The organism is Parvimonas micra, from assembly GCF_021300775.1.
Classification (GTDB): domain Bacteria; phylum Bacillota; class Clostridia; order Tissierellales; family Peptoniphilaceae; genus Parvimonas.
This window is the reverse complement of the sequence record NZ_JAJTJP010000002.1, coordinates 115344-173014: the sequence shown is the minus strand read 5'-3', so window position 1 is coordinate 173014 and position 57671 is coordinate 115344. Positions and strand designations below refer to the sequence as shown.

The window sequence follows — 57671 nt, the reverse complement described above, 5'->3', positions numbered from 1 at the left end:
CCACAACCCATTCTACTCTCTAAAGAAACATAAACAGGTATATCAAATCCTAAATTTTTAACAGAATTCATCATAGGATTAGGTCCACAACAATAAATTACATCATAATCATCTTTTAAGATTTCAGTTATGAATCCCTTATGTCCAACTCTTCCACTATTTGTTGCAATATATGTATTCTTTGTGAATTCTTTAAAATCTTCTATAAAATATGCTTCATCTCTAAAACCAGCATATAGATCAACATCTGCTTCTAATTTTTTTGCAAGATATAGCATTGGCGCAATTCCAATTCCTCCCGCAACAAGAGCAACTTTTTTTCCCTTATATTCTTCAATCGGAAATCCGTTACCAAGTGGTCCTAAAATTTCAACGCTATCTCCTACTTTCTTTTCAGACATAATCTTTGTTCCTTTTCCAACAACTGCATAAAGAAAAGTTAATTTATTATCTTCTATATCACAAATACTAATTGGACGGGGAAGCATGTTCCCGTCCTCAAAGCATTTAACCATATAAAATTGTCCAACTCTAGCTTTAAATTCTCCTTTAACATCCATTTTGTAGATGCCATCAGCTATTTTTTCATTTAAAATTATTTCAACTTTTTCGTATGATTTATTCTCCATAAATATCCTTCCTCATATTTAAAACGGCTTCTCTTGTATAATGTGCAAATCTTTCTTCGCCATCTTCAAATTTTTGATAGTATTTTATAATTCCTCTTGAAGAGTTTACAACTCCACCATTAAAGTCATTTAAGTAAGTTCTAATATCTTCTGCTTTTGCACCTTGTGCACCATATCCTGGTAATAAGAAGAAAATATTTTTATATCTTTCTCTTATTTTCTTAGCTTCTTCACTATGAGTTGCTCCAACAACAAATCCCAAAGGTGAATATCCACATTCAGAAGTTAATTCATCAGCAAATTTTTTAAGTTCATCTCCAACTTTGAAGTAAAGAGCTTCTCCATTATAGTCAAGACATTCAATATCCTTAGCTCCTTCGTTTGAAGTTCTAAGTAAAACGAAAACTCCCTTTTCTCCAGTTTTTAAATAATCTAAATAAGGAGTGATACTATCCATTCCCATATATGGGTTAAGAGTTATAAAGTCTGCTTCAAATTCTCCTTTAAAATGAGCCTTTGCATATTCCTTTGCAGTACTTGCAATATCTCCTCTCTTAACATCTCCGATGCTTAGAAGTCCCTTTTCTTTAATATATCTTAGAGTTCTTTGATAAGCGATAAGACCTTCAAGACCATTTGCTTCATAATATGCAATTTGTGGTTTGTAAATTGCTACTATATCACTTGTCGCATCAATAATTGTCTTATTGTATTCAAAAATTACATCTGAAAGTTTTTCGTGTTTTTCTTTAATATAATTTGGAATATAATCTAAATGGCTATCAAGTCCAACACAAACAAATCCTTTTTCTTTTACTGCTTCATACAATCTATCTACTATCATTAAAATTCTCCTTTATATTTTATTTCTCCGTCTTTAATTGTCATAAGTACTTCTCCATAAAGCTCTACTTTATCAAAAGGCGTATTTCTACCTTTTGAAGCAAATTTACTTGCATCTACAACAATTTTTTTATCTGTATCAACTATAACTAAATCAGCTAAATATCCTTCTTTTAAAAGACCTTTTTTAATTCCCATTAAATTAGCTCCGCCGTAGGACATCACTTTTGATAATGTTCTAATGTCAATATTTCTTTCTTTAACTAATTTTGTATTACAGATTGCAAATGCAGTTTCAAGACCAACAAGTCCAGGACTTCCATTTGCCTTATCCTCTGCAGTATGTGGCGCATGATCTGTTGCAATTGCATCTACAGTTCCATCTAAAATTCCTTCTATTAGAGCTTCAACATCAGCCTTTTCTCTTATTGGAGGATTTACTCTGTATGAATTATCCCAAAGTGCAATATGATGTGGAGTTATTTCGCAAGTAACCTTTACTCCCTCTTTCTTTCCACGTCTTACCGCATCCAAAGAATCAATTGTACTAACATGGCACATATGAATTCTACCGTCTAATCTCTTTGCAAGATAAACATCTCTTAAAGTCATTAAATCTTCAGCTATTCTGTAATCAATTGGAGAAAGTTCGCTTTCTGCATGTATCATTATGATTTTATCGTATTTTTTAGCTTCTAAAATCGCTCTATACATTGTTGTTTCAGAAAGAACTCCCTTACCGTCATCAGATAAAAATTTTGCATTTTCAAATTTTGAATAGTCAACTAAATTTTGTCCATCAAAATTTTCTGTTACTGCAACAATTTGATTTACATCAACTAAATTTAATTCTCTTGCTCTATTCATTATGTCATTATAAGTTTCTAGATTACTGCAAATTGGTTTTGTATTTGCCATTGTGTTTACAGTTGTATATCCACCTCTTAAAGCAGAAAGTGAACCTGTTTTTAAATCTTCCTTGTAAGTAAATCCAGGATCTCTAAAATGCACATGTAAATCTACAAAAGCGGGCATAACAGTCTTTCCCTTTGCATCTATAACTTCATAGCTATCATCAAAACTTAAATTTTCGCCAATCTCTACAATCTTTCCGTCTTCAATTTTTATATCTCCAACTTTATTTATATCTTTATCCACTAAGACTGCATTTTTAACTATTTTTTTCACTACGACCTCCACAAGAATATAAATTATCGCAATAATTACATCTGTATATTCCCTTTTCTCTGTTTAATAATATAAATTTATTTTGAACATTTTCATGGCAAGTTATACAACGTGGGTTTTTACATTTAATAAAACCTTCTACCTTTTCTGGTAAAACCATTGAAACTTTTTCTTTAATTTTTTCATTTTCTATAATATTTACAGTTAAATCTTTATCTATTAAACCTAAAATTGCCATGTCCATATTTATAACATTTTCAATCTTTATCATATCTTTTTTCCCATTTTTCTTAGAGTCAACATTCATTATAAGAGCAACTCTGTAATCTGCCTTATCTAATTCTAGAAGTTTAAAAATTTCATATCCAAGACCAGGTTTAATATGATCTATTACTATACCATTTGAAATACTATTAATATTTAACATTATTTTACCTCCAATAGTTTTAAGATTAATGCCATTCTTATTATCATACCGAATTTAACTTGATTAAAATATTTTGCTCTAGGGTCTGTATCAACTTCTGTAGCAATTTCATTTACTCTTGGCAATGGGTGAAGAATTATCATATCATCCTTTGCTGTTTTCATCTTCTTATTATCTAAGATGTAAGTATCTTTAAGTCTTACATAATCAGCCTCATTGAAAAATCTTTCTCTTTGAACTCTTGTCATATATAAAATATCAAGTTTATCCATAACTTCTTCAATTGTTCTAACTTCAACAAATTCAATATTATGGTCATTTAGATACATTTTTATGTATTCTGGAATTACAAGTTCAACAGGTGAAATAAAGATGAATTTATTACCCTTAAACTTTGAAAGAGTCTTAACAAGTGAGTGAACAGTTCTTCCGAACTTTAAGTCTCCACAAAGACCAATAGTCATATTTTCCAAAGTTTTCTTTGTTTGTGAGATTGTAAGTAAATCTGTAAGAGTTTGAGTTGGATGTTGATGTCCACCATCTCCTGCATTAATAAAAGGAACAAGTGTTACTTCTTTTGCAAGCTCTGCAGAACCTTCATGAGGATGACGCATAGCTATAATATCTGAATAGCAACCAACTGTTTTGATTGTATCTTGTAAGCTTTCTCCCTTAGTTGCAGAAGAAACTTTTGGATCTGGAACAGTTATGCAACTTCCACCAAGTCTAAGCATAGCTGCTTCAAAACTTAATCTTGTTCTTGTTGAAGGTTCAAAGAACAATGATGCTAAAATTTTTCCTCTACATTTTTCTGAATATTTCTCTGGATTATTATAAATATCAGAGCCTATCTCCATAAGTTCAAGTAATTCTTCACATGAAAAATCTTCACTGCTAACTAAATTTCTAAATTCTTTCATACAATTCCTCCTATTAAGTCATTTTGTCATACACAAAAAAAGGAAATAACAAACAGTTATTTCCTAAAATTCAAATTATTAAAAACAAATACTGAATAAAAACGAGAGTAAAAGCCCTTTAAAAAGCCTTTAACAGCTTCAACAAAAGGATATTTTACCAAATTCAAAAAAAAGTCGGAAAGACCATTTAAAACAAATGATTTGCCGACTAAAATATCAAAATTATTAAAATGGAAAAAATTAGAAACAAAAACAGAAGAGTCAATTAAACACTTTTTATTGCTATTAAAAACTGACATTTTAACTGAATTTGCCATAAAAATTACCTCCGTCAAATTTCCTTTGATTATTATACAATAATAGAATTATAATGTCAATAGATTTACATAGTTTTTATCAAATTATCTTTACTATAAAATCATTACTATTATGGATAGATTCACATAAATATGATATAATAAAGAAAAATATTGATAAGGAGATTATTATGTCAGTTTCTTACAAAAAACTTTTACATATGATGATTGAAAAAGATATTTCTAATCAAGAATTAATGCGTCAAGCAAAGATTTCTGCAAATATAATTACTAAATTACGAACAGGACAATATATAGCATTAGATAAATTGGAAAGTACACATGAAATCTTAGTCTTGCTGACTTGCTAGAATTGTCTTTCATAGGATTTCTACTAAACAATACAAAAAATCATACTCCAGCAAGTACCAAAGCTACATCAAAAGGTGTCACCCATTCTTTTTCATTATCTGAGTGGTCATTATCGCAATCCATTGGTATAGTATTATAAGATATTAACTTATCATTGCTTCTATAACTACCTGGAAATTCTGCTGTAACATGCCAAAAGAGATAGCTTTTATAAAGCTATCCCTATCAACAAATGTGACCATATTAGTATAAATGCAGTTGTTCTTATTTCTGATGCAAGTAACATCATAATAATTAAAATTTAGCATTTGTCTTACCCCCCCAAACTCTCACTTGTAAAATACTTAATCGCTGTTTTCTTTTTTCAGCGATTTCAATTTCTCTTTTCATACCTCCAATAATTTCACTTCCAAATACCCCTACCTCCTTGCATTTACCAAGAAGTATGATGTTCACAAAAAGTTCATCTTTTCTTTGTTCTAAATCACTATCACTCATAAAAGGAAACAAGAGATGTGGTATAACAGGAATTGCACCATTCTTGTATACCAACTCTGCATAGTGAATTGCTATATTAGTGTTTAAATCTTTATCACCACTATATGGAGAGCAGATATATGCAAGTGGTCTGAAGTTTGGATTTTCAAGGTGCTTCTTGTATGTCTTACTCATAATCTGCCTCCTGTTCTATAAGTGGATAGATACCGTTTTGTTTCATTAGGTCATAGATAAAGAGTCTTCCCTTTTGAGTCCAGTAAGTATGAACCTTAGAGTGATTTGCTCCATCTGTTCCAAGATAGTTATGTGTCTTTGTACTGGTATAACCTTCCTCTGCATACTTTTGATACAATAGCCAGATATCTGATTGCTTGAATTGAACTCCCAAATCGTGTAAGAAATTATTCATCCATTGAGCAGATTTCCCATAGTCTTTTGCTATTGCTCTCATTGAAAGAAGATCCTTACAGTTAAGAACAATATCGTAATAACTAACCTTTGGTTTCATCTCTGCAATTTGCTGCGACTGAAGTGCTACTGTATTTAGAAGTTTCAAGTTTTCCTTTTCAACAGTTGCCAGTTTCTTATTATCAAATTGTAAGGCTCTAGCCATTACTGCTTCTGGAGAATTCCATTGCTCTTCAATTTGAATGAAATACTTTCTAAACATTTGACCCAATTCAGTTCTTTGAATCATGCATAACTGTTTAGCCATATCGATTGTCAGCTGATGATTAGTATCAGGTCTTCCTCCGGTACTTTCCGACAAAAATGTCGAAAAGTCTATTCCTTCAAAAAATCCATACTCACACATCCTAGGAAACCATTTATCATAAGGTGTTCCTATTTTTAATGCCTCGTGTAATTCTCGCCCATTCACAGTAGGACGTTCACTGTTGTAGTCAACTTTGATTAGCTCTTTCATTTTAGCTACCTCCTTAATTTTCTTTGAAGGAACTACTGCCTTCTACTTGGTAGCCTTGGGAGAGTCCAAAATCTGACGCTTTTGAAAAACTTTTTTCTAAATTTTTATTCGCTCTCTTTAATTTTTGTGTGATAGAGTTGGCAAGTCTTGAAACTGCCTTGTTATATTCCTCTTTAGATTCAAATGCATCTCGGCTTAGCATTGTTTCTGCTTTTTCGTTGATTGACACCCCCTCAATTCGTACCGACATGAATAAATCGGCAACATCTGGTTTCAAAACTGAATAAACGAACTCCTTAACAGCCTCATATGTTTCCTGTATGTCTCTATTTATTTCGTCTTTAAGGAATATAGACGAATCCGCCACTTCACTTATGTTCGGTTCAAAATCCCCGGTTTCTTCACCATCTTCATCCTTTGTTGAAATGGAAAATCCTTTGTGTCGCTCTTGTTTATGCATAATGTTGTATTCTGGACGGTTATACTCTTTTTCCACCTCTTCCTGAACTCTCTTTTCAAACTCCTCCTCAGTTTCATCTGGTTGCAAGTTAATATTCAACCAACCTTTGATATCAGATAGGTTTAGTTCAAATGTTGTAAATTCTTTCTCATAACGTATTTTGATTTTCATAAAAATCCCTGTCCTTTCTGCTGATTGCAGTAGGACGAAGGGATACAAAAAGAGCCGATGCTATATGAAGCATCGACTCTCCTGCCAAAAAATAGCCATAGAAAAATAGAGGTACCTCACATAGAACCTCACGAATAAATCCGTGAGTGTCGTATGATGTATCCCATCGCCCTATAGCTAATCAGGCTCTGTGATAATTTTGTTATGTACGATTTGTACTTTTAAATAGTATCAAAACCTTTATTTCTGCCCGTTGAAGCTTCTTCAACGGTAAAAAAGCCTAATTCTCGCTAATTTTGAGAACTAGGCTTTTAAAATTAATGAATTTCAAATCTTATTCGTTGAACAATTTTCAACAAAATATTTTTATTTTTTCTTATTGACTAATTTACGGTATTAAAAAAAGAGCTGAAAAAATTTTTTCAACTCTTTAATCACCTATATTTTTGGTTTTTTTATTAAATGTCCGAGATTCTGATTATCCAACTCATCATAGATATCCGAATAGTCTGTTGCCCATTTTAAATGAATCACCATATCATAAGTATTGTTTTCAATACCTTTATTACCTGGTAAATCTAAATCTAGGGTAATCTCTGCTAACTGTAACATTCTTTTGATAACTCTAGATGGTATATGAATTCCAAGGCAAGCTGAAATAACATTTATCTTAGATAAATTGCAATTTTTTCTCATATTACTAATAGTTGCTTTATCAAGACCTGCTGTATCTTCTAGAAGCCTAAATGAGTAATTACAAATATTTTTACCCATTAATTTTTTTAATGCTTCTCCAAACTCAAGATTATTGATTGCCTTCAACATTTCTGTAGACATTTGATTTACTAAACCGTATTGAGCTAATAAATCTTCTGATATATGGTCGTAATAATTAAATGTTTTACTAGCCAAAGCAGAAGGCAATGTTACATATTTTAGTTCTCCATTTTCGTCTATTATAAACTGTAAAAAACACTCTTCTTCATGTTCTTTGGCATAATCAGTTAAGCAAAGTCCTCCTAAAGATTTTCTCTCAACATAGTCGCTAGTATTAAGACATAACCCATCTTCAATATAAGCAAAAGCATCAGTCTCAATAATTGAAGCAACTGCTCCGCTTTCCTGATACCAAGAACTTAATTTTTCAGTTGGTACTTTAGTAACAACATTTTTATCTTTGAGTTCTTCCTTTGTCAAAACAACATCAATTTGCTTGTAGTCATTCTTTTTATACGGCTCACTTAGAGCTTCCTCATAATCTATTTCTACAAACTGATCTTCTCCATTGTTTAAAAGAAAATGCCTTAAATATCCATCCACATACATAGATAGACGCTTGTTTGAATAAGAATCTCCATATGAGTCTTCAAAGAATTTCTTTGACTTTTCTTTATCACAACTTTCTTTTAATTCATCAAAAATTCCATATTCAGAAATACTATCCTCAGTTACTTCTTTATTAAATAGATATCTTAGAAGTTCTTCAGAACAACCTAAATTTTTAACAACTCTTTTTATTTTGTTACTTTCAAGTTTACTAAGCATCTCATTGATATAATCATTAAAAGTCTTATTTTGATTTAACTTAATGTTTCCAGACTGAATGTCATAAAGCAATATTCTAGCAAGCTTTTGTTTTTCCTGCGAAAGCATAGAAAATGAACTATGAAGTTCCTTTCTTAATTTTTCCACATCCTCTTTAGATACATCCTCAGCTAGTAACTTGATATATTTTTCAAATCTAGAGTCCATATAATCTTTATCAATTTTCTCACCATCATGCTCTATTATACGAGCATCTATATCGAAAGGAACTTCACCTATTCCAGAACCTCCACCATTTTTAGGCAGTTCATTATACCTAGCTAAAAGTTTTAGATAGTCTTCTTCGCTAAATATTGCAGAAATTGTAGAAGCATCTTTTTCATATTCTCTAATACTCCAGTCAAATCCCTGAATTAATGCAGCATCTAGATATCTTATAAATTTATTGAACTCTTTTGCAAATTTTGCTTTTACAATATTATCTTCTGGTAGTTTTTCAAAATTTTCAATTCCTGCATTTTCAAATAATCCTCTAATATCTTCAAAAGTATTATTCATATTTCTGATATTACCGGGTAATTTATCAACAAATAAGCCTAGTGGAATATCACCAGAATATGCCTTTACAGCTTCATTTAAATTTTTCTCCATTGTATTAGGTCTTCTGTACCATTTAATAATTCCAAATGGTTTTTCTTTTTTGTTGTAAACTCGATTGGTTCTTGAAATAGCTTGGATTAAATTTTCATATTGAAGCATTTTATCCAAATAAAGAGTATTAACTCTTTTAGAGTCAAATCCCGTAAGCATTTGATTCACAACTATCAGAATATCTATTTGTTCATCTCTACTTATATTTTCATATGGCTCCTTATGAGAAAGTCTTCTACTAACATCCTTCCTGAACTTGTCATAAGTTGGAATTGTAAAAGCCATTTCATATTTCGAATTATAATCTTCAAGCATTTCTACAATGCCATCTTCCTTATCAAGAGAAGTTTTACCATCATTATCTATACTTGGATCAAACATAGCTGTAACATTTAAATCAGGTACTTCTCTTTTCATAAGTCTATAGTAGGCAACTGCCTCAGGAATACTTGATGCAGCAAAAATAGCATGAAACTTATTGTTGTTACTATATAACAGCCATTTGTTCTTAATGTCATTAATTACTGCTAGTCTATATTCTTCAGTTTCATACTGTTCGTTTGGAACATAATCTTCTATACCTTTAATCAATTTATTGTCTTTTAATTCTTCACACATTCCTACTTCAGAGGAGTTCATGAATTTCATAAAAACTTTCTTTTTCTTTTCGTCACCCATAGCTTCAGCAATAGACTTTGACTTCGACTGATGCAAAGCTACTTTTTCTCTAATTTCTGAATCAGGATAGACTTTTACCATATATGGATCAAAACCTATAACATTTCCGTCTCTAATTCCATCAGATAGAGTATATCTATGGATTTCATCTCCAAATATTGTTGGAGTTGTACTGTCTTTCTTTATGTTGACTTCTTGAATTGGAGTACCTGTAAAACCAAATAGTAAGGCATTTCTAAAAGTTTTCTTTATTGTTGTAAGCATTTCTCCAAAGGTAGACCTGTGACATTCATCAACAATAATCACCAATCTCTTTTTGGAAATATATCTAATATCATCAATTTTTAAAGCTTCTGAGTCTTCACTAATATTAGATAATTTTTGGATTGATGTAACTATAAGAGTATTATCATAGTCATTGCTTTTTAGCTTACTAATTAAAATATTTGTGTTTTCCGTGGCTTGTACTGATTCATCATCACTTTTAAACGCTCTGTATTCATTTAATGATTGTGTAGCAAGTTCTTTTCTATCTACAAGAAATATCACTTTATCAGCATCGTTTGAAGATGCAATAAGCTGAGCAGATTTAAAACTAGTCATAGTTTTACCAGACCCAGTGGTATGCCATACATGTCCGCCTAATTGTTTCCCATCAAACCATGTATTTTTAGCTACTTTCTCTGCAATTCCATTTGCAGCATAGTATTGATATGATCTCATTACTTTTAAAATACCATCACTAGAGTCAGCAACGGTATAAAAACCTATTAGCTGATGAGCCATAGGAATATTTAATAAATTAGCTATTACATCGGACCAATAATTAATTGGTTCATTATTAAAGTCGGCCCAGTGAAAATAAAAATCTTGATTGAATTTTCCTTCGCCAGGATTTGCAAAATAAACTGTTTCATCAGGTTGCATAGCTACAAATATTTGAACTAATGAAAATAATCCCTTAAAAATGCCCTCATGTGAATATTTTTCAATTTGATTATATGCCTGACTAACTTCGATTCCACTTTTCTTTAACTCTAAATGTATAACGGGCATACCATTAATAAGTAGCATCAAATCTCCTCTTCTATCATTTAAAATAGAAGACTTTGCTTTAAATTTAGGTTGGCTTACAATTTGATATCTGCTTTCTCCAAAGGCAATTTCCTGCTTATCATATATTTTTAGACTTACTTCCTTACCAAAATGTGATTTATCGTCTGGATTATCCCTCTTGATAGCTACGCTCTTACCGTTAATAAAGCCATTGAGTTTCGTAGGACTTTGAAGAGCAATAATCTGCTCCAAAATTTGATCCATTTCAGTTTTAGTTAAAGGAACGTCATTTAGCTTATCTATTTGCCTATTATTGTTAAAAAGTATATCTGCCCAGTTTTGTATAAGATCTTCTTCAGTCGGGTAGTAAATTACTTCTTCTTCCCATCCATACTTTATTAAAGTCTCAATAACCGCTTTCTCAAATTTAGCTTCCGTTTTGAATTGCACTCTTAACACCTCCTAGACAAACATCTTATCAAGTAATAAAGATTTAATATTTTTTAATTTTTCTAACTTAGCTTTGTTTAAGTCTATAAGTTTATCCAGTTTAGAAAAATATTCTCCTATGGCCTTTTGCTCTTCATAATCCTGAGAAACATATACTTCCAATTCTTTGAAATCGGGGTATTTTAAATTCCAATTATCTGAAGTGATTCCCTTTGAATGCATTTGGAACATGTGTATAATATCTGTCTTTTTAAATAAGTACGAAAAACATTTAGCATCAATTGCTTCATTAGCTCTAAGAACAGTATAGGCTGGACTCACTATGCCTTCAAAAGGTGAGTAACCACTCGCACCTTGCCACATTCTCATAGAGTTGTAGACAATATCTCCTACATAAACCTTTTTATATTTAGTCTTATTTTCATTAGAATTATTTATTCTGTCTAATTCAGAAAATTTCTTAATTCCACTATTAATCGTCACTGATAAAAGTTCACCATCAGGAAAACTCTCTATTCTTTCTGAAAAACAATCTCCTAACCTTCTCTTTTCCCATGCTCCACTAAAACCTTCAAATCTCATTTCGGGAATAGTCTCTCCTTCTTTTGGAAAAAGTTTATAAAGCATCGATTTTTTTAAATCGAGTAACTTTTCATACTTACTCTGATGAAGGGTGATAAGGTGGTCAAGGGCGGAGAAAAAGGATCCTACAAGTTCTTGTTCCCTCTCTTGTGGAACTAGAAGTTCTAGCTTTTCTAATACAGACTGACTTATATTTTTATTAGCACTATTTGTTGCCTGTGCCATTATCTGATTTCTTATTGTAGGAATTGAAAAGACATATCTCTTAAAATCATTATTTATTCCGCGTTCATCTCTAAATCTAATGATAAACCCGGAATATGTTGTATTCTTAAGATTTTTTGGAACAACAGCCGCTTCTCCAACTCCTTCAAGTTTTACTGATGAACGAACAAATAGAACATCTCCTTTCTTTAGATTATAGTCATGAATTTGGCTATCAGATGCTTCGGCAAGTTCTAGATTATTAACATCAATCATATTTTTCCCAAAAATATTTTGTAAATTTACAAAAGGAAACCCATGCCCCATTGCATCTTTAGAAAAGTTCATACCATTTTTTAACGAACCAACCTCTCCCAACTTACATTGTTCCCAAGAATCATTAAATCCTTCAAATCTTATTTTCGGTACATTATTATTTTTATTCATTTTATACCTCCAATAATTTTTGAAGTTCTTTTATTCCTGCTAAATCTTTTTCATTGCCCATTAGTTTATCAGACATGGAAATAAATTCTTCTTGAGTTTTATTTAAATTTTCTTCTATTTCAATAAATGTTTTTGCATACTTTTTATGCATAACTCTTATTTTTTCTTCAAGCGTAGCCAGAACATTTTGTCCCAATTCATCTAAACTAATTACAAGAGGAGCTATCCATTTTTTATAAAGCAATTCTAGAGATTTATCTTCGTCTAAGCTTTCTATTAAATCTTTTGTTTTTATATGGAGTTCTTCATTTTTGTTTTTTAGATTTGATTTTAATAAAGACTCTTCTTCGATTAATAAGACCACTCTTTGTAATTTACTTTCTAATGAGTCTTCTTCAAATTTAAAGGTCTGTTGAATTTTAGTTACTCTTTTATTTATTTCAGTCTTTGTGTAATTTCCACTTGCTCCTTTTTCCATCGTATTCCAATCAATACTAGCATTGTCTTCAATATATTTCTGTTTTTCCGCCTTTTTTGACAATTCAAGATATCCATTTAAAATCTTGATTTCTTCGGTTTCTATATCATCACAGGCTTCCTTCATATATTTTTTGGCTTCAGCATTCACAAAAGCACTATTATCCTCTTTTACATATTCTGCATTTTTTTCATCTTCTTCAAGAGAATCGATTATTTCTCCATATTCAGAAATTATTTCAGCAAGCCTGCTTTCTATTGATTTAATTTCATCTACTTCATCTTTTAATAGATTCTCTTGAACCAATTCAAAAGGTAATATTCTACCTCTCCATCCTTCTTGAATTTCAGGAACTTCTTCATCATCTTCCTTCTTCTTTTTTACGACCATATTAGGATCCACTAAATTGATGATTTCAAAGCCCTCATCTAGAATCATTTCGAGGTCAGCTTCTATAGTATTCCAGTTATTTGCAAATATTTGATATGCCTTATACTTTTCTACTAATTTTATTGTTTCTAATCTTTCAAAGATGTTTTTTACAATTTTTTCTCGTTCTTCTGCTATTTCAACATCTAAAATCCCATCTATCAAATCTTCTTTAAGATTTTCTTCAAAACCATTAAACGCTTCTTTGTATTTTTTGATATATTCATGAGATGATTTATGACCTTGTATTATATGATTTAACTCTTCAATATTTAAATCAAAGTATTCCCCATCTTTTGTTCTAAAAATTTCATCATCTAATCCTTTTAGTTCCTCCCAATAATCACTTAATTCCATTATTTCAGACTTTGGAATACCTCCAAACATGGTTGCATATAAGTCATATTTTTCTACAGGTTCTGAAGAATCAACATAACGAGGAATATTAAGATTGTATTCATTTTTTCTTATTTCATCTTTCGTAACTACCCTAGAATATTTTTCAATACTAATCCTATCTCTTATAGTGTCAGTTATTTTCCTTATATCACAATCTCTTAGCTTGTTACTCTTTCCTGATTTTTCAAATCCTTTTGATGCATCAATTATTAAAACATCATTATTCTCTTTGTTATGTTTTAAAACCATAATTATTGTAGGAATTCCTGTTCCAAAAAATACATTAGCAGGAAGCCCTATAATTGTATCTATTTTGTTTTTTTCTATCAGATTTTTTCTTATTTCACCTTCAGCATTTCCTCTAAATAATACTCCATGAGGTAATACAATTGTCATAATACCATCTGGTTTTAAATGATATAAATCATGGAGTAAGAATGCATAATCAGCCTTTCCTCTTGGCGCTACACCATAAAATTTATACCTTGGGTCATGCTCTTTGTTTTTAGGTGACCATTTTTGAGAATATGGTGGATTTGAAACAACTGCATCTACTTTTAAAAGATTGTAAGTACTGTCTTTTCTATCATCTTCAAAAAATGGCCAATCATCTTCTAATGTATCTCCATTTCTTACATTGATATTAGCTGGTTTAATATCTCTCATAACTAAATTCATACGAGTTAAGTTATAAGTATTTTCTTTTAACTCTTGAGCATAATAATCTATTTTATTATCACTATCTAAATATCTGCACATTGCTTTCCCAATATTAATTAGCAAAGAACCACTTCCAGATGTTGGATCATAAATTTGAATTTTATCCCTATCTTTTAACTCCTCAGCAATTATCTCTGACATTAAAACAGAAACCTCATGCGGAGTATAAAATTCGCCCGCTTTCTTTCCTGCATTAGCTGCAAACATAGAAATAAGGTATTCATATACAAAGCCCAATATATCATAGTCTTGACTTCCGTCCATAGGAATTCTTTTTATTAAATTTAGTAGTGACCTAGCTGCTTTAGTTTGTTTCGCAGCATTCTCACCCAACTTAGAAAGACCGCTGCTTAAAGTCTTAAATATATTTTCAAATACCTTTTTGTATACACTATCGATGTTTCGATCAAAGGCAGATAAAGCATCTCTCACATCGGCAATTTCAAAATCTCCACCTTTAGATAACCACGTTGAATATAAATCTTTATAGGCGATAAAATACCCTAAATTTTTCCTTACAAATTCTACATATTTTTCATCAGCTTCAGTTATTTTCTCTATATCACCTTGAGATAATCCCTGATTCTTAAAGAACCTCAATTCTTTATCCGATAGATACTTATAAAAAATAAATCCTAAAATAAAATCTTTATATTCACTTGCCTCTATTTTTGAACGCATCTGATTCGCGGACTCCCAAATCGTAGATGCTAACTGTTGTTTATCCATATTTAAATATCTCCTTAACTATATATCTTTTAAATCTGTACCTAACTCTAAAAGCTTATTGTATTTATCAATAGAAATAATTACTGCGATTGACTTCCCGTGTTTCAGTACCAACGCCGTTTCATCTTCCTCAGAAATGTGTCTGATTATCTTTGACGCTTGTCCTCTATTAAATTCCGCTATGTTATATAAAGTTTTTTCCTTTATAGGCTCTTTATTCTTTCTCAAAAGGGACACCTCTCTTTCTCCTATTTTCACACTTATATTATATCATAATATAATTATTATTACAATATTTTTTTATATTGTAATAGTAATTATTTTTATAATTATATTATATATGATAATTACCTTATTATCAGCATTAGTGCGAATTTATAAATCTTTATAAATCATAAAAAAGAAGACTTATTTATAGCCACAAATAACATTTACCTATGGCACTAAAATAAGCCTATAATATCGACATTTAATTTACTTTGTGAGTGCAATGAGTTTACTTTAATACATCACTATATATTTTGCTTTCTCTGCTCCAAAAACCTAAAATAAACTCTGACCGCATACTTCACATTTGACTTTACATCATCATCCAACCTCTTATACTTTGACTTAGTTTCAAGTTTCTCAATATACCTTTCACAATCACTTATCTTACAAATGCTATGAGCAAGTCTAGTTCTTTTTCTAATGCTTTTCTGAGTCGATTCAGATAGACCACTTTCTTCTTTTAGCCATTTAACAAACTCATCAAAATGCTCCGGTTCTGGTCTTATGCTTTTATTTCCATAGTTATGTGAATTATCTTGTCTTACACCTTTTACTCTTGTTTTTCCAGTTCCAAATATATGGCCTTTTGCTTTGCTACTATCAATAAATAAAAAGGTAGCATCATGGCTTTTTTTAACCTTGATGCTATCAATTATATTCTCTAGTATTTGATAATTCCCTATAAAATCAACACTCATTTCCTTTATTATCTTATTTATCTTTCTGCTTGTAATACCAGTAATCTTGCTGACATAAGTAATTATATCTTTTCTAGCTGAAAGAACTTCAAGTGCAGCAACATTTATAGCTTGATGAACATTATCATCATAGGGGTGTCTCATTACACATTTATTGTTTTTGCTGTATTTGTTTCTACATCTCCAAGCCCATCTACCACCATCCAAATCCGGATGAATTTTAAAGCGACCAAAGTACTCACCACACTTAGCACAGATAATTTTATCCCCTAAATGAAAAACTCTTATTGTTACATTGTTACTCATTGTTCTTTGAACATAGTCGTGGATTCTCTTAGGAATAATTGCTTGATGGTCATTTTCTACATAGTACATTGGAAGTTCACCTTCATTCTTTTTCTTCTTTTTAGTCATGAAATCCACAGTAAAAGATTTCTGTAATAGAGCATCCCCTTTGTATTTTTCATTGGTTAATATTGATTTTATATTTTGATGATTCCAACTATCAGTTCCTCCCGGAGACTTAATGTTATAAAATTCACGCGTATTTTTTATCTCACTAAATGTAAATCCTAAAATAAACAGAGAATAAATATATTCAACTATTCTAGCTTCTTTCTCATTGACAACAAGTTCTCCATTTTCTCCCCTGTCATATCCTAAAAATCTTTCAAATGGAATTGTCACTTTACCATCAGCAAATTTTTTTCGCTGTCCCCATGTACAGTTTTCTGAAATAGACCTAGATTCCTCTTGAGCAAAACTGGACATGAGAGTTAAAATAAACTCGCTCTTGCTATCTAAAGTATGAATGTTTTCCTTCTGAAAAAATACGCCTATTCCTTCCCTCTTCAGTTTTCTAATTGTGCTGATGGTATCTACAGTATTTCTTACGAATCGGCTTATTGATTTTGTGACGATTAAATCTACATTCCCATCAAGTGCCTCTTTCACGAGATTATTAAAACCATCTCTATTCTTTTTACTAAATCCAGAAATTCCATCGTCATAATATAGCTCAATATACTCCAATTCCAGATTGTTTTGAATATATTTCAAAAAGTAATCTTTCTGTGCTTCTAAGCTGTTATGTTGTTCATCTTTTTCTATCGTCACTCCGGCATTAGTGTTGGCGGATCATATTTCTCTTTTACCTCGGTACTTGCGTCTATCCACTTTTCTTCATCTATTAATTCTCTGAAATACAAATAGTCCAGTAACAATTTACAAAGGCTGTAATCCATCCCATCTTTTATTATTTGTTTTACTTCTCTCACTTCAATGACCTCCCTGGCTAATATACATCACTCTTTAAGCCAGATAAGTCAAGCTATATCAAGACACACCCCCTTTTATTTTATTGACACCCTCGCAACACAAATTGACACACCTAAAATAAAAAAATCTAGCCTTCTAATGAGCTAGAACAACGATTATTTTTATTCGATTTTTGCTTTTTCTTAAAGGCTTTATTTTAAGCACTTTGAATAATATAAAGTGTAGGTTTTTGTATCATTTTGGAGAAAATCATATCAATATATATATAATATCTATCGCTTCTTTATGAGTATAGTTCAATACCGATAATGAATGAAAGTTTTCTCCTTCAATCAAAATATTATCTTACCCACCATTATCAATTTTTTTGCTTTCTTCTTCTTTTAAAACTGGTATTAGTTTATTACAATCAACAATCACTTGTTCAGGCACTTTTTCAGCATCCCATACTAATCCATACTTACCACTATGTTCTTCATTTAAATTATTTATATATTCAATAAGTTCTTTTTTAGACATATTTTCAAAATTCATAACTACTCCTCCAAGTCATTAATTTATATTAGTATTTTTTCTCTTAATATTTAAAATATTTGTAATTGTTTATATCAATTTTGGTAATTAAGTTTTGTCAATTACAGTATCATATATCAGTTTAATAAATCCATCACATTGGATATATTTTATCATTTTATAGCGATATATTCAACAAATCCTATAAAGTCTCACTAATATTTTTGTCAATTTTAAATTATATGTAAATTTCATATAAATTACTAATTAAAAAATCTATTCTTGTAATTAAAAACATAAAATTAGTTAACAAAAAAACTCCACCATTTTGGTGGAGTTTTTTTGTGTCTATTTATTCAACAAGTCCGGTTTAAATGTCGGAACCATATCTTTTAAGATGTCTGTAATCTCTTTTTTATCTAGAGTGTTTTTAACTTTTTCAAGTCTTTCAAGTCCATCTTTTAGGGCTTCTACATTATGAACTATCGGTTTTTCTATAAATATTTTTTCGTAGTCAGTTGCAACTGAATTTTCCATATTTAATAGTAATTCTTCATAAAGTTTTTCGCCAGGTCTAAGTCCTGTAATCTTTATGTCAATATCTTTATAAGGTTCATAACCTGAAAGTCTGATAAGGTTCTTTGCCAAGTCAAGAATTTTAACTGGCTCACCCATATCAAGTATAAAGATTTCTCCCCCTTTAGCTATTGCTCCTGCTTGTAATACAAGTTGGCAAGCTTCAGGAATAGTCATAAAGTATCTTATTATGTCTTCGTGAGTAACTGTAACAGGTCCACCTTCTTTAATTTGATTTATGAAAAGTGGAATTACAGAGCCATTTGAGCCCAAAACATTTCCAAATCTAACTGCAACAAATTCTGTTTTAGATTTTTCATTATATGTTTGAACTAACATTTCGCAAATTCTCTTTGTAGTTCCCATTACAGATGTCGGATTTACAGCCTTATCTGTTGAAATTAAAACGAATCTTGAAACATTATTTTTATCACAAGCTCTTATAACATTTAATGTTCCAAAAACATTGTTTTTAATTGCAGAAGTTGAGCTATTTTCCATAAGTGGAACATGTTTGTGAGCAGCTGCGTGGAAAACTACATCTGGTTTATATTTTCCAAATATAATATCCATTCTTTCAGCATCTCTAATTGATTCTATTTCTACAACTAGGTCTAAGTCCTTGTAATGTCTTACAAGCTCCATTTGAATTTCATAAGCATTATTTTCATAGATGTCTAAAATTATCAATTTCTTTGGATTAAATTTCGCTATTTGTCTACAAAGCTCGGAGCCGATTGAACCTCCTCCACCTGTTACTAATACAGTTTTATCTTTTAAGAAACCATTTAGCACTTCTTGGTCTAACTTAACTTCATCACGTCCAAGTAAATCTCCAATTTCAACATCTCTTAAATCTCTAATATTTAATTTTTGATCATCTATTAATTCATACATTCCAGGTATAATTTTTATCTTCATAGAAAGTTTTGAGCATATATCTGAAATGTCTTTTTGAATTTCTCTATTTGCTGATGGCATTGCTAAAATAACTTCATCTATTCTGTAATTACTTATGGCAGAAATTATCTTTTCTTTTCCACCAACTACAGGAATACCAAGTATTTCAGTTCCCATTTTGTTTTTATCATCGTCAATAAAGGCTACAACTTTATATCCTAATTCCTTATGTTTTTTAAGTTCATTAAGAACTAAAACTCCAGCATCTCCAGCTCCTATGATTAAAACTCTTTTAAGTCTATCCACAGGAATTGAAAAAACTAAATTTTTTCTAGCTTTTGAAAGATATCTTGTGCCTGTAACAAAAAATACATCTATTACAAATACAAGTGCCATAACACTTCTAGGAAATCCTACGCTCATTGAGATTAAAAATCCAGCTGTTAGAACATTTGCAACAACTATTGCCATAAATATTCTAAACAACTCTTTAAAATCAGCATATCTCCACATTATTCTATATAGACCAAACAGAGCAAATACTACAATTTTAGTTAAAACTATAGGAATTATCCATTTCATATACATTTCCCAGTAACGTGTAGGAATTTGCCAATCAAATTTTAATAAAAATCCCAAATAGTAACAAAGATTTATAACAATAATATCTAATATTACTAAAAATATTTTTCTGGTCATTATTATTCTCCCATTTTAAAATCTGAAGAAACTAAATCTTTCAAGTACTCTTTTATAGAATCTCTATTTGCTTCATCTTTCAAGCCATATTCAATACTTGCAATCAGAACTCCAACTTTATTTCCAACGTCATAAGTTTTTCCGTCAAATTTATAGCCTAATAAATCTCCCTTTAAAGTCAATTCATTTAATGAGTCTGTAAATTGTATTTCTCCATTTTTACCCGCTTTTTGATTTTCAAGAATATCAAATATTTCATTTTTCACAATGTATCTCCCAACCATTGCTAAATTTGAATTTGTTTCATCAATATTAGGTTTTTCAATAAGTCTTGTAGAGTCAAAAACATTTTTTTCTATCTCTTTACCTTCTAAAATTCCATAATTTCGTCTTTTTTCATCAGGTACATATTCAACTCCTACAACTGTCTTTTCGTATTTATTATAGATATCTACAAGTTCTTTTGAACAAGAACTATCTTTGCAATCAATAATCACATCGCCTAAAACAACACAGAAGTCTTCTCCATTTACAGCTTCCTTTGCACAAAGAATAGCATGACCTAATCCTTTTTGTTCTTTTTGAATTATAAAACTAATCTTACATTTTAATATTTTTTCCAAAGCTTTAATATCTTTTTCCAAAACATTACCTGAATTTTTAACTCTTGAATCAATTTCAGAATTAAAATGCTTGTCAATTGTAAAATAATCTTCATTTACAATAAGAATTACTTCATCAATCCCAGCTTCCACAACTTCTTCAATTACATATTGTAAAGTAGGTTTATCAAAAATCGGCAACATTGCCTTTGGAACACCCTTAGTTGCAGGAAACATTCTTGTTGCAAGTCCAGCAGTTGGAATAACGACTTTTTTTATCTTCATAATTACACCAATGCCTTTAAATTTTCAATTATATAATCAACTTGTTCATCTGTTAATAAAGTATGAAGTGGCAAAGTGATTTGTGACTTATAATTATTATAAGCATTTGGATAATCTTTAATATCAAAACCTAAATTTTTATAAGCTGTATGCATTGGTAATGGCTTATAGTGAACATTTGTCGCAATTCCTTTTTCAGCCATTTTTACAATGATTTCATTTCTTTCTTCTTCACTTGCACCTTCAATATTTACAATATAAAGATGACAGCAAGATTTTTTATCCTCTTCAAAATGAACAAAAGGCTTTACTCTTGTTCCTTCAAATCCCTTATTATATCTTTCTACAATTTCAAAACGTCTTTTCAAAAGATCAGGATATCTCTTTAATTGAGCTAGACCGATTCCAGAAGCAATATCAGTTAAATTGCATTTGAAATTTGGAGCAACAATATCATATTCCCAAGAACCAAGTTGCGTTTTTGAAAGAGCATCCTTTGATTGTCCGTGTAAAGATAAAAGTTGAAATTCTTTGTAAATTTCATCATCATCTAAACCTAAAGCTCTATTCCAAGTAACTGAGCCTCCCTCAGCTACAGTAAAGTTTTTAACTGCATGGAAAGAGAAACAAGTAAAGTCTGCAACGCTTCCACTTGGTTTACCCTTATATTCAGCTCCAAGTGAATGAGCAGCATCAGCCATAACTACAACTCTACCTATTTTTTCTTGTAATTTATTATTTGGTTTAAATAATGATTTTTTTCTTTCTACAATTTCAAAAATTTCATCATATTTGCAAGGCTTTCCTGCTAAATCAACAGGAATAATTACCTTTGTCTTTTCTGTGATGGCATTTTCTAAAGCTTCTAAGTCCATAAACTTATCTTCTTTATTAGTATCAACTAAGATAATTTTTGCACCAACATGGTCAATAACACTCGCAGATGCAGAATAAGTATATGCACAAGTAATAACTTCATCTCCAGCTCCAACTCCAAGCACTCTCAAAGTAAGCTCCATAGCTGCAGTTGCAGAATTTAAACAAACAGTCTTATCTGTATTTGTAAAAACAGAAAGCTCTTGTTCTAATCTTTTTGTCTTTGGGCCAGTTGTTATCCAACCTGATTTTAAAGTATCAACCACTTCATCAATCTCTAATTGAGTAATATCTGGCGGAGAAAATTCTATTCTCATATAATCACTATCCTATCTATTATTATTATTGTTGTTACTATTATTTTCGTTTTTCTTATCTGCATCAGTTGTTACATCAGCGCTTTCATCAGTTTTTTCTAAATCTGCATTCTTTCTTTTATCAATAACAGCGCCTTTTCCTGATTTAATATTATTAATTAAAGATTCCTTATCTGCTTCATCAACAATAATATACTCAACACTTTCAACTTTTTCTTGGTTCTTATTATTGTCAATAACTACTTTTCCAGTATGGAAACTTTGACAACCAACAAAAGAAAGGCAAACTAAACAAATTGGTAATAAATTTTTCTTTTTCATAATGAACTCCTATTCGCTATCCTTTTCAACAACAGGTTTCATAGTTGGGAAAAGTAAAACATCTCTTATTGTATCTTGATTAGTTAAGTACATAATAAGTCTATCAACACCAATTCCCATACCACCAGTTGGAGGAAGACCAATTTCAAGCGCATTGATGAAATCATAATCCATCATTTGAGCTTCTTCATCTCCATTTTCTCTAGCTTCAACTTGTTTTAAAAATCTTTGTTTTTGATCAATAGCATCATTTAATTCACTAAACGCATTTGCGATTTCTCCACAATTAACAAAAGCTTCAAATCTTTGAGTATATCTCTTGTCCTTAGGATCTCTCTTAGCAAGTGGACTGATTTCAACAGGATGCTTAGTAACAAAAGTAGGTTGAACCATATATTCTTCACAGAACTCTTCAAAGAATAGAGAAATAATTTCTCCTCTTGTAGTATTTTCTTTAACTTCAATTTTCTTTTCAATAGCAATCTTTCTTGCTTCTTCATCAGTTAAAATAGTTTCAAAGTCAACTCCTGCATATTCCTTAACAGCATCAACCATTGAAATTCTTCTCCAAGGTGGTTTAAAGTCTATAACTTTACCTTGTAATTCTATTTCTGCTTTTCCAATAACTTCCATGCAAACAGTATAAACCATTTCTTCACAAAGAGTCATCATTTCTTCATAATCAACATAAGCTTGATATAATTCAATTGCAGTATATTCAGGGTTATGAAGTTTATCCATACCTTCATTTCTGAACATTCTTCCCATTTCATAAACTTTATCAAAACCACCAACGATTAATCTCTTTAAATATAATTCATTAGCAATTCTTAAATACATATCAATATCTAAAGTATTATGATGAGTGATAAAAGGTCTAGCATTAGCTCCACCAGCAATTGTATTTAAAATTGGAGTTTCAACTTCTAAAAATCCTCTACTATCAAGATATTTTCTAATAGCAGAAATAATTTTACTTCTCATTACAAAAACATCTTTAATTTCTGGATTTACAATTAAGTCAACATATCTTTGTCTATATCTTAAATCAACATCTTTTAAACCATGGAATTTTTCTGGTAAAAGTTGTAAAGATTTTGTAAGTAAAACAACCTTTGAACTTCTAATTGAGATTTCTCCAGCATGAGTTGTGAAAACTTCACCTTCAACACCAACAATATCTCCTAAATCCAAAGTTTTAACTTCTTCATAACTTTCACCTAAAACATCAAGCTTATTAAAAAGTTGAATTCTTCCAGAAAAGTCTTGTAAGTCCATGAAACAAACTTTTCCATGTCCTCTCTTAGTCATAATACGACCAGCAAGTCTTACAACTTTTCCTTCGTAATTATCATAATTATCTTTAATTTCTTTTGAGTAAATTGCACCTTCAAATTTTTCAATTTCATGCGGATCTTTACCAGCATCTACCAAGTCTTGTAACTTTTGTCTTCTAACTAAGAGCATTTCATTTAAATTTTGTTCTTCCACAATATCACTCCTTAATTTCTCTTAATACTGTCTATTTTGTATTCAACAACATTGCCATTTGGTAATTGTACTTGAACTTTAGTGCCTTTTTTCTTACCTAAAATAGCTCTACCAACAGGAGATTCATTTGAAATCTTTCCTTCAAGAGGATTACTTTCAGCAGAACCAACAATTGTATATTCTATTTTTTTCTTAGTTGCAACTTGAACTAGAGTAACAGTAGCTCCTACATTAACAGTTTTAGTATCAAGTTCAACTTCATCAATAATCTTTGCATTAGCAATCATATTATCAAGTTTAATGATTTTTTCTTCTATTTGAGCTTGTTCATTCTTAGCTTCATCATATTCAGAGTTTTCAGAAAGGTCTCCAAAATCTCTTGCAATCTTTATTTTCTCTGCTATTTCTTTTCTCTTAACAGTTTTTAATTCTTCTAATTCTAATTCTAATTTTTTTAAGCCTTCGGCTGTTAAAAATATTTCTTTTTCGTCCATAGTATCTCTCCTTAAAAATTTACATTACTATTCGTATAATTATACTAAATACAGATAAAAAAGTCAATGTAACAATGGTATTTGCATATAAACAAGCACAATAAATATTATTTATAATTATTTAGAAAAATACTTGACTAAAGCAAAATAAAATGCTATGATATAGTTGAAATTATAGTAGAGTGTTACTATAATAAATATTATACTTTATTATAATTTCATAAATATTTATTTGCTAGGAGGAGTGTTATGACTAAGCTAAAAAAATTTATATGTTTATTGTTAGTTTCTTTTATGTTGTGTTCATGTGGTTCTTCTGCTGCACTAAAAAAACTGGAAAACAAAGTTTTTGATGGTGAAAAAGGAGGCCAGATAGTAATCATCAAGGAGGAATCAAAAGCTCCTAGACTGATGTTTCAAGGACCAAGTCCGATAAATCCGAATTCAACACCTGAACAAATTGAAAAAGATAGAGATAAATACGAAAAAAGTATTCCAAAAGAATATACTGATGTAAAAATCGAAGAAAAAGATGGCAAAAAGTATATTGTTGCAAAAGATTTTAAATACAAATTAGTAATTGTAGATGACAATACTATTCTTGATGAAGAAGACAATATGAATTACAGATGCCTTGCAGATTTATACAAAGTTGATAATAAAAAATAAGAATTGACTAAACTCCACTTTCGTGGAGTTTTTTATTTCTTTCAGAAATACTATTGCTTGTAAACAGGCAATAGTTGAGATCTCCAGATTAATTGTATCTAACGATACAATTATCCCGTCAGACCTACTTTTGTTTCACTCATTTCAGTTGAAATGTTGTTATGGGATTTTCTTTTCAAAATGCTATGACGTCAATTATTTTGCTTTATATGATATATTAAAATACAATGGGTATTAAAATTTTCTACTTTTTTTCTACTACGTTTATAAAGTTGATTTAGTACATGAAAAAAAGACTTAAAACATCCCTATGCTTTAATTCATTTTATTGTTGACTAAATAACACCTTATATCATATTAATTAAAGTAATATGTGATTTTATTGGAAAATTATTTTAGAAATTGTAATTTTTATGTTTAAAAATACAAATTAAAGGTATATATATACTGTGTGGTAGTTTTCAAGATAATAAACTCCTCCCATAAGTTTTCCTTTTCTTTACTGCCACACGTACATATGCCAGCAAAGCTTTTGTTCTTTATAATCCTCCCATTATAGATAAATGCAAATTTCTCTGCTGTCATATTAAAATGTAAATTAAAAAGATGGATGCTATTGCAACCATCTTTTTTATTTTTTGAATTTATTACAATAAAAAAGCGTAGATATTTCTACGCTTATTTTTTATGTTTAATTCTAACCTAATCTTTGTTTTGCATCTGAAGCTCTTCTTAATGCTTGTCCAGCATAGTTGATTGCAAGCATTAGCACAAGTACTAACATTGATGCAGGGAACCAAATATACATTCTATCTCTTAAGATTGTTGGGTCTAACGCCTGATTGATAAGAGTTCCAAGTGATGGTACTCCTGGTGGTAAACCGAATCCAAGGAATGTAAGTCCGATTTCAATACCCATATTACCAGCTAAGTCTAAGATAGCACTGATGATAAGAATTGAACTAATATTTGGTAAAATTCCTCCAAACATTATCTTCCATGATGGTGTTCCCATTGTCTTAGATGCGCTTATATAATCACGTCTTCCTTCAGAAAGAGCTTTTGATCTTACAAGTCTTGCAATACCTGTCCAATAGAATACACTCATGATAAATACGAATGTAACCATATCATATTTTGGAACTAATGTTACGAATACAATGATAAGCATAAGTGTTGGTAATACTTGGATAAAGTCGATAATTCTCATGATGATATTATCTACGATACCACCGTAGAATCCGATGATTAAACCAACAATAATACCTATTACATTAGTTAATACTGTTACAGAAGCCCCAATTATGATTGAGTTTCTAGTTCCGATGAAAAGTTGTCCTAGAAGTGATCTACCACCTTGGTCAGTTCCTAAAACATATCCGCCTTCGCCAGGTCTTAGGAATGAATCCATTAGGTTAACTTTCATTACTTCTTTTACATCGAAGAACATACTTCCTATAAATACTGTTAAAATTATTAATGTTAAAACTACAAGTGAAAATGTTGCTAATTTATCTTTTTTAAATTCTCTAACAATTACTTTAAAAGCACTTGGAGTTATATGTTCATTATGTTGGGAAGCATCTTTTTGCATTTCTTTTTTTCTACTCATTTTATCACTCCCCCTATTACTCTATTCTGATTCTTGGATCAACTATACTCATAATGATGTCTGATAATAAACTTCCTAATAGAGTTAAGAATCCAAAAATCATAATTAAAACTGTTAATACTGAATAATCTCTTGATTGAATAGCTTCCATGAATAACTTACCCATTCCTGGATATCCAAAGATTGTTTCCATAAATACTGAACCTGAGATAAGTCCTGTTAATGTAAAACCAAAGAATGCAGCAATTGGTAAAATTGAGTTTCTAAAGATATGATGTGAATAAACTTTATCAATAGGTACTCCCTTACTTCTTGCAGTTCTTACATAGTCTGAACCTTTAGCATCAATAACTTCGTTTCTTAAGTATTGAACAGTTCCTGTTGTAGCTATTAAAGCATAACATATTGCTGGTAAAAGCATATGTCTTAATCTACTAATTACATAAGCGAAGCCTTTTACACCTGCATCAACAGAGCCTGATGATGGGAATATGTGTAATGTGTATGAGAATAATAGTATCATCAATAAGTAGAAGATAAAGCCTGGTATCGCATAAGTTACAAAGTTATATAATGTAACTGCTTTATCAAACTTACTTCCGCTGTATCTACCTGATAACACACCAAGTGGTAATGCTATTATATAAAGGAAAGTTACACAAAGTAATGATAACCAGAATGTGTTTCCAACTCTTTGTCCTAAAAGGTCAGATACTGGTACTTTAAATCCATAACTAATACCAAAATCACCTTTAAGCATGTTAGTTACCCATCTAGCATATTGTTTGTACCATGGATCATAAAATCCATATTTAATTCTTAAAGCTTCTATTTGTTTAGGGTCTGTGTTAGGATTGATTTGTCCTGTAAATGGATCCCCTGGCATTAATTTAGCCAAAATAAATACTAAAATACTTAATATTATTAATTGAGGTATCATTAGAAGAAATCTTCTTAATACGGTTTTCCACATATTATTTTACCTCCTTTTTTGCTACATAGTGAGTATCTGTAAGTTTAACTAAATCATATACTCTACCTTTTTCATTGTAATATTCTTTTTCTAATTCTTTATATTCTTTTTCTACTTTAATTCTATTTGCGATTAATTGTTCTTTTAATCTTGGATCTGTTTCTGGAATCGCAGCAATTAATCTCTTAGTGTAGATATGTTGTGGATTTTTATAGATATCTTCCTTTGTTCCTTTTTCAACAAGTCTTCCTCTGTACATGATGTTAATGTAGTCACACATGTGTTTTACAACACCAAGGTCGTGAGAAATGAAAAGGTATGATAATCCCATATCTTTTTGAATTTTTTTCATGAAGTTCAATACTTGCGCTTGAACTGAAAGGTCAAGAGCTGAAACTGGTTCGTCAGCAATGATAAGTCTAGGATTTAAACTTATTGCTCTAGCAACACCGATTCTTTGTCTTTGACCACCAGAAAATTCGAATGAATATTTATATAGCGCATCTTCTGGCATACCAACTATATCTAAAAGTTCTAAAACTTTCTTTCTTTCTTCTTTAACAGTCATTTTTCCGAAGTTTCTAAGAGGTTCAGATATAATATCAATAACTCTTTTCTTAGGGTCCAAACTTGCCATATTATCTTGGAATATCATTTGAACATCTCTAGTAAAAGCTTTATCTTTTCTAACCATTCTTTTAGTAAGAGGTTTTCCATCGAAAATAATTTGTCCACTTGTAATTTTTTCTAGACCGATTATAGATTTACCGATAGTACTCTTACCACTACCACTTTCTCCGATAAGTCCGTAAGTTTTTCCTTTTTCGATTTCCATATCAACACCGTCAACAGCTAAAACATGGTCAACTATTTTATTGAAAAAGCCACCTCTTATTGGATAGTGAACCTTAAGGTCTTTAATTTCTAAAAAGCTCATTAATTATCCCCCTTTGCTTCGAATTGGAAGTTCTTATAACAAGTACATCTTACGAAATGTCCAGGTCCAACTTCATGCATTGTAGGTTCTTCTTCATGTTCTTCATCTTTAACCCAAGGAATTCTAGCTTTAAATCTACATCCTTGTCTTGGTAAGTTCTTTAATGAAGGAACCATACCTTGAATTACATATAAATCTTCATCATCTGCATCCATTTGAGGAATACTGTTCAATAAACTTCTAGTGTATGGGTGTTTTGCATTTGTAAATAGTTCTAAAACAGGTGCTTCTTCTACTATTTGTCCAGCATACATTACACAAACTCTATCAGCAAGTTGAGCAACAACTCCTAAATCGTGAGTGATTAGAATAATTCCAGCATTAATTTCTTTTTGAATTTGAACTAAAAGGTCTAAGATTTGTGCTTGAATTGTTACGTCAAGAGCAGTTGTTGGTTCATCTGCTATGATAATCTTAGGTTTACAAGCAAGAGCGATAGCTATTATAACTCTTTGTCTCATACCACCTGATAATTCATGTGGATATTGTCTAGCAACACGAGGAGGATTAGGAATACCTACTTGTTCGATTAATTCTAAAACTCTAGCTTTTCTTTCTTCAGCATTCATTTTTGTATGATAAATCAAACCTTCCTCGATTTGTTTTCCTATTCTTTGTAAAGGATTCAAAGATGAAAGTGGATCTTGGAAAATCATTCCAATACCTTCTCCTCTGATTTCATTAAATTCTTTTTCTGACAAACCTACTAAATTCTTTCCTTCAAACAGAATTTCACCTGTTGAACGAGTGTAGTTTGGATTATGTAAACCCATAATTGTAGTAGCTAAAGTCGATTTACCACATCCACTCTCACCTACTATAGCTAGTATTTCATCAGAGAATAATTTCATATTAACGCCATCAACTGCGTCAAAATAATCATCACGGATTCTAAAACTTGTGTGTAAATCTTTAATTTCCAAAAGTAATTCCTTTTGATCCATTGATTTCTCCCCCTAACTCTCTGTTTTGGTCTTATTCTCTATAAAATCATAAATACACTTGCTTAAGTTTAAAAACTAAAATAAAAGGAATAAAAACATTGAAAAACAATTCCTTACTAGTAATAAAAATCAATATAATAATCAACCAATTTTCATTAATAAATGTACCTATGTTATAAATTCAATTATAATTATACAATATCTAGAAGGAATAATCAAGTATATTGAAAACATTTTTAAAGTTTAATGTTCCTATTGTTAGGCTTTTTTGATAATGTATAATTATTCATTTTTTGTAATTTTTTTCGAAATTAATACATTTTTATATAATATAACTATCAGCTTTACCTCATTGCACCTTTGTAATATTCTATGTTAAGTATAATTCAATTAATATCAATCTATTCTAACTTATGAAAAATAAACTTGAATAATTTTTCAGATTGTAAAAAAATAATCAAAGTTAAATAAAAAAATTTTTTAATCCATAAGAATTTTTTATGAAATTCCTTTCTGATTTTTGTAAATTATAAACAAAAAAGACATCTTTTAGATGTCTTTTTTATTTTTCTACGATTTCAATTTTATCTTCTGCTTTTATCTTTCCACCTTTTAAAACTTTTGTGAAAATCCCTTCTCTTGGCATTACACAATCTCCAACTATATGCCTTATTTCACAACCATGATGACATTCTTTTCCAATTTGTGTAACTTCAAGTGTGCATTCTCCAACCTTTAAAATTGTTCCTATTGGTAATTCGTATAGAACAATGCCTTCTGTTAAGATATTTTCTGCAAAATCTCCAGCTGAAAGTGTTGGTAATTTTTCTTTCATAGCTTCCATACTTTCAACTCCAAGTAAACTTACTTGTCTGTGCCATTTTCCGGCATGAGCATCTCCTTCTATTCCGTAATCTTCTATTAAATTTATGTACTCTACTGGATGCTTCTTAACGCCTTTTTTCTCACTAATACTAACTGATAAAACTCTCATTATTTTTCCCTCACAAAATCTCCGCTTTTACCACCAGATTTTTCTAATAATTTAATTTCTGTAATTTCAATATCTCTTTGAACAGCTTTACACATATCGTAAATAGTTAGAGCAGCGATTGAAACGGCAGATAGTGCTTCCATTTCAACACCTGTTTCTCCAACACATTTAGTTGTTCCGATTATCTCTATTTCAAAGTCTTCATGATTCATATTAAACTCAATATCAACGCCTACTAAATTTATAGGATGACACATTGGAATTATTTCTGAAGTCTTTTTTGCTCCCATAATTCCTGCAACTTGAGAAACAGCTAACACATCACCTTTTTTAGCTTTTCCATTTACAATGATATTAAAAGTTTCTTCATTTAGTTTTACTTTTGCAAAAGCCTTAGCAATTCTTTTTGTCTTTTCTTTTTCTCCGACATCAACCATTTTTGCACGGCCTTGTTCATTAATATGAGTTAAAACTTTTTCTTCCATTTTAACCTCCAATTTTATTCATATCTCTTGCACTTTCACTTTTACCTTCTTCAAGATGATGTTTTTCAGGTTTATCAAAAATCCCTCTTTTAAAAACTTCTTCAAGTTCTTCTCCGCTTAATCCTTTAAGATTAATTTCATCTTTTGAATGCAAGCAAGGTTTAAGTTTCCCGTCACTTGTTAATCTAATACGATTACAATCTGAACAGAATGAACAGCTTATCGGACTTATAAGTCCAATTTTTCCCTTTTGTCCTTTTATTTTATAGATTTTTGCAACACCAGAAACACCGTCAAACTCTAATTTCGGAACTTTTTCTAAAACAATTTTGTTTGAAACAAATTTATCCTTAGACCAATTTGCAGTTTCTCCAATTTGCATAAGCTCTATAAAACGTACTTCTAAATCATAGTCATTAGCTAATTTTACGAAATTTTCTATTTCATCATCATTAAATCCACCGATTAAAACAACATTTAACTTAACTTTAAAGCCCTTTTCAATAGCATAAAATAGACTTTCCATAGTTTTGTCAAAATCATTTCTTCGGGTTATATCATTGTACTTTTCTTTTACCAATGTGTCAAGACTAAAATTTATTCTTTTAACTTTATTTTCAAAAAGATCATCTGCCATATTTTTTAAATGAACACCATTTGTTGTTATAGCAATATCTTCAATCTGTTCAATTTTTGAAATCTCTTTACATAAATGAATAAAACCACGGCGAACCAAAGGCTCTCCGCCAGTTAATCTAATTTTTGTTATTCCGTTTTTAGCAGCAACATTTACTATCTCAACAATTTCCTCCAAAGATAGAATATCGCTATGACAAAGACTTTCTACACCACTTTCTGGCATACAGTATTTGCATCTTAGATTACATAAATCGGTAACTGAAATTCTTAAGTAGGTTATATCTCTACCAAATCTATCTTTCATATAATCTCCTATCGATTTTTAATGTAATTAATTATTTTCTACCATTAAAATTAAATCCTCTTTTCTCATTGTGATAAAAAGATTTTCTCTATTCTCTACTTTTTTCAAAATATGCTTATCAACTTCAATTCTAATCGAATTTTTTGCATCTTTTTTTCTAACTAGTATTATGTAAGTAAAAACATCTTCTACAACTCTTTCAACTTCAACCGCAAAAGAATTTTCATCTGATTTTTCTAATTCAATTAGATGCGCACGAATTCCAAGTATCTTATGTTCTTCTAAAATAGTATCTGAAGTTTCAAGCTCAATATTCCAATCCAATGCCCTAAGTCTATTCTCTGAAATCTTTTCGATTTTTGAGAAGTTTTTACAACCTGAAATAAGACAGGACGAAAAAGTTTTTGGATTTTTAAAAAGCTCTTTTTTATTCATAAGATCTTCACTTTTACCATTAGACATAACGCAAATTTCATTGCAAAGTCTATACACTTCTGCTCTACTATGTGATACTAGAATAGTAGGTATTTTGTAATTTCTCAAAACTTCTGAAACCTCTAATTCAATCTTGGATTTCAAATAGTCATCCAAAGCAGAAAATGGTTCATCTAAAAGTATAATTTCTGGCTTATTTATAAGCAATCTAGCAAGTGCTACTCTTTGTTTTTCTCCACCGGAAATTTCGTTAATCTTCTTATCTTTTAAATGAGAAATCCTCATTTCTTCAAGCTTTTCCATAATTAATTTATCAAAATTTTCTCCTTCCCTTATACCCACTTTGATATTTTCGTATACATTCATATTAGGAAAGAGAGCATAGTCCTGAAATAGATAGCCTATCTTTCTATCCTTAGGAGAAATATTTATCTTTTTTTCAGAGTCAAATAGAACTCTATCATTTAATACAATTCTTCCTTTATCGGGTTTTTCAATTCCTGCAATACATTTTAAAGTAAGACTTTTCCCGCTTCCAGAAGCTCCTAAAAGTCCCATAATCTCATTATCAAATTGAAATTTTGTCTTTAAAGTAAATTTCCCAAATTTCTTTTCAATATCTACATAAATCATAAATTGCTCCAATATTATTCCTTAACTGCTTTATTTTCTAACATATTTATAATGATAAGGACTGTAAATGAAATCACAATATTTACAAGCACCCATTTATATGCTAGAGCATCATTTCCCGTTCTCCAAAGCTGATAAACTGTTGTTGAAATTGTAGCAGTATCATTTGGAGTGTATCCAGAAACCATACTTGTTGCACCATACTCACCAAGCGCTCTAGCAAAACTTAAAACAAGTCCTGCTAAAATACCCTGTTTACAATTAGGTAAAATAATTCTCCAGAAAATCCAAGTATTACTTTTTCCAAGAGTTTGAGCAACATATTTTAAATTCATATCAAAATTTTGAAATGAACTTCTAGCAATTCTATACATAAGAGGAAAAGTTACAATAACAGTTGCAAAAATTGCAGAATACCAAGTCATAACAAGTCTAATTGAAAACTTTTCAAAGAAAAAACCTCCTATTGCACTTCTAGGAGATAATAATCTTAAAATGAAAAAACCGATAACTGTTGGTGGTAATACTAAAGGAAGTGTTAAAATAACATCCAAAATTCCCCTTATAAATCTATTAAGTTTTGAAATATAATATGCTAAGAATATCCCTACAAAAAAAGTTATAATTGATGAAATCAATGCAATTCTTAGCGAATTTAAAAGAGGAAAAAGCTCCATAAACACTTCCCTTTCATACTACATTTTAGTTAATTATTTTGCTCTTGTAAAGCCAACTTTTTCAAAAATTGCTTTACATTCATCACCTTTTAAGAATTCTAAAAATTCTTTAGCTTCATTTGGATTTTTAGAATTTTTCAAAACTGCTGCCGGATATAAAACAGGAGTCTTAATCATTCCTTCTTTTGCAGTAGCAACAACTTCAAGACCAGCTGAATAAGCGTCAGTTGCATATATTATACCACAATTTGCAACTCCTTCCTTAATCCAAGTTGTAACTTCCTTAACATTACTTCCAAAAGTAACTTTACTTTGAATTTCATCCCAAATTTTTAAGTTTTTCAAAAGCTCTTCTGAATATTGACCAACAGGAACATCAGAATTACCAAGAGCTATTTTTGAAATTTCAGCTTTAGTTAAATCTGTGAAATCTTTAAGTCCTGAAGAATTTCCCTTAATAACAGCAAGAACGACCTTATTTTCTAAAAGGTTAAATCTACTTGATTCGTCAATAACAACTTTTGCATCTGGAGTCTTTGACTTATCCAAAGCATTCATTTGTTTAGAAGCTGCAGAGATAAAAATATCTACATCTGAACCTTGTTCAATTTGTTTTTTTAAAGTTCCTGAAGAATCAAAAGTATAAACTAATTCAATATCCTTATGTTTTTCTTCATAAACTTTTTTGATTTCTTGCATAGTTTCAGTCATTGAAGCTGCACAATAAACATTTAACTTCTTCTTTTCTGTCTTTTCAACTTTTGTTTCTTTGTTTTCTTTATTTTCTGCTTGTTTAGAAGAACATGCAGTAAAACCAAGAATCATAGTTAAAACTAAAAAAACTCTTAAAAATTTTTTCATAACATACTCCTTAAAATATATTTGACATATGTAAGTCAAATAAATTTTACCATTGAAGCGAGAATAAGTCAATAACTATAGTTAAGTTATTTCTAAAATAGTCGAACGATATTTGTAAAAATAACCATTTATGATTAATTTAAAATATTATTAGAATAAATTTATATAGTTTGATTTATATTTACTTTTAACGTCTAGCTATTAAACAACGATTATTCCATTATACGTCATTTAGAAAATAGTTAATCTATCCCTAACTTTGCTTGTTCTCAAGGGTAAGTAAATGTATCGTAAAACATGGAAATTTTTATTTCTTTCAGAAATACTATTGCTTGCTAGCAAGCAATAGTTGAGATCTCTCCACTCCGTTTCACTACGGTCGAGATGACGTGTTGGGGGATTTTCTTTGCAAAGTGCTATGACGTGAATTATTTTGTTTTATGAAATAATTTATTTTAAGTTTGCCACAAAAAAAGAGATAATTTTCATTATCTCTATCCTATAATATTCTTTAAATAATCAACGTCTTTTATTAATATCTTTTTCGTTTCTATTAACTCTATAACCCCTTTTGCATTTAGTTCTGCAAGTTTACGAGTTACAGTTTCTCTTGTAAGTCCTGCAAATGAGCCCATATTTTCACGGCTTATATTTAATTCTAATAAAATTCCGTTTATTTTTTTAACTCCAAAATTTCTAGCTAAACTTAAAAGAAGTGATGCAACTTTTACATCTGCACTATTTTCTATTAATCTTGTTACTAAGTCTTCTGCATGACGAATTCTTAAAAATGATTCTTCTAATATTTTTATTGTAACTTTAGGGTATTTGTTAATCATTTTATCAAAACATTCTCTTGAAAGAGATATTACCATAGTATCTTCAATAGCTTGTCCATAGTAGATATAACCTGTTCTCTTTATCAGATTAAGTCCTCCAATGAAATCATCCTTTTGATATATATAAAGCATTTGTTCAATTCCAGAACTACTAATTGTAAAAACTTTTATTTTACCTGTTGCGATTATATACATAACATCAGCTTTATCTCCGGGTTTAAATAAAAATGTATTCTTTTTGTACTTCATAATTTTCAATTCATTTCTGAATTCATCAATGTCTTCAATGGATAAATCAGAAAAAATTTTCAAAGTTTCTAAACTAATATCTTTTGTTTTCATTTAAACCTCCGAATGCTATTTTGTAAATTTAATTCTATCACTTATTATGAATAAAAGCAATAAAAATACATATTTTTAACTTAAAATTGAAACAAATATTTTTGTAGTTCATTATTTTAAAATTTTTTATAAAAAATTTAAAAAAAGTATTGACAATTATTTTTTTTAGTGATAAAATATCACCTATGAATAATAAATTTGAAAGAACGAGTAGAAAATTGAAAGTTTCAGAGAGTTAGTGTTTGGTGAGAACTAATACGGAAAATTTTTGAAAATCATCTTTTTTAAAGGATTCGTGAACAAAGTAAGGAATCCCGCAGTGGTTTGCGTTAACAAAACCCTACATTGTTAGATGTTTGAGTGTTTCATTTTTTGAAAAATTAAGGTGGTACCGCGGAAGTTATTTCGTCCTTTGTCTATTTGACAAAGGACTTTTTTATTTTAAAAAATAGCTAACCATCATTTACATAATGGGAATATTTAAACAAAAAGTCAAAGAAAAATTTTAGGAGGTTTGTATGAAAAACAATTTAACAAAAGAACAATTTTTTAGCGTAGCAATAATGCTATTTGGTTTATTTTTCGGAGCTGGAAACTTAATATTCCCTCCACTATTAGGAAAACAAGCTGGTGGAGCAACTTTCCAAAGTTTACTTGCATTTGGTATAACTGCAGTAGTTTTCCCAATCTTAGGTGTAGTAGCTGTAGCAAAGACAAAAGGTCTTTCTAACTTAGCTAGTAAAGTAGATAAATATTTTGCAATAGTTTTTACAACAATGATATATATGGCAATAGGACCTGGACTTGGAATACCAAGAGCTGGAAGTCTTCCTTTTGAAATGGCAGTTGCTCCATTTTTACCAGAAAATGTATCATTAAGTCTTTCAAGACTTGTTTACACTTTTGTATTTTTCTTAGTTGCTTATTTAGTTTGTTTAAAACCAAATAAATTAGTTACAAGAATGGGTAAATTTTTAACTCCTGCTCTTTTAGTTTTAATAACTGTAATGTTTGTAGGTGTTCTATTTAAAAATCCAAATGCTGTAACAAGCCCTGTTGGCGATTATGCAACTTCTTCAACTGTTAAAGGTTTCTTAGAAGGTTATAACACAATGGATACAATAGCAGCTTTAAACTTTGGTCTTGTAATATCACTTGCTGTTAAATCTTTCAAAGTTGAAGATGAAGAAAAAGTTATAGGATATACAGTAAGAGTTGGTTTAGTTGCTGGATCTTTCTTATTTGTTATATATGCAATGCTTGCATATATAGGAATGACTACTTCAGGATTAACTGGAGATGTTAAAAACGGTGCTGAAATATTAACAACTGTTTCACAATATGTATTTGGAAAATTTGGTATAGTTTTACTTGCTAGTATATTCACTCTTGCTTGTTTAACAACTTGTATAGGTCTTATAACTAGTATAAGTAAATTCTTTGAAACTATGACTAAAGAAAAAGTTTCATACCATAAATGGATAGTATTTTGGACTTTCCTTTCATTCTTAGTTGCAAACTTTGGACTAAACACAATATTAAAAGTTTCAGTTCCAGTTTTAGTAGCTATATATCCAGTTTCAATAGTTTTAATATTACTTGGACTTACAGAAAAATATTTTGGATACAACAAATTTACTTATAGATTAGTATGTTACACAGTAACTTTCATATCAGTTGTTGAAGCATTACTATCTGTAAAACTAAATATTCCTTTTGTAACAGAATTAGTTTCAAGTCTTCCTTTCTTTAGCTTAAGTCTTGGTTGGGTATTACCAATGGTATTAACTTGGTTAGTAGGAATGGCTTCTAAATTAGTTGAAGGAAAAGTTTCAGCAGGAAGTGCTGCTTTCGACGAATAATATTGATTTTTAAACCTCCTTATGCTACAATTAAGACTAGCTTTAAATAAGGAGGTTTTTTAATGGATAATGTTTTAAAAATAAGAGGCCTTACCAAAACTTTTGGTCAAACAAATGCTGTAGATAGGGTTGATATGAATATCGAACTTGGTGATATCTATGGTTTTATCGGAAGAAATGGTGCTGGTAAAACAACTCTTATTAGAATTTTATTAGGTCTTTGTGAACAAAATTCTGGTGAAATAGAACTTTTTGGTTCATCAAATATATTTGAAGGAAGAGATAAAACTGGTTGTATTATAGAAAATCCTGCATTTTTCCCAAAAATGTCTGCAAAAGATAATATAATAGCACAGTCAAAAGTTATTGGGGTTAAACTAAGTAATGAAGAAATTGAAGATTTACTTAGAACTGTTGGTCTTGAATCAACTGGTAGAAAAAAAGCAAAAGATTTTTCACTTGGTATGAAACAAAGACTTTCAATTGCTCTTGCACTTGTTGGAAATCCAGAATTTTTAGTTCTTGACGAACCAACAAATGGTTTAGATCCAGAAGGTATTAGAGATGTTAGAAATCTAATTTTAAAATTAAATAAAGAAAAGAATATTACAGTTTTAGTTTCAAGTCATATCTTAGGAGAGCTACATAAATTAGCTACTAGATATGGAGTTATTGATAAAGGTAGATTAATAAAAGAATTTACTGCTAAAGAACTTGACGAAAAAACTGAAGATGGTTTTGAAATCAAAGTTAGAGAAGAAGATGTATTAGCTGCAAATGAATTTTTCACAGAAGCTAATATAAAATTTACATTAAATAATGAAAAATATGTATTTACAATCTCCAGCGAAGAAAATTCCAATGAAATTCTAAAACAACTTACTGCAAAAGGAGTTATTCCAACTTCTTATGGTTCAAAAAATGTAGATTTAGAAGATTATTTCTTGGAATTGATAGGAGGTAAACATGAATAGAGTTTTAAGTTATGATAAATTTAAATTACAAAAATCAAAATATTGGTGGATTTGTACTTTAATAGCAATAGCTATGAATACAATCGGCATAATTGTATTAAAAAACGGTATGAAATATTTGGGTGGCTCAAAAAGTTTACCTTTTGATGCATACAGAAGCATTACTTCTCCAGTAACTTTTCTATTGGCTATAATTATATGTTTATTTGTAGGAACTGACTTTAAAACAGGCACTATTAAAAACATTGCATCTAAAGGGATTCATAGACATGAGATAGTTCTTTCAAAATTAATTTGGAGCTATATTTTATCTTTTATTTTTATTACTTTAAGTGTACTTGCAGGTATTGTATCTATTATATTACTAACTAATACTTCAATAAAAGGTAAAGAATTCGCAGAGCTTATAAAACTTACAGCAATTAGTTTTGTTGCGGTATGTGCTTTCTCATCACTATTTAACTTAATTAGTTTTACATTTAAAAGTTCTGGTATTTCTATGGCTATTTCAATTATCTTTATAATGCTAAGTGAAATTGTGATTAACTTACTTGAAGTATTGTTAAAAATTAAAAATATCAAAATATATTTCCCTAATTTTATATCAACAATCACAGTAAGCGGAGCTTCATCCAAAACAGTAACAACTTTTATTATTTCAATGATTGTTTGGACTGTAGTTTGTTCTGGACTAACTGTTTTAATTTTCAAAAAACAAGAAATTAAATAATATAACAAAAATAAAAAGCAGACTTAATTGTCTGCTTTTTATTTTTATTTTCCATTTAGGTTCATTTCTTTTGCATTTTTTGCTTCTTCAGGTATTGAAAATTCTTTAACTTGATTTATATCAGAGAAAGTTGTTTTTGATTCTGCATCAAATGAAATATTACCTTGTTTATCATGTTTTATAATACCTTTAATATTTGTTTGAAATTCCACTGGATAAAAAGTATTTTTATCTATTACATATTTTATCTCATATTTTTCAATATCCATATTTTTAAATGTACTTTCTAAAGTTGGTTGTGACGAAAGTGAAAGTTTAAGAAGAGCTTGTTTAGCTGTTTCATCATTTCCTTTATAGCTTATTATATAATTTGAACCCTCTTCAGTTATTACCGAATCCTTTTCTATTATTTTAAATAATTCTGGTATAACTTCTAAATTTCCAATATCTTTTTGTTTTTCAAAAACTTCTTTGAATTTACCATTAGGAACTTTTGCCCATTCTTTAGTCATAGATGAGTAAAAGTACATTTCATTCTCTGAAAAATACATTTTATAGTCAGATGAATTTTCCCCCATTATAGTTTTACCTTCTAATTTAATTAGAAGTGGATTAGAACTTGATGTTATTTCAGTTTCTATGTTAATAGTTATACCTTTGCCGAAAATATCGCTAGTTGATTTGTTATTAAGTTTTAATTTAAGGTTTTTAATTGTTTTTGATGCCTCAATAAATTTATCTCTTAGCTCTTCTAATGAAATATCAGCTTTTTTTATAGTATCTTCTTTCTTTTCAGTATTATTATTGTTGTTGTTATTGTTATCACCTTTTGATGAGCAACCAACTGCTACAAGTGAAATTGAGCATAAAGCTAATGCCATTAATAATTTATTTACTTTTTTCATGTTTTACCTCCTAATTTGTATCTCAATTGTAATATATTTTTAACAAAAAGTAAATACTTTTGTCGTTTTTACAATAAAAATACAGACAAATTGCATTTGCCTGTATTAAAAATCTATTTTGGATCTATACTTTCTGCATTTTTTAGTTCGTCAGGTAGCACAATTTCATTAACTCCATTTATATCAGAGTAAGTTGCTTTATAAACAAAGTCCCAATTTATAAAAGCTTGTCCATCTTTAATCGCTGCATAATTAGCTATTATATCAAATCCTTTTGGTATAAATGTCTTAGAATCTATTGTAATTTTTGCATTCATTTGTTGTAAAGTCATTGCCTTCATTATTTTATCTTCTACAACTGGTGTTACTAGCTTTGCAATTTTTAAGAAAGAGTCTGAAGAATGATTGTCATTTCCTTGGAAAGTAACTTCTATAACATCGCCTTTTTCTTCAACTTTTAAATTAGCTTGATTTTCGCTCATAAATTCTAAAATAGAGTCAAAATTTACAATTTTTCTTTTTCTATCATAAACATCTCTAACTTCTTTATGAGTTGCTTTATACCAAGCTTTTGTACTAGCCTTTTGAGCATATGTTGTATTATCAGTAAGATATTGCATATCTTCTATTTTCTTTCCATCAATGTTAGCTTGATTAGTAATTTTTACAGTAAAAGCTGGTTCTTTTACCATAGAATAATTAGAATCAAAAGAGTTGTTTACTTCTTTAGCTGAAGTTTTGAATTTATAAGAAAATTTAGTATTTGCATTCGCACTTTTTACAGCTTTTGATGCATCTGTAACTTTTTGTAAAAGTTCATTAGAAAGAGCAACTTTAGTTTCCTTCTTTTCGCTAGTATTAGCATTATTTGTTGTAGTATTAGCTTCTTTTTTTTCTGTATTTCCTTTCTTTTCTTGGCATCCTACTGCAAAGATTGAAAGTGAACACAAAGCTAATGCTAATGATATTTTCTGTGCTTTTTTCATAAATTACCTCCTGATTTGTATCTCAATTGTAATATATTTTTAACCAAAAGTAAATACAATTGTAATTTTTATATAAAAATACAGACAAATCAAATTTGTCTGTATTAAAATTAAACTCTATTTTGGATCTGCATTTCTAGAATTTTTAACTTCGTTAGGAATTACAATTTCTTTAACTCCATTTATATCTGTGTAAGTTGCTTTATATGAAAAATCCCAAGTTAAAACAGTTTGTCCGTCTTTAGCTTTTGTATATTTAGCTATTACATCAAATTCTTTTGGTATAAAAGTTTTAGCGTCTATTGTAATCTTAGCATTCAAATTTTCTAGACCCATTTCTTTTATATTTCCTTCTATAACTGTTGTTAATAGTTTTGCAATTTTTAGGAAAGAATCTGAAGCAGTTTGATCATTTCCTTCGTAAGTAACTTCTATAACATCGCCTTTTTCTTCAACTTTTAAATTTGCTTGATTTTCACTCATAAATTCTAAAACAGAGTCAAAATTTACAATTTTTCTTCTTCCATCGTAAACTTTTCTAAGTCTTTCATGAGTACCATGCATCCACTCTTTTGTCTTAGCATCTTGAACATACATTTTATCATCAGTAATATATTGATCATTTTCAAGTTTTTGTCCATCATTATCAGCATGACGAGTTAATTTTACAATAAAAGCTGGCTCTTTTACCATAGAAAAATCAAAATCTAAAGTTGTGTTTAATTGTTTAATTGAACTTCCGAATTTATAAGTTAAATTAGCTTTTGCATTCGCACTTTTTACAGCCTTTGATGCATCTGTAACTTTTTGTAAAAGTTCATTAGAAAGAGCTACTTTAGTTTCCTTCTTTTCGCTAGTATTAGCATTATTTGTTGTAGTATTAGCTTCTTTTTTATCTGTACTTCCTTTCTTTTCTTGGCATCCAACTGCAAAGATTGAAAGTGAACATAGAGCTAATGCTAATGATATTTTCTGTACTTTTTTCATAAATTACCTCCTTATCGGTAGCTACATTGTAATACATTTTTAACAAAAAGTAAAGACTTTTGAAGTTTTTTAGTAAAAAAACAGACAAATAATACTTTGTCTGTTTATTTTTTATCTAGCTTCAAAATCTTTTGCATTTTTAACATCATCTGGAATAACTATTTCTTTAACTTCATTTATTTCAGAATATTTAAAGTTTAAACTCATATCAAATGTTAATACTTTTGTACCTTCACTAACTGTCATCTTTGTCTTTATATCATAATCAACTGGTATAAATGTATTTTTATCAATAAGTACTTTTATTTCTAAATTATCAGCTTTTGAAGATCCAAGCATTCTACCAGCTGCAGGTTCAGTTGAAAGTATTGTATTTTTTAAAGGATTATTTATTTCATCGTCATTTCCTGTATAAGTTACTACAAAGTTTGAACCTTCTTGTTCAACTTTAATTTTATCTTTTAGAACTTCCAATAACTCTACAATATTTTTAAAGTTTACAGAATTTTCTTGCTTTTTATATATACTTTTTAATTCATCCTCATTAATCTTAACCCATTCTTTAAGTTCTGAATCTGTTAAGTAAACATCATTTTGTGTAAAATAAATACTAGCTTTATAAGATTCACCGTCTGTAGTTGAAGTGCTATCAAATTTTACTGCATATGGCTCTTTTGTCATTGTTGACTCTAATACTAAATCAGTAGTTACTGTTTTACCTGAAATTTCTCCAACTACTTGAGTTTTAGCATTAACTTTTGCGCTTTTTACTGCATTTGTAGCATCAGTAACTTTCTTAACAAGCTCTTGTGAAGTAATATTAACTTTTTCTTCTTTTTTCTCTGTTTTTGTTTCTTTAGTTTCTTTTGTTGAACAACCAACTGCAAAGGCAGAAATTGAACAAATCGCTAAAGCTAATGAAATTTTTTGTAATTTTTTCATACTTACCTCCAATTATTTATCTATTAATTTTTACCCCAATTTTTAATATAAAAACTGTTGAAATTATAAGGAACACCAACAAATCTCTTTATATTATTATTCATTTATTTCATACACCTTCTTGTTTGCTAATGCTTCGTCAATAAGTCTATCAACATCCAATAGTGCTAAACTGTTATTTATATCTTCAATCTTAGGTTTTGTAACTGGATGTTTTGGTAAAAATACAGTGCAACAATCTTCAAAAGGTAAAATACTTGTTTCATAAGTATCAATAGTTCTTGCAATATCAATAATTTCAGTCTTATCCATTGCAATTAATGGTCTTAAAATTGAAATTTCAGTAGATTTATCAACAACTGTAATTCCTTGAATTGTTTGACTTGCAACCTGTCCTAAACTTTCTCCAGTGATTAATGCATGATAATTTTGTTTAATAGCAAGTTTTTCAGCAATTTTCATCATAAAAATTCTACCTAAAATAGTAATTTCTTTTTCAGGACATTTACTTGCGATTTCCTTTTGAATAGGTAAAAGATTTATACTTGTCATTGTAAATTTCCCAACATAATTTGAAAGAATCTTTGCTAAGTCCTTAACTTTTTCCTCTCCTCTTTCACTTGTAAAAGGATATGAATGAAAATGAATTGCACCAATTTCCATACCTCTTTTTCCCATAACAAAACCTGCAACGGGACTGTCTATTCCACCTGAAAGAAGTAAAAGTCCTCTTCCGCTTGAACCAATTGGAAGTCCACCAAAACCTTTATATCTTTTTACATAGACATATACATATTCTTTAACATCTACATAAATTGGCATTTGTGGATTGTGAACATCTACCTTTAAAATATTTCCAAAATTTTTAAGTACGACTCCACCAAGATCTCTTGAAAGCTCTGGTGATTTTGGAGTGAATTTCTTATCAACTCTATTTACAAAAACTTTAAAAGTTTTTTCTTCGTTTATCCCTAAATCATTTACTAAAACTCTTGTAGCTTCTCTAATATTTTCAAGCTTTTTCTCTGTTCTTAGAACTTCGCAGATATAGAAAATACCGAAAACTTTTTTGATTTGTTCAATCATTTCATCAAAGAGTTCTCTATCAGCTTTTATATAAACTTTTCCTTGCTCTTTGTAAAATTCTTCAACTTCAAAGTTTTCAATCGCTTTTTTTATCTTTCTAATTATTCTATTTTCAAAATCTTTTCTATTATCTCCCTTTAAAGTCAACTCTCCGAAACTTACACTGATTAAATAATCCATTATCTTCCTCTTTTCATAATCGTTCTAATTTCATTTACATATTTTTCTAAATTTTCAATAAATATTGCAATTTCATCTTCTGTATTGAATTCAGATAGTGAAATCCTTACAACTCCGTCATTGTATTTATTATCAAGACCGATCCCGTCAAAAGTTCTACTCTTTTTACCCTTGCTACAAGCAGAGCCTGTTGATATATAAATCTTTTCACTCTCTAAGAAATGTAAAAGCACCTCACTTCTAATATTTTCAAAAGCTACTGTTACAATATTTGGAACTCCATCTTTGTTTGTTAAAAATTTATGGTCTTCTATCTTTGAAATTCCAGCAATCAGAAGATCTCTTAAATGTTCTAAATGTTTTTTTCTTTTTTCTAAATTTTCATACATAAATTCAGTAGCAACCTTTAAACCCATTATACCTGCAACATTTTCAGTTCCAGATCTAAAGTCTTTTTCCTGACCACCACCTAAGACAAAAGGTCTTAAATTTATATTTTTATTAACGTAGATTGCTCCTATGCCTTTTTGAGTATGAATTTTATGACCACTCAAAGTTAAAACATCAATCTTAGATTTTTTTACATCAATATTTACTTTTCCGAATGCTTGTGCTGAATCAACATGAAAAATACATTTCTTATTCTTTTCCTTGATAGCTTTTCCGATACTCTCAACATCTTGAATAATGCCAAGCTCATTATGAACATAAGCTATTGAAACTATTTCAGTATTTTCATCTACAAGTTTTTTTACACTTTCAATATCGATATATCCAAATTCATCTAAACTTAAAGTCCTAATCTCTTTTTTCTCTTTTAAAAATTTATAGACATTAAAAACGGAAGAGTGTTCTATCTCCGTTGAAACAATATTTTTTCCATTTGCAGTTGAAATTGCTCCAAAAATTGCAGTATTATTTCCCTCAGTTGCACAAGAATTAAAAAATACCTCTTCTGATTTACAATTAATATATTTTGCAATAACTTCTCTACAAGAATTTATATCTTTTGTAACAGAATAACCGAAATCGTAAAGTGAAGACGGATTTCCATATTTTTCTTTTAAATATTTAACCATTATATCTATAACTTCATCACGAACTTTAGTAGTCGCGGCATTATCTAAATAAATCATAAAAAACTCCTTAAAAACTCATTTGCTCATTACTATATTTTAATATAAAATCAAGAAATAAGCAATAAAAAGATTATAATGTTAGACAATGTTAATTTATCAAAATAAAATTTTGATTTCCATAAATAATTATGATATTATATGAGCGTAGAAATATAGTTTAAAATTTGTAATTTAGGAGGTTATTATGAAATCTGGAGCTGGTCTTATTAATTTCATTGCTTGGGTAGCACTTTTTTTAAAAGGCTCATTAGGGATTATGGGTTTAATAGTTCTATTTAAGCTATCAAAAGCATTAGATATTTACATTAGTGGCGTAAAAGATGATAGTTTCTTTTAATTTAACTAAAAAAAGACTGAGTAAAACTCAGTCTTTTTATTTTTGCTATTTAACTAACGCACCGTCTGCATCAAATGTATATTTTACATTGTCGATTTTTATAGTTTTATCTTGAGCAATTATTCCACCGCTTTCAGCATAATACCATTTTCCATCAACTAATATCCATTCACTATCAGCAATACGTCCACTTGCATTTGCATAGTACCAATTTCCATTTACTAATACCCATTCGTTTTGTGAAATTCTTCCTGTTGCATTTGCATAGTACCATTGACCGTTAATAATTGTCCATTCATTCTTTGACATTGTACCATTTGGTTCAATATAGTACCATTTACCGTCTTCTTCTAACCAACTATCAGTTACCATTTTACCGTCTTTATCAAATTTATACCATTCATCATCGATAAGTTTCCAAGTATTAGTTAACTTGTCCTTTCCATCATCTGATTGGTAAACCCATGATCCATCATCGTTTTGTACCCATCCATATTTTGGTATTCTATTGATTTTTACTACTTCTTTTACTTTATCATTTGTAACTGTGATTTCAAAAGTTTCTCTATCAACAGTATATCCTTCTGGAACTTCTACTGTAACTTTATATTTTGCACGTGGAATTTCACCATGGAATATATTTTTGAAATATTTACTTTGAGTTAAGTCTGTCTTTTCTTTAGTTTCAAGATTTTCAACAACTACTTTAACTCCGTCTGGAAGTTCTTCTAAACCTTCAAATACTACATTTACAACATCGCTTAAAGTTTCTTTTGTTTTAAATATAACTTTCTTTGGTTTATTTTCTTCAACTTTGAAATGAATAACTTTAGATTCAAAAGTTAAACTATCATCAAATGTAGTTATTTCAGCAGTATATTCACCAACTGGTAATATAGTCATATTAGCTCTGTGGAAACTAACACCTGTAAGTTTACCTTCCTCATTCTTTATAGCTGATTCATATAATTTAGTGTAAGTTTTAAAGTTATCTTTTTCAAGTACATTTCCATTTTTGTCTTTGATTATATAGCTTCCACCAGGTCCCATGTAGTCATTATCATACTCATCAATTTGTAATCTGATATTAACTTCTCCATGTCCAGCTGGAATAACTTCTTCTTTTTGTTTTGTTTCAAAAACTGCTTCTACAGTTTTATCTTTTTCTGCTGTTACATCAACTTGTTGTGATGCTAATGGTTCATATACATCAGGAATTTGGTCAATATATACTGAATAGTTTCCTGGTGCAACATTTAAAAGACCATTATTAAAGCTAAAGTCTATTATTTGATGCCAATCTTTTCCATCATTAACATAAACTTTTTCTTTCCAATTAATTTCAATTGGGAACATATTTAAGTTTTCAGAACCTTCAATATGTCTTCCTTCAAAGTCTTTATAATTTGTTACTCTAAATACAGGTTTAATATTTGCACCTAAATCTTGTGGTTTTTCTTCTTTTTCAGTATAAGCAGAACCATCTAAGTTAAGAGAAGCAATATTTCCTGCATGGTCAAAAGTATGAATAGAGATATCTTTTAATTCTACTCCTTCTGGAAGTTCAAAAGTACCATCATCTTTTGCTTCTATCCATTGAGTTTCACCTTTTGCATCTTTATATTTTAAGAATGTATCTTCAACACCACTTAAATTATCAGTAATTTCTGGTTTATAGATTTTTCCTTCTACCTTTGGAGTAGCAATTTTTGGTGAAGTAACGTCAACTTTTACTTCAAATTCAACTTTTTGTTGATTATCTACGGCAGCCCCATTTGTTTCTGAGTTACCTTTAACTACATATTTGTATTTTCCTTCTGGAAGTTCTTTGTTATCAGTTGTTTTACCATTCCAAGAAGTTTGATCTATAACATTTGATCTTGCAGAATCTTCACTGTAATTGTTACTGTTCTTATAACCATAGCCTGAGCCATTTTCATAAACAACATTTCCATTTTCATCTAAAACTTCTACTGAAATATATTGAGTATTTCTATAGAATACACCTTTAAATTTAACAAAATCTTTGTTATTATCAGCATTTGGTGAAATTGCTAAATTATCTTTTGAGAATGTAACATCTTTAGCATTTATTCCTAGAGGAATTTCTCCTTGACTTCCAATGAAATTGTACTTTTGTCCTTTTTCACTAGTCCAGCTCTTATCTCTTGCATAAGGGTTGTTTTCAACTGTTACAAGAGAAGTAAAGTTTGAAGTAAATCCACCATTTTGAACCATGTAGATAGGAAGTTCGTTATTTAGGTCGAATTCATAAACAGGTTTTTCCCAAAGAGGTACATTAGCCCATTTTCCTTTAAATCCACTAAATGCTATACTAACTGCTTTTGCTCCGTCTTTTGCATCATCAAAGAATACAAAACCTTCTAAGAAGTAACCATTAGGCATATTCTTGCTTAATTCAGCTTCATATTTACTTGCATCAACAGTTATCTTAACATTTACTGAACCTTTAGCAGGAACAGTAACTGTTTGTCCTTTAATTGTTTCTAAAGTTTTTGTCTTTAAAGCAAATTTTCCGTCAGCAGTTTCATCAGTACCTAAAACTGTCTTATAGTTTAAAGTTCTATCTTCGTTTCCTATATTTACAACTTTTAAATTAATTTTGAATTTGCTTTCAATATCATTTAACCAAACTTTTGGATTATTTTCACTATCAACTACATAAAGATCACTTGATGTAGCTTTTTCAACGTTAACGGCACCTGCACCTTGTTTTCTAGGAGAGAAGTAATTTTCTGTTCCCTTTTCGATAACTGGATCAGCAGTACTCATCATGATTGCCTTTATAACGTCATATTCATTTTCTCCTGTAATTTCAGGATGTCTTTTATTTAAGCTTTCTCTTACAAGAGTAACAGCACCTGCGATATGAGGAGTAGCCATTGAAGTACCACTCATTGTCGTATATTTATTATTGTTTATTGATGAATAAATAAGTCCACCTGGAGCTGTTATATCAGGTTTGAAAGTTCCGTCAGATGTTATACCATAAGATGAGAAATCTGTTAATTGACCACCCTTAGCATAAGGCAAAACACTTAATTGTCTTGTAAATTTAACTTTTTTATCAAGATTTGCAAGAATATGTTTACCAGCAGAATTTCCTACGAAAACAGATGGAATTTTAAGATCTTTTGTTTGTTCTCCAAAACTCATATTTATAAGTTCTTCCCCACCACTTTCGTGATTGTATATTATAACCCCAATAGCACCTTTACTATGAGCTAAAATAATCTTATCTGCAAAAGTCTTTGCTCCTCTTTTTACTATAATAACTTTACCTTTTACATCTTTTCCAGCATAATCACTTTCTTCATTTCCAAGACCAGCTTCTATAACTTCATATGTTGCAAAATCTTGTCCTTCTTTTATAAAGCTCTTTTCAGTATCAGGATTTCCTTCATTATCATAACCTGTGAAGTATTCACCTGATTTTAAAGCACCTTCAACTCCTTCAACACTGATTGTTCTTACTCTTTCAACATCAGTATACATTGCAGCAACAGTTAAAGCGTCTTTTGCAACACCTGGACTTCCAACAGTACCAAAGTCTGGGTTAGTTACAGGTGGGTTTTCAGAAAACGCACCAAAATGTCCATCATTACCAGCAGCAATAGCTACGATAACGCCCATTTTTCTTGCAAAAGCAATAGCTTTTTCCATAGCTTTTCCAACAGATGCAATTGATCCATTAGGAGAACCTAAACTTAGGTTTACACTATCTGCACCAAGTTTTACAGAGTCTTCAACAGCTTTTGCATACATATGAGTATAAGTTGTTAGACCTTGGAAAACACCCATAAATATAAGTTGTGCTTCTGGAGCTGTTCCTATGATTTTTTCTTTCTTAACTGTTCCGTCATTTTGTGTAAATTCAGCTTCTGTTTTAGGATTACCTACAGAAATACCTGAAACGTGCATTCCGTGAGATTCTTCTCTAATTTCTTCCTTTACATTTTCCCCATTTGTGCTGTAATTATGAGCATAAACAACTTTGTCAGTTCTCCAGCTACCATAGTTAATTCCAGCTTCTTTCATCTTAGCAGCCATTGCTTCTTTATTTGGGAACTTCCCTTTTGAGACATCAGAAACTCTTAAAATATCATGATTAATATCAACACCAGTATCTAATACAGCTACTACTCTACCTTCTCCATTGTATTTCTTTCTAAGTTCGTCAGTAACTTTCATTAGATTGTTTGAATCTAAGCTTCTTTTCTTTCTCTTTGAAATAAATTCTTGTTCAGATTGTTTAACTTGTGGCTTTAAAAATTCATTTGAAACTTCAACTGACTCAACTGATGCCATTTTTGAAATTTTTTCAATATTTTTAGCCTTAGTTTTTAAAGCAATTCCTGCAAATAGAAAATCATATTCATAGAATACTTCATAACTAATATCAGCCTTAGTTAATTCATCTTTAAAGGTATTAATTAAAGCTTTTGATTTTGCTTCTCTAGCTTTTCTGCCTTCTGGAGTTTTTAAACTAGAAAAATCTACTTCTGAATCTTCTTTTAAAACTACAATATATGTTTTTTCCTCATTTTCATTAACTTTTGAGTTGTTTGTAGTTTTTGAAATTTTTGTTGTTGTATTAACTTTTTCATTAGCGAAAATAGCACTTGTACTACTTAGTAATAATGAAAATGTTAATAACAGAGTCAAAAACCTTTTCTTCATAGAAAAATCCCCCTTGAATGTAAATTTGAGTATATAATATACTACTTTATCAGTATAACATATTTATTTAGTTTTGTATATACCATTTAAAGTGATGTTTTAAAAGAAGTGTTAAATTTTAAAGAAATTTTATATAAATTAAAAATATTTTTAAATTTATGATATAATATATAAAAAGTATATAGAAAGGTGGTGTATTAAAATGAATTTAAATTTTCAAAAAATAAAAGAATTAAATGATTATGTAAATAGTTTTGAAAAAAATAAGTTAATATACGTATATAATCAAATAAATAAAGCTTTTGAGCTGAAATTTACACATGAAAGTACAAAAATAGAAGGAAATACACTATCAATATTTGAAGTTAAGACTATATTAGAAGATGGTTATTCCATTGCCGGAAAGAAACTTAGAGAAATTTATGAAGTTATTAATAATAAAAATGCTTTTGAATTTATTAAAGAAATGGTTAAAAATTCAGAAGAACTCAGTGAAGAAAAGATAAAAGATATACATGAAATAGTAGTGCAAAATATTTTTCAAGGTGGAATTTATAGAAATGTAAACGTGAGAATAAGCGGTGCATCTTTTATACCTCCAAATTTTGAAAATGTAAGACAGGAAATGAAATATTTTATTGAAGATTATAATAAGTATAAAAATGAGTTTAATCCGATAAAACTATCAGCTTGGGTACATGCAGAGATTGTAAGAATTCACCCTTTTGCAGATGGAAATGGTAGAACTTCAAGACTTTTGATGAACTACTGCTTAATGAACAATAATTTTAAACCAATTTCAATTAATCCTGAAAATAGAGCAGAATATTATGAATCATTGGATTTTTACGGAAAAAATAAAGACTTGCAAAAATTTGAAGAATTAGTACTGCAAAAAGAATATGAAACATTATTAGAATACAAAAAAGAAATAGAAAAAGTTATTTAATTAGGGAGGAATTTTATGTTTTATAATATATTATTTTATTTAATTGTTATTATTTACGGAGCTTTATCAATGCTAGCCGGAACAGTGCAACTAAAAAACGGTAGCCATAAAGGACTTACAATGTTTTTTATATTCTCATCACTTGTAATGCTTATAAGTTTACTATTTACCAACCCAATCAGCTTATATATTTTAATAACAGGCTTAGTTTTATTACATATATCAGCAATATTATTTGGACTTAAAGATAAATTTCATCTTTCACATCATATAATAAGACTATTTGTTTCTATTTTAATTGTGATTTTGTATTTGAATAAATAAATTATAAAATATTAAAAAAACCTGCATAAGCAGGTTTTCAGACTGATGACAAAGGTGTCAATGAGAAATCATTGGCGCTTTTTTAGTGAAGAAAAGAGTTAAAAAGTAGTATAATAATATAAAAGGAGATGTTGAAAATGCTACATAAGAATGATGAAAACAGAGTAAATCAAGTACAAATGGTAAGTATAGATTCTTTAGTTCCAAAGAATCATCTTTTAAGGAAAATAGATGAAACAATAGATTTTTCCTTTATCTATGATTTAATAGAAGATAAGTATTGTTTAGATAATGGCAGACCAAGTATAGATTCAATAGTTCTTTTTAAAATAATATTTTTAAAATACATTTTTGGAATAAAAAGTATGCGTCAAACAATAAGAGAAATAGAGGTAAATGTAGCATATAGATGGTTTTTAGGTTATGATTTTTATGATAAAATACCACATTTTACAACATATGGACAGAATTACAAGAGAAGATTTAAAGATACAGATATATTTGAAAAGATATTTGTAAATATATTAAGTCAAGCAGAGAAATAAGGCTTTGTAGATGAAAAGATACAATTTGTAGATTCAACACATGTAAAAGCCCATGCAAATAGACATAAGAATATAGAAGTAAAGATAGAAAAGAAAGCAAAGAAATATCATAGTCAATTAAATGAAGAGATAAAAAAAGATAGAGAATTAAAAGGAAAAAAGGAATTAAGTCCCACCAACAGAACAGAAGTAGTAAAGAAGGTAGAAAGTACAACAGATAAAGAAAGTGGATTATTCCATAAGGGAGAACATAAAGAGGTTTTTGCATATAGTGTACAAACAAGTTGTGATAAAAACGGGTGGGTACTAGCTTGTAGAAGTTATGCAGGGAATTTACATGATAGTGAAACATTTATGGATTTTTACGAAAAGGACTTAAAGAAATTCGAGTTAAGAAAAATAGTAATGGATGCAGGATATAAAACACCGGCAATAGCAAAGATGTTAATAGATGATAAAATACAACCTGTATTACCATACACAAGTCCAACAGGAAAGAGAAAAGAACTATTTTATCCAAGAGATTATGTATATGATGAATATTATGATTGTTACATATGCCCAGAAAATGAGATATTAAAATATAGTACGACAACAAGAGAAGGATATAGAGAGTATAAAAGTGATATTTTTACTAAAACATTGAAATATAGACTACTTAAAAAATTTTTTTGATTTACCTATTGACTTTTAATAGAAGTTTAATTTATAATAGTAGTAATCTAATTTCTATTATTTAAAATTTAATTTCTAAATTTAATTAGTTTAAATATATAAATAGAAATTTAATTTCTATAAGGGGGGATGTAAAATGAGTTTTGGAAAAAAGATTAAAATATTAAGAGAAAAGAAAAATTTAACTCAAAAAGAACTTGCAAATCTTTTAGGAACCACTTCTAAAACAGTTAGTAATTATGAAGCAAAGGACCTAAGACCTAGAAAAATGGAAATGTATGAGAAACTTGCAAATATTTTTGAAGTAAATGTAAATTATTTACTTACTGATGAAGAATACTTTATTATAAATTCTGCAGAAAGTTTTGGAAATAAGGGTGCAAGAGATGCTCAAAGTTTAGTTGAATCTATGACTGGTCTTTTCGCAGGTGGAGAGCTTCCCGAAGAAGATAAAGATGTACTTTTTGAAGCTATTTCAGAAGCATATTGGCAATCCAAATTAAAGAATAAAAAATATGGAAAAAATAAAAAGTAGGTAAAAAAATGAGTAATAAATGGATTTACGACAAGGTTAATAGTCTTGTTAAGAAATATCAAACTAGAGATCCCGAAGAACTTATTAAACTACTCAATATTAATTTAATATATATGAATCCAACAAAGACCCTACTTGGTATGTATAGAGTTATTTTAAAAAATAGATTTATTTTTATACCAAATAATGTAGGAAGTCTTAAAAAAACTGTATTGGCTCACGAGCTGGGACATGATCAACTTCATAGACAAGAATGTATTAAAGGTGCAAGTTTTCATGAGAGTAGAATTTTCAATCCTACAAATATTTATGAAATGGAGGCTAATGTCTTTGCTGCTCATCTTTTAATTTCTGATGAAGACATTATTTCAATGATTAAATATGCTCAAAGTGATAGAGAGCTTGCTTATGAAATTGGAGTTGACTTAAATCTTTTAAATTTAAAAATTTCTGAAATGGCAAAGATGAATTTACTTGATATTAATCAACAAAATAGTTTTGTGCCTGATTCTACTTTTTTAAAAGACTATAAGCCACTTGATGACGATTGGAATGATATTTAATTTTATAAGGAGGAGTTATGGGTTTAATAGATTATTCTAAAGAGCCCTGCTCAGACATTGCATTTATTGATATGAAGTCATTTTATGCGAGTGTAGAATGTGTTAAAAGAGGACTACATCCTCTTAATACCTCACTTTGTGTTATGAGTAGAGCAGATAATTCAAAAGGTCTAATACTTGCAAGTTCTCCTACTTTTAAAGAGGTTTTCGGTAAAAAAAATGTTGGAAGAAGTAGAGATCTTCCATTTGATATAAATACAAGAAAATTTAATTATGCAAATGCTTATAGACAAAATATTAAAATAACAAAAGAATATGTAAACTATATCGAAAAATGGGCTGCTAAAACTTTTATTGTTCCGCCTAGAATGGCTTTTTATATTGCAGAAAATTTAAAAATACAAAAAATTCTACAAAACTATGCAGGTAAGGACGAGATATATCCCTATTCTATTGATGAGGGCTTTATAGATTTAACTACTTCATTAGACTATTTTGTTTCGGATAAAAATATGAGTAGAAGAGAAAAACTAGATGTTATATCTTCAAAAATTCAAAATGAAATTTGGAAAGAAACGGGAATTTTTTCAACAGTTGGAATGAGTAATTCAAATCCCCTACTTGCAAAATTAGCTTTGGATAATGAAGCTAAGAAAAATAAAAATATGAGAGCTAATTGGTCTTATGAAGATGTTGAAACAAAGTTATGGAAAATAAAAAAATTAACGGATTTTTGGGGAATTGGAGAGAGAACAGCAAAAAGACTTGAAAAACTTCACATTAACTCGATAGAAGAATTGGCAAATGCAAATCCTGATAGATTAAAAAAAGAGTTTGGAATTATCGGTGTTCAGCTTTGGTTTCATGCAAATGGTGTCGATGAGAGTAAAGTTACAAAACCATATATTCCACAGTCGAAAGGAATTGGAAATTCGCAAGTTCTTCCTAGAAATTACAATAGTCAATCAGAGATTGAAATTGTACTTCGAGAAATGTCTGAACAGGTTGCAACAAGACTTAGAAGAATAAATAAAAAAGCGACTGTAATTTCTATTCATATCGGTTTTAGTTATGATGAAGATTTAAAGTCGATTAATTCAAGTAAAAAAATTGCTCCAACAAAGAGTACAAAAGAGCTTACAAATCATATTTTATCCCTATTTAGAGAAAAATATAGAGGTGGCTCTGTGAGGAATATCGGTGTTAGATTTGATAAATTAACAGATAGAGATTATAAGATTTTAACCTTATTTGACGATATAAAAACAGTAGAAAGAAATACAAAATTAGAAAAAGCTATAGATGATATTAGAGATAAATTTGGCTATCTATCAATTCAAAAAGCGACAGCCTTAATGGAAGGCTCACGAGTTAAAGAAAGAAGTACCTTAATTGGTGGACATTGTGGAGGACTTGACGGAATTATATGATTAATCGTAGTTACTTGCCTTATAAATCAGCAAGAGAATATTTAGATAGAGGAATGGCTAAGTGGATGGGATTTTTCATTTCAGAACATTCAACTGCCCTCTCCAAAGAAGGAGATACCATTGACTTTACAAAAGCTATGGACGAAGAAGAAAAACTATTTTTCTTATCATGGGCATTTTTTAATAACAAAAAAATTTTACTATATACAAATTTACAAAAAGAGCCATATCTTGGAAAAATCTACGATATGACTAAGGAAAAACTATATCTTAATATGAAAAATAGAACACCTAACTTTTTGTATTCACAAATTTTAAAACTTACAGTTGCAGAGGTGATTGAAGATGAATAATATTGAAAAAAATAATGTTCAATTTGACTACTTTAGTAGTAATTACCAAAAATTTGAAGAAGACTTTTACAGATTTTCAGATATTAACATACCTCTAACATTTCTAACTGACGATATCCTAAGACTTATGGTAAAAACTAAAAAAAATTACTTTAGACTAAATGCCATAAATTCAAGAGATAAAAAAGATCATTACTTTATCTTTAAAGAACATACACATCTTGATAACACAGAAGTTTTAAGATATGAGTATATTGGACATAAATCTTCAATGTAAAAAAGCCCTTAAAATAGTATTTATTTTAAGGGCTTTTTGATTATTTAAGGTTTTATTGAAATATTATTTCTTTCAGAAATATTATTATTTGAAAACAAACAATAATTGAGATCTCTCCACTGCACTCAGCTACGCTTCGTTTCGGTCGAGATGACGTGTTGAGGGAATTTCTATGCAAAGTACTATGACGTGAAACATTTCATTTTATAAAATGTATAAATAAAATGATATGATATTTTAAATTATATATAAATATTTTTATGCTTATTTACTTTTAACGTCTAGCTATTAGACTAAGATACTTTCCTTATACGTCATCTCGAGCGTAGTCGAGGGATCTCATACTTATTCTTGTTTACAATAATAAGTAAATGTATCGAAGATATATAACAACAACTTCCCCACAAAAAAATCAACGGATGTCCGTTGATTTTATTTTTTATTATTTAATTTTCCTTATAAATCTAACAAATATACAGTCTCTGGTGTTATTGCACCCTTTTCAGTATAAATCTTCCAATCACTTACATAATTTATAGAATATGTTCCCTCATCACCTTCATGTAAATCTGGAATATGATATGGTTCTTGAGTCAATACTGCCTTGAAACTATCTCCTTCCATAGAAATAGCCTCAAACCAAATATGTTCAAGATTTGTACTATCCAAATTACCTTCTTCATCTATTGTTTCAAGTCCTAATTTAATAATAATAGTAATATCTTCATTACTTTCTTGTTTTTTCTTAAGCATTCTTTCAACATAAGAAAATCTTTCTCTGGCTAAATCACTCATTCTAGCAGTTTCTTCTTTACTTAAGAAAAACATTGGGTTATTAACAAACTTTTCTGTAAATTTTGAAGGTAAACTTACAATGTTATTATTATAATCTTCTTCATTTTCATATAGGAAAATTATATTTGTTTTAGAATTATGAGATTCTTTTCTATCTTCAAGTCCTCCAATATTAACATTAGGATAATATTTCAAAGCATCAATCCATTTTTTAGATGTAGCAACTATTGGAGATCTATCATAAAAAATTCCCAATTGTATCTCTTCTTCATCTTCATTAGAATAATTTCCATCTATCATTCTAGAAGCATAATTAGAAAGTAAGCTATAATGTGCTTCGTAATCTTTCTTATTTGAATCTAAAATCTCTATTTCGTGAAGATTACATCTACATAAACCATGAGTATGTAACCAAACTTCATTCTCATCATAAACTGCTTGAACAGTATATAAGCTTGATGGAGCAGGAAGCACATTTGATTTTACTGCTAATTCAACCCATTTTTTATTTAACATTCTTTCAGCACTTTCATCACAAAGAGCAACCATTTCAGGAACCATAGCATATACAAGCT

The 57671-nt window shown here is 29.4% G+C and carries 56 protein-coding genes and 1 other annotated feature (2 of these 57 cut by a window edge); of the genes, 15 read left to right on the top strand and 41 right to left on the bottom strand.

Annotated features, from left to right (window positions below):
- The 6 genes in view from LW893_RS04065 to LW893_RS04040 are tightly spaced (at most 56 nt apart) and all read right to left on the bottom strand, a layout consistent with a single transcriptional unit that may run on beyond the window.
- A protein-coding gene (locus LW893_RS04065; protein ID WP_233055948.1) for a dihydroorotate dehydrogenase electron transfer subunit crosses the window boundary here: on the bottom strand, nucleotides 1-629 show its 5' portion. Its footprint begins 100 nt before the window's first position; the window shows 629 of its 729 coding nt (coding positions 1-629); it begins with the start codon at nucleotides 627-629; its stop codon lies beyond the left edge, outside the window.
- The gene (pyrF, locus tag LW893_RS04060) at nucleotides 619-1473 is read right to left on the bottom strand and encodes an orotidine-5'-phosphate decarboxylase (RefSeq protein WP_233055947.1); all 855 of its coding nucleotides are present in this window, start codon (nucleotides 1471-1473) and stop codon (nucleotides 619-621) included. The genes LW893_RS04065 and pyrF overlap by 11 nt, the downstream gene beginning before the upstream one ends.
- Nucleotides 1473-2660, bottom strand: coding sequence for a dihydroorotase (locus LW893_RS04055; protein WP_233055946.1), 1188 nt, complete (start codon nucleotides 2658-2660; stop codon nucleotides 1473-1475). The genes pyrF and LW893_RS04055 overlap by 1 nt, the downstream gene beginning before the upstream one ends.
- Complete coding sequence (locus LW893_RS04050; protein ID WP_233055945.1) at nucleotides 2644-3087, bottom strand: aspartate carbamoyltransferase regulatory subunit; 444 nt, start codon at nucleotides 3085-3087, stop codon at nucleotides 2644-2646. The genes LW893_RS04055 and LW893_RS04050 overlap by 17 nt, the downstream gene beginning before the upstream one ends.
- A complete protein-coding gene (gene pyrB / locus LW893_RS04045; protein ID WP_233055944.1) occupies nucleotides 3087-4007 on the bottom strand; it encodes an aspartate carbamoyltransferase in 921 nt (306 codons plus the stop codon). The genes LW893_RS04050 and pyrB overlap by 1 nt, the downstream gene beginning before the upstream one ends.
- 56 nt (nucleotides 4008-4063) lie before the next feature.
- Nucleotides 4064-4324 (bottom strand): hypothetical protein, encoded by a 261-nt coding sequence (locus LW893_RS04040; RefSeq protein WP_233055943.1) that lies wholly within the window; start codon nucleotides 4322-4324, stop codon nucleotides 4064-4066.
- A 170-nt stretch (nucleotides 4325-4494) separates the two neighbouring features.
- Here LW893_RS04040 and LW893_RS04035 point away from each other — a divergent pair, with 170 nt between their 5' ends.
- Complete coding sequence (locus LW893_RS04035) at nucleotides 4495-4674, top strand: helix-turn-helix domain-containing protein (protein ID WP_233055942.1); 180 nt, start codon at nucleotides 4495-4497, stop codon at nucleotides 4672-4674.
- 295 nt (nucleotides 4675-4969) lie between these two features.
- Here LW893_RS04035 and LW893_RS04030 read toward each other — a convergent pair whose 3' ends face one another.
- From LW893_RS04030 to greA, 16 genes are all read right to left on the bottom strand, one after another.
- Entirely contained in the window at nucleotides 4970-5347 is a 378-nt protein-coding gene (locus tag LW893_RS04030) for a DUF4406 domain-containing protein (protein WP_233055941.1), read from the bottom strand.
- A complete protein-coding gene (locus tag LW893_RS04025; RefSeq protein WP_269836899.1) occupies nucleotides 5340-6098 on the bottom strand; it encodes a phage antirepressor KilAC domain-containing protein in 759 nt (252 codons plus the stop codon). The genes LW893_RS04030 and LW893_RS04025 overlap by 8 nt, the downstream gene beginning before the upstream one ends.
- Nucleotides 6099-6111: 13 nt before the next feature.
- Entirely contained in the window at nucleotides 6112-6729 is a 618-nt protein-coding gene (locus tag LW893_RS04015; protein WP_233055940.1) for a hypothetical protein, read from the bottom strand.
- 438 nt (nucleotides 6730-7167) lie between these two features.
- A complete protein-coding gene (locus tag LW893_RS04010; protein ID WP_233055939.1) occupies nucleotides 7168-11109 on the bottom strand; it encodes a type I restriction endonuclease subunit R in 3942 nt (1313 codons plus the stop codon).
- Between the two features lie 12 nt (nucleotides 11110-11121).
- Nucleotides 11122-12342, bottom strand: a complete 1221-nt coding sequence (locus LW893_RS04005; RefSeq protein ID WP_233055938.1) for a restriction endonuclease subunit S — start codon at nucleotides 12340-12342, stop codon at nucleotides 11122-11124.
- Between the two features lies 1 nt (nucleotide 12343).
- A complete protein-coding gene (locus LW893_RS04000) occupies nucleotides 12344-15097 on the bottom strand; it encodes a type I restriction-modification system subunit M (RefSeq protein WP_233055937.1) in 2754 nt (917 codons plus the stop codon).
- 18 nt (nucleotides 15098-15115) lie between these two features.
- On the bottom strand, nucleotides 15116-15325 hold the full coding sequence (locus LW893_RS03995; protein ID WP_233055936.1) for a type II toxin-antitoxin system Phd/YefM family antitoxin: 210 nt from the start codon (nucleotides 15323-15325) through the stop codon (nucleotides 15116-15118).
- Between the two features lie 284 nt (nucleotides 15326-15609).
- On the bottom strand, nucleotides 15610-17181 hold the full coding sequence (locus LW893_RS07175; protein WP_233055935.1) for a recombinase family protein: 1572 nt from the start codon (nucleotides 17179-17181) through the stop codon (nucleotides 15610-15612).
- On the bottom strand, nucleotides 17178-17342 hold the full coding sequence (locus LW893_RS03985; protein ID WP_233055934.1) for a hypothetical protein: 165 nt from the start codon (nucleotides 17340-17342) through the stop codon (nucleotides 17178-17180). Before LW893_RS03985 ends, LW893_RS07175 begins: the two co-directional genes overlap by 4 nt.
- A 346-nt stretch (nucleotides 17343-17688) precedes the next feature.
- On the bottom strand, nucleotides 17689-17877 hold the full coding sequence (locus LW893_RS03980; RefSeq protein WP_233055933.1) for a hypothetical protein: 189 nt from the start codon (nucleotides 17875-17877) through the stop codon (nucleotides 17689-17691).
- 327 nt (nucleotides 17878-18204) lie between these two features.
- Nucleotides 18205-20031, bottom strand: coding sequence for a polysaccharide biosynthesis protein (locus LW893_RS03975; protein WP_233055932.1), 1827 nt, complete (start codon nucleotides 20029-20031; stop codon nucleotides 18205-18207).
- A gap of 2 nt (nucleotides 20032-20033) precedes the next feature.
- Nucleotides 20034-20918 carry a UTP--glucose-1-phosphate uridylyltransferase gene (locus LW893_RS03970; protein ID WP_233055931.1) on the bottom strand — a complete coding sequence of 295 codons (885 nt, stop codon included), beginning with the start codon at nucleotides 20916-20918 and terminating at the stop codon, nucleotides 20034-20036.
- A gap of 2 nt (nucleotides 20919-20920) precedes the next feature.
- Entirely contained in the window at nucleotides 20921-22111 is a 1191-nt protein-coding gene (locus LW893_RS03965) for a DegT/DnrJ/EryC1/StrS family aminotransferase (RefSeq protein WP_233055930.1), read from the bottom strand.
- Nucleotides 22112-22123: 12 nt separating this feature from the next.
- On the bottom strand, nucleotides 22124-22432 hold the full coding sequence (locus LW893_RS03960) for a hypothetical protein (RefSeq protein ID WP_233055929.1): 309 nt from the start codon (nucleotides 22430-22432) through the stop codon (nucleotides 22124-22126).
- A 9-nt stretch (nucleotides 22433-22441) separates the two neighbouring features.
- On the bottom strand, nucleotides 22442-23899 hold the full coding sequence (lysS, locus tag LW893_RS03955) for a lysine--tRNA ligase (protein WP_233056247.1): 1458 nt from the start codon (nucleotides 23897-23899) through the stop codon (nucleotides 22442-22444).
- A 35-nt stretch (nucleotides 23900-23934) separates the two neighbouring features.
- Entirely contained in the window at nucleotides 23935-24417 is a 483-nt protein-coding gene (gene greA / locus LW893_RS03950) for a transcription elongation factor GreA (protein WP_233055928.1), read from the bottom strand.
- Nucleotides 24418-24666: 249 nt separating this feature from the next.
- Between greA and LW893_RS03945 the strand changes: the two genes are divergently transcribed.
- Nucleotides 24667-25086, top strand: a complete 420-nt coding sequence (locus LW893_RS03945; RefSeq protein WP_233055927.1) for a hypothetical protein — start codon at nucleotides 24667-24669, stop codon at nucleotides 25084-25086.
- 697 nt (nucleotides 25087-25783) lie between these two features.
- Here the strand turns inward: LW893_RS03945 and LW893_RS03940 are convergent.
- The 11 genes from LW893_RS03940 to LW893_RS03890 all read right to left on the bottom strand — a co-directional run bounded on the left by LW893_RS03940 (nucleotide 25784) and on the right by LW893_RS03890 (nucleotide 35821).
- Nucleotides 25784-26698, bottom strand: coding sequence for an ABC transporter permease (locus LW893_RS03940; protein WP_233055926.1), 915 nt, complete (start codon nucleotides 26696-26698; stop codon nucleotides 25784-25786).
- Nucleotides 26699-26714: 16 nt separating this feature from the next.
- A complete protein-coding gene (opp4B, locus tag LW893_RS03935; RefSeq protein ID WP_233055925.1) occupies nucleotides 26715-27671 on the bottom strand; it encodes an oligopeptide ABC transporter permease in 957 nt (318 codons plus the stop codon).
- Between the two features lies 1 nt (nucleotide 27672).
- The gene (locus LW893_RS03930) at nucleotides 27673-28608 is read right to left on the bottom strand and encodes an ATP-binding cassette domain-containing protein (protein WP_233055924.1); all 936 of its coding nucleotides are present in this window, start codon (nucleotides 28606-28608) and stop codon (nucleotides 27673-27675) included.
- Nucleotides 28608-29612, bottom strand: coding sequence for an ABC transporter ATP-binding protein (locus LW893_RS03925; protein WP_233055923.1), 1005 nt, complete (start codon nucleotides 29610-29612; stop codon nucleotides 28608-28610). Before LW893_RS03925 ends, LW893_RS03930 begins: the two co-directional genes overlap by 1 nt.
- A gap of 562 nt (nucleotides 29613-30174) precedes the next feature.
- Nucleotides 30175-30606 (bottom strand): MOSC domain-containing protein, encoded by a 432-nt coding sequence (locus LW893_RS03920; RefSeq protein WP_233055922.1) that lies wholly within the window; start codon nucleotides 30604-30606, stop codon nucleotides 30175-30177.
- Complete coding sequence (moaC, locus tag LW893_RS03915) at nucleotides 30606-31091, bottom strand: cyclic pyranopterin monophosphate synthase MoaC (RefSeq protein ID WP_233055921.1); 486 nt, start codon at nucleotides 31089-31091, stop codon at nucleotides 30606-30608. The genes LW893_RS03920 and moaC overlap by 1 nt, the downstream gene beginning before the upstream one ends.
- A 1-nt stretch (nucleotide 31092) precedes the next feature.
- Complete coding sequence (gene moaA, locus LW893_RS03910) at nucleotides 31093-32034, bottom strand: GTP 3',8-cyclase MoaA (protein WP_233055920.1); 942 nt, start codon at nucleotides 32032-32034, stop codon at nucleotides 31093-31095.
- A gap of 27 nt (nucleotides 32035-32061) precedes the next feature.
- Nucleotides 32062-33102 carry a sulfate/molybdate ABC transporter ATP-binding protein gene (locus LW893_RS03905; protein ID WP_233055919.1) on the bottom strand — a complete coding sequence of 347 codons (1041 nt, stop codon included), beginning with the start codon at nucleotides 33100-33102 and terminating at the stop codon, nucleotides 32062-32064.
- A 14-nt stretch (nucleotides 33103-33116) separates the two neighbouring features.
- The gene (gene modB, locus LW893_RS03900; protein ID WP_233055918.1) at nucleotides 33117-33779 is read right to left on the bottom strand and encodes a molybdate ABC transporter permease subunit; all 663 of its coding nucleotides are present in this window, start codon (nucleotides 33777-33779) and stop codon (nucleotides 33117-33119) included.
- 33 nt (nucleotides 33780-33812) lie between these two features.
- On the bottom strand, nucleotides 33813-34640 hold the full coding sequence (gene modA, locus LW893_RS03895) for a molybdate ABC transporter substrate-binding protein (RefSeq protein WP_233055917.1): 828 nt from the start codon (nucleotides 34638-34640) through the stop codon (nucleotides 33813-33815).
- 494 nt (nucleotides 34641-35134) lie between these two features.
- The gene (locus LW893_RS03890) at nucleotides 35135-35821 is read right to left on the bottom strand and encodes a Crp/Fnr family transcriptional regulator (protein ID WP_233055916.1); all 687 of its coding nucleotides are present in this window, start codon (nucleotides 35819-35821) and stop codon (nucleotides 35135-35137) included.
- A gap of 189 nt (nucleotides 35822-36010) precedes the next feature.
- Nucleotides 36011-36237, top strand: a binding site (T-box leader).
- 102 nt (nucleotides 36238-36339) lie between these two features.
- Between LW893_RS03890 and brnQ the strand changes: the two genes are divergently transcribed.
- From brnQ to LW893_RS03875, 3 genes are all read left to right on the top strand, one after another.
- Nucleotides 36340-37683 carry a branched-chain amino acid transport system II carrier protein gene (brnQ, locus tag LW893_RS03885; protein ID WP_233055915.1) on the top strand — a complete coding sequence of 448 codons (1344 nt, stop codon included), beginning with the start codon at nucleotides 36340-36342 and terminating at the stop codon, nucleotides 37681-37683.
- Between the two features lie 62 nt (nucleotides 37684-37745).
- The gene (locus LW893_RS03880) at nucleotides 37746-38657 is read left to right on the top strand and encodes an ATP-binding cassette domain-containing protein (protein ID WP_233055914.1); all 912 of its coding nucleotides are present in this window, start codon (nucleotides 37746-37748) and stop codon (nucleotides 38655-38657) included.
- Nucleotides 38650-39387: an ABC transporter permease gene (locus LW893_RS03875; protein ID WP_233055913.1), complete on the top strand. Its 738-nt coding sequence runs from the start codon at nucleotides 38650-38652 to the stop codon at nucleotides 39385-39387. The genes LW893_RS03880 and LW893_RS03875 overlap by 8 nt, the downstream gene beginning before the upstream one ends.
- A 44-nt stretch (nucleotides 39388-39431) precedes the next feature.
- Here LW893_RS03875 and LW893_RS03870 read toward each other — a convergent pair whose 3' ends face one another.
- From LW893_RS03870 to LW893_RS03845, 6 genes are all read right to left on the bottom strand, one after another.
- Entirely contained in the window at nucleotides 39432-40292 is an 861-nt protein-coding gene (locus tag LW893_RS03870; RefSeq protein ID WP_233055912.1) for a DUF6612 family protein, read from the bottom strand.
- Nucleotides 40293-40405: 113 nt separating this feature from the next.
- A complete protein-coding gene (locus LW893_RS03865; protein WP_233055911.1) occupies nucleotides 40406-41278 on the bottom strand; it encodes a DUF6612 family protein in 873 nt (290 codons plus the stop codon).
- Nucleotides 41279-41395: 117 nt separating this feature from the next.
- Nucleotides 41396-42265: a DUF6612 family protein gene (locus LW893_RS03860; protein ID WP_233055910.1), complete on the bottom strand. Its 870-nt coding sequence runs from the start codon at nucleotides 42263-42265 to the stop codon at nucleotides 41396-41398.
- A gap of 111 nt (nucleotides 42266-42376) precedes the next feature.
- Entirely contained in the window at nucleotides 42377-43207 is an 831-nt protein-coding gene (locus LW893_RS03855; RefSeq protein ID WP_233055909.1) for a DUF6612 family protein, read from the bottom strand.
- Between the two features lie 96 nt (nucleotides 43208-43303).
- A complete protein-coding gene (gene thiI, locus LW893_RS03850) occupies nucleotides 43304-44473 on the bottom strand; it encodes a tRNA uracil 4-sulfurtransferase ThiI (protein WP_233055908.1) in 1170 nt (389 codons plus the stop codon).
- On the bottom strand, nucleotides 44473-45609 hold the full coding sequence (locus tag LW893_RS03845; RefSeq protein WP_233055907.1) for a cysteine desulfurase family protein: 1137 nt from the start codon (nucleotides 45607-45609) through the stop codon (nucleotides 44473-44475). The genes thiI and LW893_RS03845 overlap by 1 nt, the downstream gene beginning before the upstream one ends.
- 187 nt (nucleotides 45610-45796) lie before the next feature.
- Between LW893_RS03845 and LW893_RS03840 the strand changes: the two genes are divergently transcribed.
- On the top strand, nucleotides 45797-45949 hold the full coding sequence (locus tag LW893_RS03840) for a hypothetical protein (RefSeq protein ID WP_233055906.1): 153 nt from the start codon (nucleotides 45797-45799) through the stop codon (nucleotides 45947-45949).
- A 45-nt stretch (nucleotides 45950-45994) separates the two neighbouring features.
- Here the strand turns inward: LW893_RS03840 and LW893_RS03835 are convergent, their stop codons facing one another.
- Nucleotides 45995-50650 (bottom strand): S8 family serine peptidase, encoded by a 4656-nt coding sequence (locus LW893_RS03835; protein ID WP_233055905.1) that lies wholly within the window; start codon nucleotides 50648-50650, stop codon nucleotides 45995-45997.
- A 202-nt stretch (nucleotides 50651-50852) separates the two neighbouring features.
- On the opposite strand from LW893_RS03835, the gene LW893_RS03830 reads away from it, so the two are divergent.
- The 9 genes from LW893_RS03830 (at nucleotide 50853) to LW893_RS03790 (ending at nucleotide 56301) form a co-directional block, all read left to right on the top strand.
- Nucleotides 50853-51599 carry a Fic family protein gene (locus LW893_RS03830; RefSeq protein WP_233055904.1) on the top strand — a complete coding sequence of 249 codons (747 nt, stop codon included), beginning with the start codon at nucleotides 50853-50855 and terminating at the stop codon, nucleotides 51597-51599.
- 15 nt (nucleotides 51600-51614) lie between these two features.
- Nucleotides 51615-51923: a hypothetical protein gene (locus LW893_RS03825; protein ID WP_233055903.1), complete on the top strand. Its 309-nt coding sequence runs from the start codon at nucleotides 51615-51617 to the stop codon at nucleotides 51921-51923.
- Nucleotides 51924-52060: 137 nt separating this feature from the next.
- Nucleotides 52061-52468: a transposase gene (locus LW893_RS03820; RefSeq protein WP_233055902.1), complete on the top strand. Its 408-nt coding sequence runs from the start codon at nucleotides 52061-52063 to the stop codon at nucleotides 52466-52468.
- 18 nt (nucleotides 52469-52486) lie between these two features.
- Nucleotides 52487-53143, top strand: a complete 657-nt coding sequence (locus tag LW893_RS03815; RefSeq protein ID WP_314558002.1) for a transposase — start codon at nucleotides 52487-52489, stop codon at nucleotides 53141-53143.
- A gap of 136 nt (nucleotides 53144-53279) precedes the next feature.
- On the top strand, nucleotides 53280-53678 hold the full coding sequence (locus LW893_RS03810) for a helix-turn-helix domain-containing protein (protein WP_233055901.1): 399 nt from the start codon (nucleotides 53280-53282) through the stop codon (nucleotides 53676-53678).
- Between the two features lie 8 nt (nucleotides 53679-53686).
- Nucleotides 53687-54241, top strand: coding sequence for an ImmA/IrrE family metallo-endopeptidase (locus tag LW893_RS03805; RefSeq protein ID WP_233055900.1), 555 nt, complete (start codon nucleotides 53687-53689; stop codon nucleotides 54239-54241).
- Nucleotides 54242-54258: 17 nt separating this feature from the next.
- Nucleotides 54259-55671 carry a Y-family DNA polymerase gene (locus LW893_RS07190; RefSeq protein ID WP_233055899.1) on the top strand — a complete coding sequence of 471 codons (1413 nt, stop codon included), beginning with the start codon at nucleotides 54259-54261 and terminating at the stop codon, nucleotides 55669-55671.
- Nucleotides 55668-56024, top strand: coding sequence for a hypothetical protein (locus LW893_RS03795; RefSeq protein WP_233055898.1), 357 nt, complete (start codon nucleotides 55668-55670; stop codon nucleotides 56022-56024). The genes LW893_RS07190 and LW893_RS03795 overlap by 4 nt, the downstream gene beginning before the upstream one ends.
- Entirely contained in the window at nucleotides 56017-56301 is a 285-nt protein-coding gene (locus LW893_RS03790; RefSeq protein WP_233055897.1) for a DUF5960 family protein, read from the top strand. Before LW893_RS03795 ends, LW893_RS03790 begins: the two co-directional genes overlap by 8 nt.
- A gap of 456 nt (nucleotides 56302-56757) precedes the next feature.
- Here LW893_RS03790 and LW893_RS03785 read toward each other — a convergent pair whose 3' ends face one another.
- A protein-coding gene (locus LW893_RS03785; protein WP_233055896.1) for a DUF4026 domain-containing protein crosses the window boundary here: on the bottom strand, nucleotides 56758-57671 show its 3' portion. 427 nt of this gene lie beyond the right edge of the window; 914 of the gene's 1341 nt are visible here — the last part of the coding sequence; its start codon lies off the right edge, out of view — the gene reads right to left on this strand; its stop codon occupies nucleotides 56758-56760.

Bases quoted from the DNA above. Each gene is read 5' to 3' on its own strand.
- pyrF (WP_233055947.1), bottom strand. From the start codon at position 1,473: ATGATAGTAGATAGATTGTATGAAGCAGTAAAAGAAAAAGGATTTGTT.
- LW893_RS03890 (WP_233055916.1), bottom strand. From the start codon at position 35,821: ATGAAAACAAAAGATATTAGTTTAGAAACTTTGAAAATTTTTTCTGAT.
- LW893_RS03940 (WP_233055926.1), bottom strand. From the start codon at position 26,698: ATGAGTAGAAAAAAAGAAATGCAAAAAGATGCTTCCCAACATAATGAA.
- LW893_RS03925 (WP_233055923.1), bottom strand. From the start codon at position 29,612: ATGGATCAAAAGGAATTACTTTTGGAAATTAAAGATTTACACACAAGT.
- LW893_RS03905 (WP_233055919.1), bottom strand. From the start codon at position 33,102: ATGATTTATGTAGATATTGAAAAGAAATTTGGGAAATTTACTTTAAAG.
- opp4B (WP_233055925.1), bottom strand. From the start codon at position 27,671: ATGTGGAAAACCGTATTAAGAAGATTTCTTCTAATGATACCTCAATTA.
- LW893_RS03810 (WP_233055901.1), top strand. From the start codon at position 53,280: ATGAGTTTTGGAAAAAAGATTAAAATATTAAGAGAAAAGAAAAATTTA.
- LW893_RS03870 (WP_233055912.1), bottom strand. From the start codon at position 40,292: ATGAAAAAAGTAAATAAATTATTAATGGCATTAGCTTTATGCTCAATT.
- LW893_RS03975 (WP_233055932.1), bottom strand. From the start codon at position 20,031: ATGACCAGAAAAATATTTTTAGTAATATTAGATATTATTGTTATAAAT.
- LW893_RS03860 (WP_233055910.1), bottom strand. From the start codon at position 42,265: ATGAAAAAAGTACAGAAAATATCATTAGCATTAGCTCTATGTTCACTT.
- LW893_RS03970 (WP_233055931.1), bottom strand. From the start codon at position 20,918: ATGAAGATAAAAAAAGTCGTTATTCCAACTGCTGGACTTGCAACAAGA.
- thiI (WP_233055908.1), bottom strand. From the start codon at position 44,473: ATGGATTATTTAATCAGTGTAAGTTTCGGAGAGTTGACTTTAAAGGGA.
- LW893_RS07190 (WP_233055899.1), top strand. From the start codon at position 54,259: ATGGGTTTAATAGATTATTCTAAAGAGCCCTGCTCAGACATTGCATTT.
- LW893_RS03790 (WP_233055897.1), top strand. From the start codon at position 56,017: ATGAATAATATTGAAAAAAATAATGTTCAATTTGACTACTTTAGTAGT.
- LW893_RS03855 (WP_233055909.1), bottom strand. From the start codon at position 43,207: ATGAAAAAATTACAAAAAATTTCATTAGCTTTAGCGATTTGTTCAATT.
- LW893_RS04000 (WP_233055937.1), bottom strand. From the start codon at position 15,097: ATGGATAAACAACAGTTAGCATCTACGATTTGGGAGTCCGCGAATCAG.
- greA (WP_233055928.1), bottom strand. From the start codon at position 24,417: ATGGACGAAAAAGAAATATTTTTAACAGCCGAAGGCTTAAAAAAATTA.
- LW893_RS04005 (WP_233055938.1), bottom strand. From the start codon at position 12,342: ATGAATAAAAATAATAATGTACCGAAAATAAGATTTGAAGGATTTAAT.
- LW893_RS03795 (WP_233055898.1), top strand. From the start codon at position 55,668: ATGATTAATCGTAGTTACTTGCCTTATAAATCAGCAAGAGAATATTTA.
- brnQ (WP_233055915.1), top strand. From the start codon at position 36,340: ATGAAAAACAATTTAACAAAAGAACAATTTTTTAGCGTAGCAATAATG.
- LW893_RS03945 (WP_233055927.1), top strand. From the start codon at position 24,667: ATGACTAAGCTAAAAAAATTTATATGTTTATTGTTAGTTTCTTTTATG.
- LW893_RS03805 (WP_233055900.1), top strand. From the start codon at position 53,687: ATGAGTAATAAATGGATTTACGACAAGGTTAATAGTCTTGTTAAGAAA.
- LW893_RS03835 (WP_233055905.1), bottom strand. From the start codon at position 50,650: ATGAAGAAAAGGTTTTTGACTCTGTTATTAACATTTTCATTATTACTA.
- LW893_RS03920 (WP_233055922.1), bottom strand. From the start codon at position 30,606: ATGAGAGTTTTATCAGTTAGTATTAGTGAGAAAAAAGGCGTTAAGAAG.
- LW893_RS03980 (WP_233055933.1), bottom strand. From the start codon at position 17,877: ATGAATTTTGAAAATATGTCTAAAAAAGAACTTATTGAATATATAAAT.
- LW893_RS03865 (WP_233055911.1), bottom strand. From the start codon at position 41,278: ATGAAAAAAGCACAGAAAATATCATTAGCATTAGCTTTGTGTTCACTT.
- lysS (WP_233056247.1), bottom strand. From the start codon at position 23,899: ATGCTCTTAGTTAGAAGACAAAAGTTACAAGACTTGGTAGATGCTGGT.
- LW893_RS04050 (WP_233055945.1), bottom strand. From the start codon at position 3,087: ATGTTAAATATTAATAGTATTTCAAATGGTATAGTAATAGATCATATT.
- LW893_RS04030 (WP_233055941.1), bottom strand. From the start codon at position 5,347: ATGAGTAAGACATACAAGAAGCACCTTGAAAATCCAAACTTCAGACCA.
- LW893_RS04015 (WP_233055940.1), bottom strand. From the start codon at position 6,729: ATGAAAATCAAAATACGTTATGAGAAAGAATTTACAACATTTGAACTA.
- LW893_RS03930 (WP_233055924.1), bottom strand. From the start codon at position 28,608: ATGAGCTTTTTAGAAATTAAAGACCTTAAGGTTCACTATCCAATAAGA.
- pyrB (WP_233055944.1), bottom strand. From the start codon at position 4,007: ATGAAAGAATTTAGAAATTTAGTTAGCAGTGAAGATTTTTCATGTGAA.
- LW893_RS04025 (WP_269836899.1), bottom strand. From the start codon at position 6,098: ATGAAAGAGCTAATCAAAGTTGACTACAACAGTGAACGTCCTACTGTG.
- moaC (WP_233055921.1), bottom strand. From the start codon at position 31,091: ATGGAAGAAAAAGTTTTAACTCATATTAATGAACAAGGCCGTGCAAAA.
- LW893_RS03875 (WP_233055913.1), top strand. From the start codon at position 38,650: ATGAATAGAGTTTTAAGTTATGATAAATTTAAATTACAAAAATCAAAA.
- LW893_RS04040 (WP_233055943.1), bottom strand. From the start codon at position 4,324: ATGGCAAATTCAGTTAAAATGTCAGTTTTTAATAGCAATAAAAAGTGT.
- LW893_RS03830 (WP_233055904.1), top strand. From the start codon at position 50,853: ATGAATTTAAATTTTCAAAAAATAAAAGAATTAAATGATTATGTAAAT.
- LW893_RS03840 (WP_233055906.1), top strand. From the start codon at position 45,797: ATGAAATCTGGAGCTGGTCTTATTAATTTCATTGCTTGGGTAGCACTT.
- LW893_RS04035 (WP_233055942.1), top strand. From the start codon at position 4,495: ATGTCAGTTTCTTACAAAAAACTTTTACATATGATGATTGAAAAAGAT.
- LW893_RS03820 (WP_233055902.1), top strand. From the start codon at position 52,061: ATGCTACATAAGAATGATGAAAACAGAGTAAATCAAGTACAAATGGTA.
- modB (WP_233055918.1), bottom strand. From the start codon at position 33,779: ATGGAGCTTTTTCCTCTTTTAAATTCGCTAAGAATTGCATTGATTTCA.
- modA (WP_233055917.1), bottom strand. From the start codon at position 34,640: ATGAAAAAATTTTTAAGAGTTTTTTTAGTTTTAACTATGATTCTTGGT.
- LW893_RS03960 (WP_233055929.1), bottom strand. From the start codon at position 22,432: ATGAAAAAGAAAAATTTATTACCAATTTGTTTAGTTTGCCTTTCTTTT.
- moaA (WP_233055920.1), bottom strand. From the start codon at position 32,034: ATGAAAGATAGATTTGGTAGAGATATAACCTACTTAAGAATTTCAGTT.
- LW893_RS03845 (WP_233055907.1), bottom strand. From the start codon at position 45,609: ATGATTTATTTAGATAATGCCGCGACTACTAAAGTTCGTGATGAAGTT.
- LW893_RS03965 (WP_233055930.1), bottom strand. From the start codon at position 22,111: ATGAGAATAGAATTTTCTCCGCCAGATATTACTCAATTAGAGATTGAT.
- LW893_RS03880 (WP_233055914.1), top strand. From the start codon at position 37,746: ATGGATAATGTTTTAAAAATAAGAGGCCTTACCAAAACTTTTGGTCAA.
- LW893_RS03825 (WP_233055903.1), top strand. From the start codon at position 51,615: ATGTTTTATAATATATTATTTTATTTAATTGTTATTATTTACGGAGCT.